This window comes from Ectobacillus panaciterrae DSM 19096 (assembly GCF_000430785.1).
In the GTDB taxonomy this organism is placed as follows: Bacteria; Bacillota; Bacilli; order Bacillales; family Bacillaceae_G; genus Ectobacillus; species Ectobacillus panaciterrae.
This window is the reverse complement of record NZ_KE387249.1, coordinates 5,100-62,770: the sequence shown is the minus strand read 5'-3', so window position 1 is coordinate 62,770 and position 57,671 is coordinate 5,100. Positions and strand designations below refer to the sequence as shown.

55 protein-coding genes, 3 pseudogenes and 2 riboswitches (1 of these 60 only partly in view) are annotated in these 57,671 nt (G+C 40.2%); of the genes and pseudogenes, 41 read left to right on the top strand and 17 right to left on the bottom strand.

Annotated features, from left to right (window positions below):
* The 12 genes and pseudogenes from H540_RS0125775 to H540_RS0125730 form a co-directional block, all read left to right on the top strand.
* A protein-coding gene (locus H540_RS0125775) for an HMA2 domain-containing protein (RefSeq protein WP_245592356.1) crosses the window boundary here: on the top strand, positions 1-214 show its 3' portion. 116 nt of this gene lie to the left of the window's left edge; only the last 214 of its 330 coding nucleotides appear in the window; the start codon falls outside the window, past its left edge; its stop codon occupies positions 212-214.
* Positions 211-747 carry an HMA2 domain-containing protein gene (locus tag H540_RS0125770; RefSeq protein ID WP_028403025.1) on the top strand — a complete coding sequence of 179 codons (537 nt, stop codon included), beginning with the start codon at positions 211-213 and terminating at the stop codon, positions 745-747. Before H540_RS0125775 ends, H540_RS0125770 begins: the two co-directional genes overlap by 4 nt.
* On the top strand, positions 737-2,854 hold the full coding sequence (locus H540_RS0125765) for a heavy metal translocating P-type ATPase (RefSeq protein WP_028403024.1): 2,118 nt from the start codon (positions 737-739) through the stop codon (positions 2,852-2,854). Before H540_RS0125770 ends, H540_RS0125765 begins: the two co-directional genes overlap by 11 nt.
* A complete protein-coding gene (locus tag H540_RS0125760; protein ID WP_028403023.1) occupies positions 2,826-3,404 on the top strand; it encodes an HMA2 domain-containing protein in 579 nt (192 codons plus the stop codon). Before H540_RS0125765 ends, H540_RS0125760 begins: the two co-directional genes overlap by 29 nt.
* Positions 3,405-3,468: 64 nt before the next feature.
* Positions 3,469-3,690, top strand: coding sequence for a hypothetical protein (locus tag H540_RS0125755; protein WP_028403022.1), 222 nt, complete (start codon positions 3,469-3,471; stop codon positions 3,688-3,690).
* A gap of 207 nt (positions 3,691-3,897) precedes the next feature.
* The gene (locus tag H540_RS0125750) at positions 3,898-4,083 is read left to right on the top strand and encodes a hypothetical protein (RefSeq protein WP_028403021.1); all 186 of its coding nucleotides are present in this window, start codon (positions 3,898-3,900) and stop codon (positions 4,081-4,083) included.
* A 12-nt stretch (positions 4,084-4,095) separates the two neighbouring features.
* Positions 4,096-4,344, top strand: a complete 249-nt coding sequence (locus tag H540_RS0125745; RefSeq protein WP_028403020.1) for a spore coat protein — start codon at positions 4,096-4,098, stop codon at positions 4,342-4,344.
* 12 nt (positions 4,345-4,356) lie between these two features.
* Positions 4,357-4,455, top strand: a pseudogene (locus tag H540_RS34975) (spore coat protein); the annotation flags it as partial.
* Between the two features lie 6 nt (positions 4,456-4,461).
* Positions 4,462-4,614, top strand: coding sequence for a hypothetical protein (locus tag H540_RS34970; protein WP_245592355.1), 153 nt, complete (start codon positions 4,462-4,464; stop codon positions 4,612-4,614).
* A 453-nt stretch (positions 4,615-5,067) separates the two neighbouring features.
* Positions 5,068-6,135 carry a sulfite oxidase gene (locus tag H540_RS0125740; protein ID WP_028403019.1) on the top strand — a complete coding sequence of 356 codons (1,068 nt, stop codon included), beginning with the start codon at positions 5,068-5,070 and terminating at the stop codon, positions 6,133-6,135.
* A 133-nt stretch (positions 6,136-6,268) separates the two neighbouring features.
* Positions 6,269-6,375: riboswitch (SAM riboswitch) on the top strand.
* Between the two features lie 255 nt (positions 6,376-6,630).
* On the top strand, positions 6,631-6,849 hold the full coding sequence (locus H540_RS0125735) for a hypothetical protein (protein WP_028403018.1): 219 nt from the start codon (positions 6,631-6,633) through the stop codon (positions 6,847-6,849).
* Between the two features lie 170 nt (positions 6,850-7,019).
* Positions 7,020-7,127: riboswitch (SAM riboswitch) on the top strand.
* A gap of 321 nt (positions 7,128-7,448) precedes the next feature.
* Positions 7,449-8,030, top strand: coding sequence for an O-methyltransferase (locus tag H540_RS0125730; protein WP_028403017.1), 582 nt, complete (start codon positions 7,449-7,451; stop codon positions 8,028-8,030).
* A gap of 18 nt (positions 8,031-8,048) precedes the next feature.
* Here the strand turns inward: H540_RS0125730 and H540_RS35755 are convergent, their stop codons facing one another.
* Positions 8,049-8,189 carry a hypothetical protein gene (locus tag H540_RS35755; RefSeq protein WP_162144562.1) on the bottom strand — a complete coding sequence of 47 codons (141 nt, stop codon included), beginning with the start codon at positions 8,187-8,189 and terminating at the stop codon, positions 8,049-8,051.
* A gap of 322 nt (positions 8,190-8,511) precedes the next feature.
* Here H540_RS35755 and H540_RS0125720 point away from each other — a divergent pair, with 322 nt between their 5' ends.
* A complete protein-coding gene (locus H540_RS0125720) occupies positions 8,512-9,987 on the top strand; it encodes a SulP family inorganic anion transporter (protein WP_425388185.1) in 1,476 nt (491 codons plus the stop codon).
* 98 nt (positions 9,988-10,085) lie between these two features.
* Here H540_RS0125720 and H540_RS0125715 read toward each other — a convergent pair whose 3' ends face one another.
* Positions 10,086-11,126, bottom strand: a complete 1,041-nt coding sequence (locus tag H540_RS0125715; protein WP_028403015.1) for a hypothetical protein — start codon at positions 11,124-11,126, stop codon at positions 10,086-10,088.
* A gap of 653 nt (positions 11,127-11,779) precedes the next feature.
* On the opposite strand from H540_RS0125715, the gene H540_RS0125710 reads away from it, so the two are divergent.
* The 3 genes from H540_RS0125710 (at position 11,780) to gndA (ending at position 14,963) form a co-directional block, all read left to right on the top strand.
* The gene (locus H540_RS0125710; protein ID WP_028403014.1) at positions 11,780-12,637 is read left to right on the top strand and encodes a carbon-nitrogen hydrolase family protein; all 858 of its coding nucleotides are present in this window, start codon (positions 11,780-11,782) and stop codon (positions 12,635-12,637) included.
* 36 nt (positions 12,638-12,673) lie between these two features.
* Positions 12,674-13,360, top strand: coding sequence for a GNAT family N-acetyltransferase (locus tag H540_RS0125705; RefSeq protein ID WP_028403013.1), 687 nt, complete (start codon positions 12,674-12,676; stop codon positions 13,358-13,360).
* 187 nt (positions 13,361-13,547) lie between these two features.
* Entirely contained in the window at positions 13,548-14,963 is a 1,416-nt protein-coding gene (gndA, locus tag H540_RS0125700) for an NADP-dependent phosphogluconate dehydrogenase (protein ID WP_028403012.1), read from the top strand.
* Positions 14,964-15,070: 107 nt separating this feature from the next.
* Here the strand turns inward: gndA and zwf are convergent, their stop codons facing one another.
* Complete coding sequence (gene zwf, locus H540_RS0125695; protein ID WP_028403011.1) at positions 15,071-16,585, bottom strand: glucose-6-phosphate dehydrogenase; 1,515 nt, start codon at positions 16,583-16,585, stop codon at positions 15,071-15,073.
* A 332-nt stretch (positions 16,586-16,917) separates the two neighbouring features.
* On the opposite strand from zwf, the gene pdxR reads away from it, so the two are divergent.
* From pdxR to H540_RS0125660, 6 genes are all read left to right on the top strand, one after another.
* Positions 16,918-18,351, top strand: a complete 1,434-nt coding sequence (pdxR, locus tag H540_RS0125690) for a MocR-like pyridoxine biosynthesis transcription factor PdxR (RefSeq protein ID WP_028403010.1) — start codon at positions 16,918-16,920, stop codon at positions 18,349-18,351.
* A 479-nt stretch (positions 18,352-18,830) separates the two neighbouring features.
* Complete coding sequence (locus H540_RS0125680) at positions 18,831-19,022, top strand: hypothetical protein (RefSeq protein ID WP_028403009.1); 192 nt, start codon at positions 18,831-18,833, stop codon at positions 19,020-19,022.
* A gap of 262 nt (positions 19,023-19,284) precedes the next feature.
* Positions 19,285-19,980 (top strand): lysophospholipid acyltransferase family protein, encoded by a 696-nt coding sequence (locus H540_RS0125675; RefSeq protein WP_028403008.1) that lies wholly within the window; start codon positions 19,285-19,287, stop codon positions 19,978-19,980.
* A gap of 296 nt (positions 19,981-20,276) precedes the next feature.
* The gene (locus H540_RS0125670; RefSeq protein WP_028403007.1) at positions 20,277-21,683 is read left to right on the top strand and encodes an amino acid permease; all 1,407 of its coding nucleotides are present in this window, start codon (positions 20,277-20,279) and stop codon (positions 21,681-21,683) included.
* Positions 21,684-22,806: 1,123 nt separating this feature from the next.
* On the top strand, positions 22,807-24,486 hold the full coding sequence (locus H540_RS0125665) for an ATP-binding protein (RefSeq protein WP_081415283.1): 1,680 nt from the start codon (positions 22,807-22,809) through the stop codon (positions 24,484-24,486).
* Entirely contained in the window at positions 24,470-25,156 is a 687-nt protein-coding gene (locus tag H540_RS0125660) for a response regulator (RefSeq protein WP_028403005.1), read from the top strand. Before H540_RS0125665 ends, H540_RS0125660 begins: the two co-directional genes overlap by 17 nt.
* 143 nt (positions 25,157-25,299) lie before the next feature.
* On the opposite strand, the gene H540_RS0125655 is transcribed toward H540_RS0125660, so the two are convergent.
* The gene (locus H540_RS0125655; RefSeq protein ID WP_028403004.1) at positions 25,300-26,424 is read right to left on the bottom strand and encodes an AbrB family transcriptional regulator; all 1,125 of its coding nucleotides are present in this window, start codon (positions 26,422-26,424) and stop codon (positions 25,300-25,302) included.
* 101 nt (positions 26,425-26,525) lie between these two features.
* Complete coding sequence (locus tag H540_RS0125650) at positions 26,526-27,833, bottom strand: CitMHS family transporter (RefSeq protein ID WP_028403003.1); 1,308 nt, start codon at positions 27,831-27,833, stop codon at positions 26,526-26,528.
* 588 nt (positions 27,834-28,421) lie between these two features.
* On the opposite strand from H540_RS0125650, the gene H540_RS0125645 reads away from it, so the two are divergent.
* On the top strand, positions 28,422-29,087 hold the full coding sequence (locus tag H540_RS0125645) for a TerC family protein (protein ID WP_028403002.1): 666 nt from the start codon (positions 28,422-28,424) through the stop codon (positions 29,085-29,087).
* Positions 29,088-29,290: 203 nt separating this feature from the next.
* Here the strand turns inward: H540_RS0125645 and H540_RS0125640 are convergent, their stop codons facing one another.
* The gene (locus H540_RS0125640; RefSeq protein ID WP_028403001.1) at positions 29,291-30,214 is read right to left on the bottom strand and encodes a DMT family transporter; all 924 of its coding nucleotides are present in this window, start codon (positions 30,212-30,214) and stop codon (positions 29,291-29,293) included.
* Positions 30,215-30,324: 110 nt separating this feature from the next.
* Here H540_RS0125640 and H540_RS0125635 point away from each other — a divergent pair, with 110 nt between their 5' ends.
* Positions 30,325-31,752: an aminotransferase-like domain-containing protein gene (locus H540_RS0125635; protein WP_028403000.1), complete on the top strand. Its 1,428-nt coding sequence runs from the start codon at positions 30,325-30,327 to the stop codon at positions 31,750-31,752.
* A gap of 241 nt (positions 31,753-31,993) precedes the next feature.
* Here the strand turns inward: H540_RS0125635 and H540_RS0125630 are convergent, their stop codons facing one another.
* The 3 genes from H540_RS0125630 to H540_RS0125620 form a co-directional block, all read right to left on the bottom strand.
* Positions 31,994-33,241: a DUF445 domain-containing protein gene (locus H540_RS0125630; RefSeq protein ID WP_028402999.1), complete on the bottom strand. Its 1,248-nt coding sequence runs from the start codon at positions 33,239-33,241 to the stop codon at positions 31,994-31,996.
* A 497-nt stretch (positions 33,242-33,738) separates the two neighbouring features.
* Positions 33,739-33,882, bottom strand: coding sequence for a DUF2292 domain-containing protein (locus tag H540_RS32705; protein ID WP_081415282.1), 144 nt, complete (start codon positions 33,880-33,882; stop codon positions 33,739-33,741).
* A gap of 211 nt (positions 33,883-34,093) precedes the next feature.
* Entirely contained in the window at positions 34,094-34,873 is a 780-nt protein-coding gene (locus H540_RS0125620) for an alpha/beta hydrolase (RefSeq protein ID WP_028402998.1), read from the bottom strand.
* Between the two features lie 470 nt (positions 34,874-35,343).
* Here H540_RS0125620 and H540_RS0125615 point away from each other — a divergent pair, with 470 nt between their 5' ends.
* The 4 genes from H540_RS0125615 to H540_RS0125600 are packed head-to-tail and all read left to right on the top strand — an operon-like array spanning position 35,344 to position 39,261.
* Entirely contained in the window at positions 35,344-36,417 is a 1,074-nt protein-coding gene (locus tag H540_RS0125615; protein WP_028402997.1) for a sulfate ABC transporter substrate-binding protein, read from the top strand.
* Between the two features lie 33 nt (positions 36,418-36,450).
* On the top strand, positions 36,451-37,284 hold the full coding sequence (cysT, locus tag H540_RS0125610) for a sulfate ABC transporter permease subunit CysT (RefSeq protein WP_028402996.1): 834 nt from the start codon (positions 36,451-36,453) through the stop codon (positions 37,282-37,284).
* A gap of 41 nt (positions 37,285-37,325) precedes the next feature.
* Entirely contained in the window at positions 37,326-38,162 is an 837-nt protein-coding gene (cysW, locus tag H540_RS0125605) for a sulfate ABC transporter permease subunit CysW (RefSeq protein ID WP_425388184.1), read from the top strand.
* 25 nt (positions 38,163-38,187) lie between these two features.
* Entirely contained in the window at positions 38,188-39,261 is a 1,074-nt protein-coding gene (locus tag H540_RS0125600) for a sulfate/molybdate ABC transporter ATP-binding protein (RefSeq protein WP_028402994.1), read from the top strand.
* Between the two features lie 190 nt (positions 39,262-39,451).
* On the opposite strand, the pseudogene H540_RS34965 reads toward H540_RS0125600, so the two are convergent.
* Positions 39,452-39,683, bottom strand: a pseudogene (locus tag H540_RS34965) (nucleoside hydrolase); the annotation flags it as partial.
* A 446-nt stretch (positions 39,684-40,129) separates the two neighbouring features.
* Between H540_RS34965 and H540_RS0125590 the strand changes: the two are divergent.
* Complete coding sequence (locus H540_RS0125590) at positions 40,130-41,032, top strand: aldo/keto reductase (RefSeq protein ID WP_028402993.1); 903 nt, start codon at positions 40,130-40,132, stop codon at positions 41,030-41,032.
* Positions 41,033-41,290: 258 nt separating this feature from the next.
* Here H540_RS0125590 and H540_RS0125585 read toward each other — a convergent pair whose 3' ends face one another.
* Together H540_RS0125585 and H540_RS0125580 are read right to left on the bottom strand one after the other, a co-directional pair.
* The gene (locus H540_RS0125585; protein ID WP_028402992.1) at positions 41,291-42,259 is read right to left on the bottom strand and encodes a glycosyltransferase family 2 protein; all 969 of its coding nucleotides are present in this window, start codon (positions 42,257-42,259) and stop codon (positions 41,291-41,293) included.
* A gap of 134 nt (positions 42,260-42,393) precedes the next feature.
* Complete coding sequence (locus H540_RS0125580) at positions 42,394-44,505, bottom strand: glycosyltransferase family 39 protein (RefSeq protein ID WP_028402991.1); 2,112 nt, start codon at positions 44,503-44,505, stop codon at positions 42,394-42,396.
* Positions 44,506-44,904: 399 nt separating this feature from the next.
* Between H540_RS0125580 and H540_RS0125575 the strand changes: the two genes are divergently transcribed.
* From H540_RS0125575 to H540_RS0125545, 7 genes and pseudogenes are all read left to right on the top strand, one after another.
* On the top strand, positions 44,905-45,348 hold the full coding sequence (locus tag H540_RS0125575; protein WP_028402990.1) for a MarR family winged helix-turn-helix transcriptional regulator: 444 nt from the start codon (positions 44,905-44,907) through the stop codon (positions 45,346-45,348).
* A gap of 143 nt (positions 45,349-45,491) precedes the next feature.
* A complete protein-coding gene (locus H540_RS0125570; RefSeq protein ID WP_028402989.1) occupies positions 45,492-47,111 on the top strand; it encodes an MDR family MFS transporter in 1,620 nt (539 codons plus the stop codon).
* 300 nt (positions 47,112-47,411) lie between these two features.
* Positions 47,412-47,585, top strand: a pseudogene (locus H540_RS32695) (hypothetical protein); the annotation flags it as partial.
* Between the two features lie 15 nt (positions 47,586-47,600).
* A complete protein-coding gene (locus tag H540_RS0125560; protein WP_028402988.1) occupies positions 47,601-48,062 on the top strand; it encodes a (2Fe-2S)-binding protein in 462 nt (153 codons plus the stop codon).
* Positions 48,062-49,081 (top strand): XdhC family protein, encoded by a 1,020-nt coding sequence (locus H540_RS0125555; RefSeq protein WP_028402987.1) that lies wholly within the window; start codon positions 48,062-48,064, stop codon positions 49,079-49,081. The genes H540_RS0125560 and H540_RS0125555 overlap by 1 nt, the downstream gene beginning before the upstream one ends.
* Positions 49,017-49,616: a nucleotidyltransferase family protein gene (locus H540_RS0125550; protein WP_028402986.1), complete on the top strand. Its 600-nt coding sequence runs from the start codon at positions 49,017-49,019 to the stop codon at positions 49,614-49,616. The genes H540_RS0125555 and H540_RS0125550 overlap by 65 nt, the downstream gene beginning before the upstream one ends.
* Before the next feature lie 100 nt (positions 49,617-49,716).
* Positions 49,717-50,364, top strand: a complete 648-nt coding sequence (locus H540_RS0125545; RefSeq protein ID WP_028402985.1) for a TVP38/TMEM64 family protein — start codon at positions 49,717-49,719, stop codon at positions 50,362-50,364.
* A 93-nt stretch (positions 50,365-50,457) separates the two neighbouring features.
* Here the strand turns inward: H540_RS0125545 and rluF are convergent, their stop codons facing one another.
* Both rluF and H540_RS31605 read right to left on the bottom strand, forming a co-directional pair.
* Positions 50,458-51,162 (bottom strand): 23S rRNA pseudouridine(2604) synthase RluF, encoded by a 705-nt coding sequence (gene rluF / locus H540_RS0125540; protein WP_028402984.1) that lies wholly within the window; start codon positions 51,160-51,162, stop codon positions 50,458-50,460.
* Between the two features lie 392 nt (positions 51,163-51,554).
* Positions 51,555-52,457 carry a hypothetical protein gene (locus H540_RS31605; RefSeq protein ID WP_051317277.1) on the bottom strand — a complete coding sequence of 301 codons (903 nt, stop codon included), beginning with the start codon at positions 52,455-52,457 and terminating at the stop codon, positions 51,555-51,557.
* A gap of 110 nt (positions 52,458-52,567) precedes the next feature.
* On the opposite strand from H540_RS31605, the gene H540_RS30910 reads away from it, so the two are divergent.
* The gene (locus H540_RS30910; RefSeq protein ID WP_081415280.1) at positions 52,568-52,816 is read left to right on the top strand and encodes a LysE family transporter; all 249 of its coding nucleotides are present in this window, start codon (positions 52,568-52,570) and stop codon (positions 52,814-52,816) included.
* 253 nt (positions 52,817-53,069) lie between these two features.
* Complete coding sequence (locus H540_RS0125525; RefSeq protein ID WP_028402983.1) at positions 53,070-53,732, top strand: hypothetical protein; 663 nt, start codon at positions 53,070-53,072, stop codon at positions 53,730-53,732.
* Between the two features lie 90 nt (positions 53,733-53,822).
* Here the strand turns inward: H540_RS0125525 and H540_RS0125520 are convergent, their stop codons facing one another.
* Entirely contained in the window at positions 53,823-54,473 is a 651-nt protein-coding gene (locus tag H540_RS0125520) for an FMN-dependent NADH-azoreductase (RefSeq protein ID WP_028402982.1), read from the bottom strand.
* Between the two features lie 214 nt (positions 54,474-54,687).
* Here H540_RS0125520 and H540_RS0125515 point away from each other — a divergent pair, with 214 nt between their 5' ends.
* On the top strand, positions 54,688-55,083 hold the full coding sequence (locus tag H540_RS0125515) for a MerR family transcriptional regulator (protein WP_028402981.1): 396 nt from the start codon (positions 54,688-54,690) through the stop codon (positions 55,081-55,083).
* Positions 55,077-55,616 carry a flavodoxin family protein gene (locus H540_RS0125510; RefSeq protein ID WP_028402980.1) on the top strand — a complete coding sequence of 180 codons (540 nt, stop codon included), beginning with the start codon at positions 55,077-55,079 and terminating at the stop codon, positions 55,614-55,616. The genes H540_RS0125515 and H540_RS0125510 overlap by 7 nt, the downstream gene beginning before the upstream one ends.
* A 97-nt stretch (positions 55,617-55,713) precedes the next feature.
* On the opposite strand, the gene H540_RS0125505 is transcribed toward H540_RS0125510, so the two are convergent.
* Together H540_RS0125505 and H540_RS0125500 are read right to left on the bottom strand one after the other, a co-directional pair.
* On the bottom strand, positions 55,714-55,893 hold the full coding sequence (locus H540_RS0125505; protein ID WP_028402979.1) for a hypothetical protein: 180 nt from the start codon (positions 55,891-55,893) through the stop codon (positions 55,714-55,716).
* A 222-nt stretch (positions 55,894-56,115) separates the two neighbouring features.
* Positions 56,116-56,958, bottom strand: a complete 843-nt coding sequence (locus tag H540_RS0125500) for an alpha/beta hydrolase family protein (protein ID WP_028402978.1) — start codon at positions 56,956-56,958, stop codon at positions 56,116-56,118.
* A 177-nt stretch (positions 56,959-57,135) separates the two neighbouring features.
* On the opposite strand from H540_RS0125500, the gene H540_RS0125495 reads away from it, so the two are divergent.
* Positions 57,136-57,432 carry a hypothetical protein gene (locus tag H540_RS0125495; RefSeq protein WP_028402977.1) on the top strand — a complete coding sequence of 99 codons (297 nt, stop codon included), beginning with the start codon at positions 57,136-57,138 and terminating at the stop codon, positions 57,430-57,432.
* Positions 57,433-57,671: the final 239 nt, after the last annotated feature.

Sequence of the window (57,671 nt, the reverse complement as noted above, 5' to 3'; positions counted from 1 at the left end):
GTGGACCATGAACAGTAATCTTGTCAGCGGGGTTGTGAAGCAGCTGCAGACGCATCCCTCTGTTTTTTCGGTTCAATTAACCTCTGAGACCGGCAGCATTCTCATCAAGTATGATGCCGCCTATATTTCGACGATACAGGAAATGGAACAGTGGTTTCAATTGCTCGAGCAAGTGTACGCTGAAGAATATGCGAAGAGGGGGGAACGAATATGATTTCTACTGTTCTAGGTTTTGGCGCATCCTTATTTGCTCCTAAACTTCTTTCTCAGTTCAGAGATCAAAAGATTCAAATCATTCATGCGATGCCCGGGCGGCTTCGCATGCAGTGCGACAAATGGAAGGATGCGATTGTGGCGCAATGTCTGGAAAAAGAGATTGTGAACGAGACGCTGGTCCTAACTTGCAAAGCTTCTTCCGTTACGGGAAGCCTGCTGATTGAGTTCATCGTCCCGCATATTTCCGAGCAGGAGCTGGACGAACTGATGAAGCGGATTGTAACGGTCACTTCCGAGGCTGTCCTCCACACCGAAGCCAAGATGATGAAAACCATGCAGCAGACACTCCAAGTCGTAGACCGAGGCATCAAAAGGCAAACGAACGGCTTTGCCGATTTTGACAGCTTATTCGTACTGTTTTTGTTGGGAAAGGGAATACATAGCTTCAAGAGAGCCCCAGCATTTGCCGCGAGTCTTTTGTATTGGTCTTACACCATCATAAAAAACAAGGAGGGGACAGATGCTCAATGAAGCGGTGATTCTCCACTCGCTGCCGGGAAGAACGCGCCTCCGTGTTCAAAGTCCGCTGCGTCCAGTTATGATTGAATGTTTCTTTCGTTCTTTGCCCGGTGTTCACGCAGCCTCTTACACAAAAGAAACAGGAACCGTTCTGATTTACCACGATACTTCTTTATCCCTACGGGAAATCATGAAATACTTGAAGGCATGCATCAGGAATGAAAAGGAAAAGCGACAAACTTCTTGGAAACAATATGCTGCAATCGCGACATGCACATTTATCTTCGCGGCACATTGGATCATGGGCAGAAATCCTGCGTTTTGGGCTTTCAGACCGCTTCTACATAAGATTACGGTGGCGACAGCCGTTCTATCGACATTACAAGTCATAAAAGATGGCATATGGAACGTAATCAGGCATGGAAAAGCAAACGCCAACACATTGACGGCAGCCTCCATATTTGCTTCTATATACACGAGAAACCCGGTATCGGCGCTTGTCATCACCATTATGTCCACGATAAGCGAAATGCTTTCCGAACACACATCGGAAAAGACGAAAAACTATATCCGCTCCGTTCTGGAGCTGGACACGAAATATGCATGGTGTGTGAATGAAACAGGAATTGAAGAAAAAGTAAGCATAGAAGATATAAAAGCAGGAGACACGATTGTCGTGTTCATGGGAGAAAAAATCCCGGCGGACGGAAAGGTTTCGGAAGGATACGGCGTAGTCGACGAGTCGGCTATTACTGGCGAATATATGCCAAAAGAAGTGACATGTCAAAGCCATGTCTATGCAGGAACGATTCTGCAGAGCGGTCAATTGAAAATTCATGTAGAAAAAGCGGGAGACGATACGGCCGCGTCCCGCATCATCCATTTGCTTGAGGAGGCGCAGGAGAAGAGGGCGCCGATTCAGCACCTTGCCGACATGCTGGCGGAAAGAATGGTGCCGGTATCGTTCGGTCTGTCGCTTTTGACATTTTTGCTGACAAGAGATGTGAACCGTGCCATGAACATGCTTGTCATTGACTTCGTGTGCGGCATCAAGCTGTCTACCGCTACGGCCCTGTATGCCTCTATCGGAAAGGCGGCGAAAAAAGGAGCGATTGTGAAGGGAAGCCATCATGTGGAGCAAATGGCGCAGGTAAACACGGTCATTTTGGATAAAACCGGAACTATTACGGAAGGATCACCGGTTGTACAGCAGGTTATTCCTTGTGAGGGCTACGATAAGGAAGAGGTCATTCGTTTGGCGGCAGCTGCGGAAAGGAACTCTTCACATCCGATTGCCGATGCGATTTTGAAACAAGCGCAAGAGTGGAGGCTCGATATTCCGAACCGGGATGGAGAATCACAGGTTGAAACGGTTGTGGGAAAAGGAATCAGAACCTTTTTGAACGGCAAGCCAATCGTCGTGGGCAGCTTGCGGTTCATGACAGAGCTGAAGGTGAATATTGAGCAGCTCGTCCAAAAGCTTGAAAGAGATGAGAATATCATCTATGTCGCTTACAACCAAACTCTGATCGGCATCATCAGCATATTCGATAAAGTGCGTGCCGGCATGCATCGTGCGGTTCAGGAGTTGCGCCAATACGGCGTGAGCGAGGTCGTGATGCTGACAGGGGATAAGCGCGCCGCGGCGAGGGAAATGTCAAGGCGGCTCAACCTGGATTGGTATCATGCGGAAGCTTTGCCGGAAGACAAAGCGACATATGTGAAGCAATACAGGCGGAACAGTACGGTCATGATGGTCGGAGACGGCATTAATGACGCGCCTGCTTTGGCATACGCGAATATCGGCGTAACTATGGGAGCCAAGCGAACCGATATTGCTTCTGAAGCCAGCGATATAATCATCACTTCCGACAATCCGGAGATGCTTTCGGAATTGGTCGGCTTATCGAAGCGGACGATGCAAATCATCAAACAAAATTTTTTCGCCACCTTTTTCATTAACGGAGCAGCGATATTGCTTGGGGCTCTCGGTATCATATCGCCAGTTGTAGGAGCGGCCATCCATAATGCTGCCACAATCGGAGTCGTGGCGAACAGCGCACGGATTTTATGGAAGGGAGATTTGCATCATGGAACCAAAGTTCTATATTCTGCATGACATTCCGGGGAGAATCCGTATGCAAATTCCTGCTCTTCGGGACAAAACATCTTATGATGAGATTGAAAAAATGTTTTCATCCCTAAAGGGAGTGGCGTCTGTAAGGATTCAACCGATTATTCATACCATGCTGATTCAATACAACACGGATGAGCTTTCGCGGGCACATTTGCTGCGCTACATATCCTTGTTTTTCCAGCAGACTAGATTTGATCCGTTGGACTCTATCATGGCTAACATCAAACCTCGGATACGCGGGGACTTGTTTCGCTCCTTCATGACGGGAATTTTATTGCTGATCGCCTATGTACGCAAAAGCAAGGCGAAGCATCCGGGCGCCTTAGACTATGCAGCAGTTATAGCTACTGGTTATACCGTTTTGTCTCATGGAACCAATAGATTAAGTCATCCCGATGTGTTGACGGGAGTGCTAAGTTTAGTTTCTTTAGGAGCATCTAATATGCTTCACGTATCCATGGTTACATGGGCCGTAAATATTTTGGAGATTTTATATGAAATCCATCAAAGCAACCGTTTGAACTACATCTAGTATATGAGTTCGTACCACAAGTGCGAGTTTGTATAAATCAATCATGATCTGAGGGGGACTACTTATGGCATTCAATCAAGATTTTCTTATGGGTTTTTTATCCGGAGCTGTTGTAGGAGCAGTGGGCTATCGTCTGTACGAGCAAAACGGCGGACAGCTCCAACGTTTGGTGCATCCGGCGCCCGCATTTCGTCAAAACGCTGCATCGTACCAACCTTCTGTTGAAGAATTGATGGCGCAAAAAGAGCGTTTAGAAGACATGATTGCAGAATTACAGATGAAGTAATGAAAAAGTCTTGCGTATAAAGTGGATACGCAAGACTTTTTCATTATCGTTATTTCATTCCATAATAAACTGTGGAAAAAAGGTGTAAAAGTTTTTCTTGCATATTAAGAAGTAGTATGTAATTTCAATATTAATTCAAAAGATGTATATACTTTTTAAATGTATTTCATAATAAAGCTGTATCTTAATCAAAAAGAGGTGATTATAATGCAAAACTTAACTGAGCTTGAGCTTGAGAATTTACGTCATCTTATCGGAGGCCATTCTACAGTAGCAAACAAATTAGATGAATATGCCCAACAGTGCACGGATCCTCAACTTAAGCAAATACTGCAGCAAGATGCACAAAGTGCAAGAACTACTCGACAAAAACTGATGACTTTTTTAGGATAGGAGGGTATTGACATGAATGAAAAAGATATGGTAAATGATTATCTGTCTGCATTGAACGCCAGCTTGACTGGTTATGCTAACTATATAGCGCATTCTGATAACGAACAGTTATATCAAGCACTTATCCAAATTCGAAATCAGGATGAGGCGAGACAGCGTAAATTATATAACTATGCGGTGCAAAAGGGATATTATCAACCCGCTGTCCCGGCTAATCCCAACGTGGTACAACAGCTTAAGGGTCAATTAAGTTCACAATAATAATACACGGTTCTGACCGACCTAAAGCGTACTTCTAGAGAGCATACAACAGCTGCTACAGAATTAAACTGTTCGATTGTCCGCGAAAAGTCTCAGGCTCTCTTACAGGATACACTTTTGCTTCAGGACAAAGTATACGCTTTCATGTTACAGCAAGGGATGTACAATACTTCTTCACCAGCTATCAGTTCTGAAATTACAAAACAAATGCAACAATACAGCCCAAACTCAATCGCAGACAAATCAATTGGTTCAACAATCGGCATGTAATAATCCCAGATAAGCTTGAATGAGAATGGATAATAAGAAAGCGGAAACAGATAATCGTCGTGAAAGGCAATTATCTGTTTTTTTATTTCATAATAGTTATGAGCAGTAGAGCTTAAAAGTTTTGGATATGAAGTAAAAGACAATAATACGATCAAAATTATATACAACTGAATAAAAAAACGTCTTTTTGTAGTAAGGAAAGAGCATCCAGCAGAGCATAGAAGCGGTCAAACCCTTTTCCTGTCCCGTACAAGGATGAGAGAGAGGAAGCGAGTGCAGGCTTTGGTTCTGTATAGCAGCGGTTCATATGTCGGAATTATAAATCATTTATATATAGTTACCTTTGCTGAAGACAAAGAATTTTCATAAGATCTATACTAATGAAATAAATTGAAGTACGTGGTCATGAATGAACTTTTGCAAACATGTCATCTTGTATGGCAGGAGGAATGTATGAAAAGAAAAAATGTACATGTAAAACCGTATCTTCTCACAAAGAAATTGCTCCCCGAAAATCAAGAGACACCCATCCATTTTCTTGCTGGCAATATTACACCTTTATCATATTTCTATAAACGCAACCATTTTTCATATCCCAAGCTCATGACAAGCTTTTTTCATCTGCAAGTTGAGGGAAACGTAAAAGTTCCCAGAACGTTTTCTTATAATGAAATACTCAGCTTACCCACTAAAACCGTAAAAGTGATGTTGGAATGTGCCGGTGATAAACGCTCATCATTTCAGCCAAAAACGTTTGGAGAACAATGGGGGGAGGGGGCATTGAGTCAAGGATATTGGAAGGGTGTGCCGCTTCGAACACTCTTTCAATATACCGGTATTCGAGGGTCAGCCAAAGAGATTGTTTTCGAAGGTCACGATACGGGGATGAGAACGGATATAACGGGGATTTTTGCATATGAACGAAGTCTTCCCATTGATAAAGCTCTTCACCCGGATACGCTTGTTGCATACGAATTAAATGGAGAGCCGCTTTCTTTCAAGCACGGATATCCACTGCGGTTAATCGTACCGCAGTGGTATGCAATGGCTTCAGTAAAATGGCTCAAGAAAATTTCTGTTATTGACGGCTCCTTTCAAGGACCGTTTCAAGCGGTAGATTATATCTACTATCCAGAGAAGAACAGAGATGCAGGCAAATACCCTGTAACGACTATGAATATCAATTCTACAATCCAGCAGCCGCTGGATTTGGCAATTTTGGATAAGGGAGTCCATACGATTCAGGGGATTGCTTGGACGGGAGAGGGAGAAATAACCAAAGTTGAGATAAGTACAAATGACGGCGAGACATGGATGCCCGCTGTTTTGCAGCCGAAAACGGATAGTCCATATACATGGGTAAACTGGACTTTCTTTTGGAACGCAAATGCGAAAGGAGAGTGTACAATATTATCAAGAGCGACAGATTCAATGGGACGTATACAGCCTGAAGAAGCTTTGTGGAATCGAAAAGGGTACGGCTATCATGCGATTTGTCGGGTCAAAGTTAAAGTCGAATAAATGGAAATAATAGATTTTCGCTCGAATTTCGCTATTAAAAGTCAATGAAAAATTATGGGAATTATATTGACTTTTCTTATGTGTTTACTTATAATTGGGATTAGCAAATTAACAATAAATGCATACACGTAATTTCTTATTAAGAGAGGTGGAGGGACTGGCCCAGTGAAACCTCGGCAGCGGATTCTGTTATAGAATACCGTGCCAACTCCAGCAAGCAGTCTGCTTGGAAGATGGGAAAGGACGAAGGTGCTTTGGAGTATATTCAAAAGCGTTTTCAGCCTCTTTCTATTTTCCGGAAAGAGGTTTTTTGTCGCATTTAAACAGAGGATTACGGCTCATTGTATGTATAACATTTTGAAGAAAGAATGTAGGAGAATGATACACGGATATTGTAAAGGTTAATGTGCGGGTATTCCAACCGAATGAAAGCTTAAGGAGCATTTTTTAGTCGTAAAAAAGAATAATATCAAAGTGATACGGAGAGGGCTGGAAATGATGAGGGGATCGAGCTTCAATAGAATGAAAAAACTGATATCCAACAATATAGAAGAGATTACAAGAAGTAAAGAATTGATGGATCAAGTTGATGAGAAAGTGGAATATAACATTATGGAAGAGAGGGGGCATGATCAAAGACAAACCATTCATCATTCTTATTCTCGCTTGTATAGAATCCGCTACAAATCCTTTTTATATAAAAATAATAAGTAAATAACATCATTTCCCGACCCGTATGATGTCTGTTGTTAATATGTTTTCTAGTTTAACTGACAAAAGAAAAGTCTAAACTCATAGTTATAAATTCGCATTTTTTGGAAATTAAGATTGGATTTCATGCTCTTATACATTAATCTAATATGTATAAAGAATAAAATATGTAATTCTTATCATGAGAGGTGGAGGGACTGGCCCTGCGAAGCCTCAGCAACCCCTGATTTTTTCAGGAAGGTGCTAATTCCGACAGAGTGACATGCTCTGGGAGATAAGAGGTCTATACATCAGATTTATGGCCTCTTATGACAAGAGGCCATTTTATTTTGTAATTTATAACTTTTTAAGAAACATGTCGTATTTGATGAATGTAATTATATACATGCGAGTAAAAAAACCGTCTTTTTATAGTGGGAAGAGATCATCCGGCGACGTGCAGAAGCGGTCAAACCTTTGTAGTGGTTCATGCAAAAGTAAACCAGAGAGAAGAAGCATACCATACTCCTTTTTGGTTGCACATAGCACATGGACATGTCGAAATTATAATTTACTCATATATATACCATCTATAGAGGGAAAAGAAAGGGGATTGTATTGTCATGGAGGAAAGCAGAGTTATGCAAGTGCCTGAAGGCTACGCGAAAATATTACAAGAATCAAAAGTACTGGGCTTTCAGCAGTCATGTGACAGAAAAACCGGATTTTTGCTAAAAGGATTGGCTGCCTCAAAGCCAAGCGGGAACTTTTTAGAATTAGGGACGGGAGCAGGGGCATCCGCTTCATGGATTATTGAAGGAATGGACGGGGGCAGTACACTTACAACAGTAGATATAGATTCTAACGTGCAAGCTGTTGCTAAGAAACATCTAGGACATGACAGGAGAGTTTCATTTCGTTGTGAGGATGGAGCAGCTTTTATTCAAAACCTGTCGGAGCGGTTTGATTTTATCTTTGCGGATACGTGGCCAGGAAAATTCGAGTTACTGGACAAAACATTGGATCATTTAAATGTTGGAGGATTTTATGTCATTCATGACTTGCTTCCGCATTCCAAATTGCCGGAACAATATAGGATTAAAGCGCCTAAACTCGTACACACGCTGCGAAATAGATCAGATTTAGTCATCACAGAAATGGATTGGTCTACCGGGCTGTTATTAGCAATTAAGACTAATGTGTAATTTGAAATATGAAAATCTTCAACTGAAAAGGGGGATTTCTGTAAATGAATCTTGTGCTAAATCAAGCGGAAAAGTTATTACATGATGAGGAATAATTTTGGGTACCTCTTGGCTATCGTTATCCTTATCCAGTACCATATCCGGCAACTTATTATCCATATGGTTATCCTTATGGGACTACAGTGACGTATTATTAAGGGAATTTGGTTTAGAGGAAAGCATGGGGATTGTAAAAGGAACTAAAAATTATTGTATGAAGAGATACCGTTTGTTAGAACAGACGGTATTTTGTTTGTGTTTTACTTTTAGGCTTCATTTATAGCGGCAGCGTTTTGGTTTCCACTATAGTTATGTAAACAATTTGTCCTTGCAGAAAAATTTATAGTACCGTATAATACAAAACGTTGTGTCGGCCTCGATTCCCTAAGGGGGAATCAATGAAACTTGAAAACTTAATAAAAGAGAAAGAGGTGCTGTTTTGATACAGAAACTTAGACAGGGATGGTTTTCCAACATTCGCGCAGATGTTTTGGCAGGGATTGTTGTTGCACTGGCGCTGATTCCGGAAGCAATTGGCTTCTCTATTATTGCCGATGTGGACCCGATGATCGGTTTGTATGCATCGTTTTGTATGGCGGTTGTCATCGCATTTGTGGGAGGACGCCCGGGGATGATTTCAGCTGCAACAGGTGCCATGGCTTTGGTATTGGTCGGTTTAGTAAAAGAGCACGGTATTGAGTATATGCTTGCAGCAACCATTTTAACGGGGATCATTCAAATTGTTCTTGGCTTTTTGAAAATAGGGCAGTTAATGAAATTCATCCCGCGTTCAGTCATGATCGGTTTTGTAAACTCCTTAGCAATCCTAATTTTTACAGCGCAGCTGCCTGCATTTTCTGGGGAATCCTGGCCTATGTATGCAATGGTAGCCGGAGGATTGACGATTATTTATTTGTTTCCGAGAATCACCAAAGCTGTGCCGTCTCCGCTTGTCGCGATTATCATCATCACTATCATAGCTATTTATACGGGTAGTAATGTAAAAACCATTGGAGATATGGGGGATATTACAAATACATTGCCTAGCTTTTTGATTCCGAACGTACCATTGAATTTGGAAACGCTGCGTATCGTTTTTCCATATGCTCTTTCATTAGCGTTAGTCGGCCTTATCGAGTCCTTGCTTACAGCTCAAATTGTGGACGATATGACAGATACGGACAGCAACAAAAATACAGAATGCAAAGGACAAGGCATTGCCAATATCGTGACGGGTTTTTTCGGCGGCATGGCCGGCTGCGCGATGATTGGACAATCTGTTATCAATACGAAATCCGGCGGACGAGGACGGCTTTCTACGTTTGTAGCCGGTGTGTTTCTGATGTTCTTGATTATTGTGTTGAATAAAATCGTGCTTCAAATTCCGTTAGCGGCTCTTGTAGCTGTCATGATTATGGTTTCTATCAGCACCTTCGATTGGAGTTCTTTGAAACGACTGCATAAACTTCCGAAAACGGATGCGGTTGTAATGGTAACTACGGTAGTGGCTGTAGTGTTGACTCATAACCTAGCTATAGGTGTTATTATGGGGATTTTGTTGAGTGCTGTGTTCTTTGCTTCCAAAATTTCTAAGATGACAATAATTTCTTCTCATGACGAATCTTTGCAGAAGATGACTTACAACGTGGAAGGACAGTTATTCTTCGCATCTGTCATAGACTTCGTTTCTTCTTTTACGTTTAAACACGAAAGGATTAGGACTGTTGATATTAATTTAGCACAAGCGCACATCTGGGATGAGTCCGGTGTTGCAGCTATTGATAAAGTCGTGCTGAAGTTCCATCAGAATGGAATCCGAGCGAACGTAATCGGCTTGAACGAAGCAAGCGCAACATTGCTGGAAAAAATTGCTGGATTCAAAAAAACAGCCGGAGTTGATCAAACAGCCGGTCATTAAGAAAAAGGTTTTTTTCTTATATATCCGTAAAGTATGTTGCGATGAATGCAACAAAAAAACTAGGTTATTCAAAATAACCTAGTTTTTTATCGTGTTTGTTATTTAGTAAATTTTTTATCTGCCCCATATTTTAAACTGAACAGATCTTTTTTCAATCCAAGATTCGTATTTAAATCAACTGCTTCTACTGTGATTTGAACAGAACCTGTAAATGTATCTTTTTGTTCTTCTAGCAATGTATCTTCAAGATTGATGGAGATCCTTCCATTGGTATCAGGTGTACTCGTAAAAGCATAAGATCCTCGGTGCACCCAATTTTCCGGCGTTTGAACTTTTTTATTTCCTTCGTAATAATCAAATGAAAATCTATAGAGTATATTTTCACGCTTCATAATTTCGAAGGTGATGATATTATTTTTTAGTCCAACAAATTGAGGTACTTTTATAATGCGCTTCGTATCTACTTGCAATCCTGATACTTTCTCTACATAACGCTGAAGAGGAATATCCTCTAATACATTCGGAAGGTATTCATTTTCATGTTTGACCATGTGTTGAAAGACAGTTCCATTTGCTATATCTTCATTGCTCACTTTCCTAGTTGAGCCATAAAGCATAACGTAATCCTCAGCGAATATTTCCGGCGTAAACCATTTGTGATTTCCTTCTGTACTATAATTCCAAAACGATAAAGAAAATGTATCTTCTGCTCCTCTTAGTGTTTTCCATTTTGTCGAAATAGGCAGCACATGCTGAGGAACATAATAAAAGGCAAAATGATGTCCGTATTCATGAGATAACACACGACGCATGGATTCAATTGTATTTTGTGCATCTCCGTCATATAAGGTAATAACATTAGTAGCAGGATTATAATCTCCCGTTTTTGTAGGATTTGTTTCTCCTTTTATCCTTACTTCCCTAAGTGTATTCAATTCAGGCCCATGTTGATTTCGCAGCAGCTCTTTATATAAATTCTCCAGCTTTTCTTTATTCCATGTATGGGTATAACTCAAGAATTGGATCCCTTCTGGCGATTGGTACTTAGCAACATAATTTGGATCATATACAGTAGGGCTTAAACTTAACACAAAAGGAAGGAGGAACACGATCAAAAGTACAGATATTGTTCTTTTCATTTCATCTGCTCCTCATGTGTTTTCTATTATTATATTATTATATCATTCTACTACTATTATATGGGTGTTCCAGATTCAGGAAATTTATATGTGAAAACATGTCTCTATATATGAGTGAATTATAAATTCGACATTTTTATGCTGCATTTGAAAAGCCTTCCGATTTAATAAAAATTGGAAGGCTTTTGCTTTTTATCATAAATTAAGGTGAGAATACCCCCACTTCAAGGAGCGGAAGCGAGTAAGTGGGGAGGTTCATAAGGATGGCGATATTAACTAATTTTGTATCGGGCGTACAGCGTTATAAAACAATAATTTGAGAAAGATTGAACTGATAACGAATTATCTAAGCAGTATCGATTAAAAGATCAATGTTTTGCTGTATATTCACCAAATGTAGTTTCTATAGGGTTATTTTTGATCTTCTTTTTAGTCTATTTCCTTTGATATACTTTTGGATACTATGTGATATGAAAGGATGTACTTGTGTGAATCAATTAAGTGTCTAATAATAAGGATATCGTTCATAAACAATATAGATGGAAATTTTTCTATATATATCCTAAATGAAATTTCGACATAAAGTTGGACAAAATCCATGTCGAACTTATAAATTGTATTTATATAGCGTGATGACAAGAAAGGGGAAAACTATGAAACTAAGAGTCTCAGCGGTTCAATATCATCTTCATACGATACAATCCTTTGACGAATTTGCCAAGCAAGTGGAGCATTATATAAAAACAGCCCAAGAATTTAGTGCGGATTTTGTCGTGTTTCCGGAATTTTTCACAACTCAACTTATGTCAATTGGCAATGAACAAGGACAAGCTTTGACAATTCAAGATCTGCCTGATTTTACAGAACAGTATCGGTCTTTATTTATAGATCTCGCTAAGCAAACAAAAATGCATATTATTGGGGGAACCCATGTCGTTCGGAAAGGTGACAAATTATACAATGTTGCTCATTTGTTCTATCCAGATGGAAGAGTCGCAGAACAGGCAAAACTTCATATCACCCCGACGGAAGTGGAGGAATGGAACATGACTCCGGGTGAAAACGTAGAGGTGTTCAAGACTGACAAAGGGACAATCGCTATGTTGACCTGTTATGACATCGAATTCCCGGAAGTCGTTCGGATGGCAAAGGCTAGGGGGGCTGATATTATTTTCTGTCCCTCTTGTACCGATGATCGTCATGGATTCCATCGCGTCCGTTACACTAGCCATGCGAGAGCAATAGAAAATCAAGTTTATGTAGTAAACACTGGTACAGTAGGTTCTCTTCCTACAGTTGACTTTATGCGGGCGAATTTCGGGCAAGCGGCAGTGATTACACCAAACGATATTCCATTTCCTCCCCGCGGTATCTTAGCAGAAGGGGAAGTCAATCATGATATGATCGTAACAGCGGATCTGGATTTAGAACTGTTATACGAAGTTCGCGAAAGTGGTTCTGTTACGACGTGGCGTGACCGGCGTACAGATCTTTACCCGGATTGGAAATAAGGAGAGGGTTTAGCGATTCTGCAAGGGGGTGGGAGCATGTATCGAAAGGAGTTTTATGTTTTTGATCAGAATCGGCCGGTACCGGCGATGATCCGGAATTATGAGGATCGGGACTTTCCCGGTTTGATTCGCGTTCAGCAGGAAAGTTTTCCTCCACCGTTTCCGTCTGAATTATGGTGGAACACGGAACAATTGCATAACCATGTTATCTTGTTTCCGGAGGGAGCCTTATGCATTGAGATTGATGGTGAAATTGCAGGATCAATGACCGGATTGCTTGTTGACTTTGATCCTGCTTATCCGGAACATACATGGGAAGAGATTACGGATAATGGCTATATTCGCAATCATAACCCGAACGGAAATACACTTTATGTCGTCGATATTAGCGTGCGGCCCTCCTATCGAAAATTAGGGTTAGGAAAATGGCTCATGCTGTCTATGTATGATGTCGTTGTTCATAAAGGATTGGAACGGTTGTTAGGCGGCGGTAGAATGCCCGGGTATCACAAAAAAGCGAATGAGATGACGCCGGAACAATACCTTGAAGCTGTGCTAAAAGGTGCATTAAAAGATCCTGTCATCACCTTCCTGCTTCGCTGCGGCCGTACCCCTGTTCAAGTGGTGCCTAACTATTTAGAGGATAAAGAATCGGATAATTACGGGACGCTTATGGAATGGAAAAATCCTTTTTATACATCAATATCTAAACAAGGAGAATGATGAATTTGATATTAAAATTCATTCAGTCTTATCGTGAGGAATTAAAGAGTACGATGTGGGAAAAGATTTTGTGGTAAGGATTCATATGTAAATATAATCAACACCATTCAAATAATCCTTTTTAAACCAATATCTGCTATTATATAATTTAAAGTGTTCATTTTAATAGAGAAAGGGCGAATTAATCATGGTAAAACAACAAATTGGTGTTATCGGTTTAGCAGTTATGGGTAAAAACCTTGCTTTGAATATTGAAAGCCGAGATTATTCTGTTTCTGTTTATAATCGTTCGTCTGAAAAAACAGAAGAGTTTTTAAAGAAAGAAGCAGAAGGAAAGAATTTTGTTGGTACATATAGCATTGAAGAATTTGTTAACTCATTAGAAAAGCCGCGCAAAATTTTATTAATGGTTAAAGCGGGTGCGCCAACGGATGCAACTATTGATTCGTTAAAACCTTATCTTGAAAAAGGTGATATCCTCATTGATGGCGGAAATACATTTTTCCAAGACACGATTAGACGCAACAAAGAATTAGAAGCAACAGGTATTCACTTTATCGGTACAGGTGTTTCAGGAGGAGAAGAAGGAGCGTTAAAAGGTCCTTCCATTATGCCGGGCGGTCAAAAAGAAGCGTATGAGCTTGTAAAACCGATTTTAGAGGCGATTTCAGCAAAAGTAGAAGGGGATCCTTGCTGCACATATATTGGTCCTAATGGGGCCGGTCATTACGTGAAAATGGTTCACAACGGCATTGAATATGGGGATATGCAGTTAATTTCGGAAGCCTATTTCATTATGAAGCATGTGCTCGGTTTGAGTGCACAAGAACTTCATGAAGTGTTTGCAGAATGGAACAAAGGTGAATTGGACAGCTACTTAATTGAAATTACAGCAGACATCTTTACAAAGGTAGATGAAGAAACAGGCAAACCTCTTGTTGACGTGATTTTAGATACAGCTGGTCAAAAAGGTACAGGCAAATGGACAAGCCAAAGCGCTTTAGATTTAGGGGTTCCGCTTCCAATTATTACGGAATCTGTATTTGCTCGCTTTATCTCCGCTATGAAAGAAGAGCGTGTAAAAGCAAGCAAGCTTTTAACAGGTCCTGAAAGTAAAGAGTTTGAAGGTAATAAAGAAGAATTAATTGAAGCGGTGCGCAAAGCTTTATATATGAGTAAAATTTGTTCGTATGCACAAGGTTTCGCACAAATGCGTGCTGCTTCTGATGAATATGAATGGAATCTTCGTTACGGCGATATCGCAATGATTTTCCGCGGCGGCTGTATCATTCGTGCGCAATTCTTACAAAAAATTAAGGATGCATATGACCGTAATCTCAGCTTAGCAAACTTATTATTAGATCCGTACTTTAAAGAAATTGTAGAGAACTATCAATCTGCATTGCGTCGAGTACTTGCAGTGGCAATCGAGCGCGGTATTCCAGTACCATCATTCTCCAGCGCGTTAGCTTATTACGACAGCTATCGCACGGAAACATTACCAGCGAACCTTTTGCAGGCACAACGCGATTACTTTGGTGCACACACATATCAACGTGTGGATAAAGAAGGTATTTTCCATACAGAGTGGTTTCAAAAATAAGTTAGTTGTCATAATAAAGTAATGTTAATAGCCCTGTTCTAATTAGAACAGGGCTATTAGTTGGTAATAGAAAAAAGATCGTCTGATAAATCTAAAACTCTGTTATATCATATATTCTCATCATTATTTCCTACTGCTAAACGAGTTGTTATACTTGACCACCAATGGAAACCGTCTTTTTCTAATAAAGCATCAGACTCTTTAGGTCCCATTGATCCGGATTCATAATTAGGGAAGTTTTGTGCTTTGTTACTTTCCCAAGCTTTTGAAATCGTATCAACAAACCTCCATGAAAGAGCTACTTCATCCCAATGGGTAAAGTTTGTGGCATCGCCGTGCATACAACCATATAAAAGGCGCTCATACGCTTCAGGTGTGTTCATTTTATCACCGCAGTTATTGCAGTAATTTAACTGAATCGGCGTCGAAGTGGCGCCGCCTCCTTTTTGCGCATTTAAGTGCAATGTGATTCCTTCGTCAGGCTGAATGTGAATTACAAGCAAGTTCGGATGAATGTCTTTACCTTTATTAAAGTATAGGTTCATTGGCAGATCTTTAAATTGAATGACGATTTCTGTGGATTTTTCCTTCATACGCTTACCTGTACGAATGTAAAAAGGCACTCCTGCCCATCTAAAATTGTCAATCATGAGTTTTCCTGAGACAAATGTTTCAGTATTTGATTCTGGATCTACTGAATTCTCCTCACGATAACCGATTACCTCTCCCTTGTCCACGATGCCGCGTCCATATTGCCCACGGACAAAATATTCCTCCGCTTGTTCCTCTGAAAATGGTCTTAAAGCGCGAAGAACTTTTACTTTTTCACTGCGGATTTCGTCTGTTGTTAATTTAATTGGCGGCTCCATTGCAAGAAGGGCAACCATTTGCAAGATATGGTTTTGGACCATATCGCGAAGAGCCCCTGAAGATTCGTAATAACGGCCGCGATCTTCTACACCTAGTGTTTCGCTTGAGGTGATTTGGATATTTGAAATATAGTGATTGTTCCAAAGTGGTTCAAAGATGGCATTCGCAAAGCGAATCACTTCAATATTTTGAACCATTTCTTTTCCTAAGTAGTGGTCAATACGATAAATTTGGTCTTCTGTAAACGCTTGGCGAATTTGGTCATTTAACTCTTTAGCTGATTCATAATTATGACCAAAAGGTTTTTCAATAACTAAACGGCTCCAGCCTTCTGTAGAAGTTAATCCTTCTGATTTCAAATTGGCAGCGATTGTGCCAAAAAACTCAGGCGCCATCGCTAAATAGAAAATACGATTTCCTTCTGCATTATAACTCTCGTCAAGGGTACTTAATAAACTTTTTAGCTCCTGATAAGAAGTTTTGTTTGTTACATCGAAAGGATGATAATGGAAGTGTGAAGCAAATGTATCGTGGCTCACGTTCTCTTCTTGAAAGTGGCTGACGGACTGCTTGACGTTTTCGCGAAATTCTTCATTAGATAAAGGTCTTCTCGCAACACCCACTACAGCGAAATTTTCAGAAAGTTTCCCGTTGTGATACAGTCTAAAAATTGAAGGAAATAATTTACGTTTCGCTAAATCACCTGTTGCACCAAAAATAACGATAATAGATTTAGGATTATTAGTTGTCATGATTTATAAAAGACCTCACTTTTTTTGAATAAGTTCACGCTTAGTATGTAGCTTATTTAGTAATACATGTAAAACCGATATTAAATAATTTTACCGTAATAGAGTTACTTGGAGGAGGCTGGAACTCCTGTAAATGGACTTTATCTTAGTAATTGAAGAGATAAAAAAGCTTTACGCACGTTCACTCTATAATAACATGCGAAATTACAATTGCTAAAATATTTCACATAAATATTTCCATTCGCATTTATGTTCCAATTAAACTTTACTTTAACCATCTACTTCACTATAATGACGTAAAAAAGAAAAATGGCAGTAAGGATGCGAATAAAATGGAGTGGAAACCAAATCGTGCGGATAAGAAGGCAATTTATAAGCAAATTACAGAGTATATGGAACGCGGGATTTCCTCAGGAGATTTCCCGCCAAACAGCGTATTACCCTCGGAACGTGCTTTAGCAAAAGAATTAGGTGTCAATCGCAGTACTGTGGTAGCCGCATATGAAGAGTTACAATCAGCGGGACTAGTGGAAAGGAAAAAAGGAAGTGGAACACGTGTAAGTACAGACATATGGGGAATATCACATAGACGCATACCGAACTGGAGCAGGTATGTAGAACAAGGTTCTTTTCTTCCCAATTTGCCCTTAGTTCAACGAATTCGCAAAGAAGCGCAGGGAAATGATCTCATTAATCTGGCCAGTGGTGAATTGTCGTCAGATTTATTTCCAATCCATCATTTTCAAAGGTTTCTCTCGCAACAGCAATTTAATGGGAACCTTGGTTATGACCATCCACAAGGAAATTTGACTTTACGAGAAACGATTTCTTCCCATGTTAAAACATATAAAAATATAGATGCCTCTCCTTCGTCTATTCTTATTACGTCTGGGGCACAGCAAGCTCTTCATCTTATTGTTCAGTGTTTGCTTAAGCCGGGAGATGCCGTTGCTATTGAGGATCCATCCTATTGTTTTTCCTTGCCGCTATTTCAGTCAGCGGGACTAAGAACCTTTCTTTTGCCGGTGGATCAGCATGGAATAAATCCGAATGATCTCATAGCCTTACATCGAAAGCATCGAATTCGAATGGTTTTTTTAAATCCAACTTATCAAAATCCTACAGGAACGATACTTCATCCCGCACGACGTAAGCAAATTCTTGAATTGTCATCTGAGTTTGGTATCCCGATTATAGAAGACGATCCTTATAGTTTAACTTCCTTCACGGGAGGGATAGGTTCTACCCTAAAATCCATGGATGATAACGGAAATATTCTATATGTTAGTTCTCTATCGAAAATTGTAGCATCAGGATTGCGGATAGGATGGATTATCGGCCCCCAACCGGTAATTGAACGCTTAGCAGACGCAAAACAACAGGTAGACTTTGGACATAGTGTTTTTCCGCAGTGGATAGCAGAACAGTTTTTGGGATCCGATCAATTTCATTCCCACATCCATATGCTCCAAGATCAGCTTAAACAAAAAAGAGATCTCATGATTTCAAGTCTTTCTGAGTTTTTAGATAATAAAGTCGAGTTTATGATTCCGGAAGGCGGAATTCATATGTGGTGTAAATTGAACGGGCCAATCAATGAATATCAATTACTTGAGGAGGCCATCAAAAAGGGAGTAGTCTTTGTTCCGGGAAGTATTTTTGGTTCAAAAAAGGGGTATGTACGCTTCACTTTTGGCAGAGGGGAAACAAACTTAATTCAAGAAGGAATCTTGAGATTTGCAGATGCTTTAAAAAGCATGGAATAGCAGCCAGCCTCTGCAGAATAACAGGAATTTTTATCTACTGCTGCAACATGAAGATTGAAGGCATTACTAAAAGCCAAGTATTTTTGAAATTCTTGGCTTTTTTGTATTCGTTTTTTTTAGAAAATGGGAATTGTATTCTCGTTAGAGCAGACTTTCTGTGTCCATGCATTCAATTGCCTTCCATAAATGATTTAATACCCAAAATAATACTGTACTAGTATTCCTATTAAATATGAAAAGCTATTCTCCTACTTAAAAGTGGATGGTCAAAATATCTTTGAATTGGATGGTTCATTTTTTAAAATATTCTTTATCATAAAGAAAGAAGCAATATAAGATTTGTCAGCAAGTGGACAAGACTTTTCTTTAAGGTATCGTGAAAGGATTTAATAAAAGAAGGGTTACTCCATTTATGTCATACAATAGGCTTATCAAAATTCTTGGGTTACCTATGTCAAGATATAGGGGGAGGGGAATTTATGAAGGTGGCGTATGTATTAGTTGCAATTCTGATGATATTTGCGCTTGTCAGCACCGTTGTCATCGGAGGAAAGGGTGATGAAGGCTACGCAAATTCTGCAAAACAAAACACAATGAGACTTTCTTTTATTTACCTTCTTTTAGTTATCATACTATTGGGTGGCATTGCCCTATATGTAATAGCAATATAGAAAATCTTTATTTTAATTGAATAAAAAGTGTATGTAAGAGATAAAAAATATTGTATGATGGGCACCGCCTTGCAGAACAAGCAAGGCGGTGTTTTATTGTCTAAATATAAAGATTCACTTCACACATAATGGTATTGTTTCATTTTTCAACTCATGCTCTTTCATTTCATGCATCGTATATATGATCAATATAAAAAATTAAAAACCAGCATACTAAAGGATGAATAAAATAGAAAAAAGAAACGAAAATGAGGGGATTTATTTGTTAAGGCTTATATACATCGGTGTATACTTTCTAGGTTGGTTCGTTGTTCATATTCCGTATATTCATACTGTAAAAAAGAAAGCCAACAAAGAAAAAATGTTGAATGAGAAATTACAGAAGCTAGTAAGGAAGCTTCTTAAACTTATGGGAATACAATTGAATGTCACAGGTAAAGAAAATATTCCTGACCATGAGCAGGTATTATTTATAGCCAATCATGAAAGTCATTTAGATCCTATTGTACTATATGCATGTTTGAATCGCGTGCCGTACTTTGTGATGAAGGAGGAAATCAGGAACATTCCTATATTTCGCACATGGATAAAAGAAATTGGACATATATACCTAAAAAGGGGAGACAGAAGAAGTGCGGTGGAAGTACTGCAGCAAATGAAAAAGTATTTACAAGAGGGAAAGGACGTTTTTATATTTCCTGAGGGAACCATTACAGAGGGAGAGAAGGAATTACCGTTTAAACCAGGGAGCTTCAGGTCGGCTGTAGATACAGAAACGAGTGTAGTGCCAATTACCATTAAAGGAACTGCTCGGTTGTTCGAACAGCAGCGGTACACTCTGAAATCCGGTACGGTTGAAGTTATCATTCATCCGAAAGTTGAAACGATTAAAGGAAAATGGGAGCATACGCAGCAGCTCGCTGTGTATGTGGAAAAAATAGTTAAGGATTCACTGTAAACAAAGGATTTGCCCATCAAGTGGACACTGCCTGTTAAACAGGCGGTGTTTTTCTATGTGTAAGTATTGTCTTCGATCAAATGCAAAGTGAATCTCTATTTCTATTCGTATCTAACTTGGGGAGAAACAGCTTTTTTATTTGAAACGCAAAATATGTAATTCGCATAAAATTCTCAACGTTTCCAATATATAAACATAATGAATGCATATTGTTTAAATATGTATAAATACTTATACTTAAGCAGTAAAATCACTTGCATATATTTTTGTGCCGAATTGAAAGGAAACTAGCAGCTATGAAATCGACAGAAATGAGAAAATTAGGTGTTTTAGGATTATCGCTAATTAGTATCAACTCCATTTTAGGTCTTCGTAATATTGCTTATGCATCGACCATCGGACCTTCAGCGATATTCTTTTGGGTATTGGCCGCCTTGCTGTACTTCGTGCCAATTAGTTTGATTGTTGCAGAACTTTCTACAACTTACCCAAACCAAGGCGGTATGGGAATATGGATAAAACGCGCTTTCGGTGAGAAGGCTTCCTTCATATGTTCATGGTTTTTTTGGATTGCTAATTTTACTTATTATCCTTCTTTGCTTTTAACGACAACCGTCGCATTGTCTTATGGAATCAAACAGCCGCAATTGACTGATCATCCGATGGAGACAGCTTTTCTTTCTTGTGTGTTCTTCTGGATTGTCACGTTATTGACACTTCGCGGAACAACAATGAGTGAAAGACTTTCTTCAATCGGTGCTCCGCTTGGTGTATTGGTTCCGGCTGTTTTGATCTTCGGATTCGGTTTTTACAGTATGTTTAGCGGACATCAAAGCGCAACAGCGTTTACCGGTAAAAGTGTGCTGCCCAATCACATTTCGTTCGATACAATCATGTTTTTATCGACTTTGATGTTTGCGTTCTCTGGAGGAGAAATGCTTGGAACAATTGCCGAAAACGTAAAAAACCCTCAGAAAACATTTCCAAAGGCTATTTTCATGACATCCATTGTTGTTGCTTTCGTATACATTGCAGCAACTGTTTCATTTCAATTTGTGTTAAAGATTTCGCCAGATCAAACAGCGACGGCTCTGTATATGTTTGCCGATAAGATAAACGCGCAATTTGATTTATCTTTCTCTTTATCACAAATTTTAGGTATTTGTTTTGTATTGGCATTCGTAGGATCGTTGTCGTTTTTGATTTTGAATCCTGCTGTAATGATTTCTGAAAGCGGAAAAGATATTTTGCCCAAGAAGCTTTTGAAGAAGAATAAGGACGGGATGCCGGCGAATCTTGTAATCGGGCAAGCGGTTGTAGTATCGTTGATTCTATTGTTTTCTGCATTCGTTCCCAATGTATCCAGCGCTTTAAACATGTTGATTTTGATGTCCACTTTGGCGTTCTTCATTCCGTATGTATTTTTGATCAGTGCATATATCAAACTGCGCATGAGTGATAAAGAAATCATTCGGCCGTTTCAAATTCAACGTAATTGGCTTGCTTATACCACTGCGATTGTCGGGATGTTTTCTGTTGTAGGGACCATCCTGTTAACGCTGATTCCATCTGCGAATGTCCATTTGCTGGAATACGTTCCGATTGTGGCGGGACCGATTGTGTTTGGCGCAATCGGATTGGTATTTTATAACCGCTCTTATAGGAAATCGTTTAAAAGGACCGAGATGAAGAAAGCTGGTTAACTTAAGCCAGTGATTCGTAAAAGGTTTAAAATCTGTGTAGACGGCGATCGCATTTAAATACCGGACGGCAGCACTCGATTCATTCAAAATTAGACGAGTTTATCAAGTCAGGTAGGGGATTGGCTGCAGTTACCCTTACCAACGCCCATATCCGGCACCTATCGGTATAGTTATTCTTATGGGACTACAGTGGCGTATTATTAAGAGGTATAGGTTTAGCGAAAAGCTTGAGAATTGTAAGAGAAGTTAAAAACTATTATGTGAAGGGTACCGCCTGTTTTAACAGGCGGTATTTTTCTATGCCCCATTTTTGGAGGGGAGTCAAATATGACCTTACAGGTCGGCTGCCTCCCCTAATCTTAATCCGATTGAACCACTGTGGAAATGGCTAAAAGCAGGTCATTGCTTTCATCCTAGGCAAGCATCCATCGTAGAAGCTAAGCCTTCCTATCAGAAATCGTTCTGGTGTTCCCCAAGCCGTACTTCGTCAGCTTGGACTCAGCTAAGCAGAATGTCAAAAAAATAAACATGAAATAAATCTTATATATAGATTTAATATATATCGAGATTACTATTAAAATAATAGTCAGAAAATGATATGATTTATTAATATATAGGAAAAGTTATGAAACTTCTGTCAAATAAGCGGAAACACTATTCTATATAAAGGCAACTAAAAAAATCGACATAAAAACTTTTCTTTTAGGGGGGAGAGATCATCCGACTAAGCGTAGAAGCGGTCAAACCCTTTTCGTGGCCCACGCAGGGAGAGAGAGAGGGAGCGGGCGCAGTTTCCCTTTTGTTCTACGTGGCAAACGATAGATATGTCGGAATAACAAAGTGGACTTATATACAAGTAAATAAAAAAACCGTCTATTTATAGTGGGGAGAGATCATCCGGCGACGTGCAGAAGCGGTTAAACCTTTGTGGTGGTTCATGCAAGGCTAAACCAGAGAGAAGAAGCATACAATATTCCCTTTTGGTTGCACATAGCACATGGACATGTCGGAAAATTAAGATGGATTTATATAACTGGAATCTTGTTTAAGGGGGATAATCAGAATTTTTTGGATAATTACTAAATTTTTTTGAAAGCGTTTATCATTTTTATAGATTCTTTTTATGTATAATAAAGCGGAATATATTTTAAAATGTATTCCGCCTGCGTTAGGGGAGAAAATATTGGAGCTGAAAAGATTAAAACTGCAGACGAGAATTACAATTTTTATATTTATTCTTATCATTTTCATTGTTTCTCAAATTAGCGTCTTATTCTATTATATGCTGTCTAATATAGTGGAAAAGCAGTTAGGAAAGCGGGCTTTGCATGTGGCTGCAACGGTGGCTGTTATGCCTGAAATACGGGAAGCGTTTCGTACAAACCAGCCTTGGACTGTTATTCAGCCAATTGTCGAACGGATTAGGGCCGAAACCGATGCTGAATTTATCGTAGTTGGGAATGAGCAAGGCTTCCGCTATTCTCACCCTAATCCAGAAGAGATCGGGAAGAAAATGGTTGGCGGAGATAATGAAGCAGCGCTGATAGATGGGAAATCTTATGTATCTAAAGCGGTTGGTACACTCGGACCTTCTTTGCGGGGAAAAGTTCCTATTCGAGATGAGAACAATAACATTATCGGTATAGTATCTGTTGGATTTCTTATGGATGATATGAATCAATTGATAACGGAATATAGAAGTCCGATTTTGTGGATTGCCATATCTGGCTTATTAATCGGTATACTAGGTTCTGTCTATCTTGCGCGCAATATCAAAAATCTGATGTTCGGGCTGGAACCTGAGGAGATTTCATCACTGTATGAAGAACGCAGCGCAGTTATACAGTCTGTTCGTGAGGGAATTATGGTTGTAGATAAACGAGGTTCTGTCAGTCTGCTGAACCAGGCGGCATACGATATTCTCTCTCTCCAAGAGGGACAAGCTGTTATTGGACAACCAGTTCAGGAGGTTATTCCAAACACTTCTATGCTAGAAGTTCTCCATACAGGAGAGGAGCAATTGGATAGACAGCTGGATTTAAGCGGTAAAATTGTAATCGCAAACCGCTTACCTGTAAAGTCAGGGAATGAAGTCATTGGAGTTGTTTCAAGCTTCCGCTTGAAGTCTGAAATGGATCAACTGACAGAGGAGCTTTCTCAGGTAAAGAGGTACACGGAAGCTCTTCGGGCCCAAACACATGAATTTAAGAACATTCTTTATACTTTATCAGGCCTCATTCAATTAGAGTCCTATGAAGAAGCGCTAGAACTGATTCATGAAGAAACTGTAATTCATCAAGATGTTGTTCAATTTATTATGAAAAAGCTGCAGGATCCGTGGTTAGGCGGAATTTTAATAGGATTCTATAATCGTGCAAGAGAATTAAAAATTGACTTTATCTTAGATCGGGAAAGCAGTCTTGATCAGTTACCTGTGCACATTGATAGAACCTATATGATTTCCATTCTTGGAAATTTAATTACAAACGCTTTTGAGTCAGTGGAAAAAGTTGCGAAAAAAGAAAAGAAGGTCAGGCTGTTCGTAACGGATATTGGAGATGATGTATTGATTGAAGTAGAAGACTCCGGCTCAGGAATTGAAGATGATTTCATTCCCTATATATTCAAAAGGGGATTTTCTACGAAAAAAGGAGGAAATCGCGGGTTTGGTTTGGCAAGAGTGAAAGATCTGGTGGAAGAATTGGATGGCAGCATTTCTATTGAGAAAGGTGACTGGGATGGCGTGCTATTCGCTGTAGCAATTCCAAAAGAAAGGTGTGAAGTAAATGTCTCAGTCTATTGAGGTGTTAATTGTTGAGGATGATCTTCGGATTGCAGAAATTCATCGCCGTTTTACGGAGAAGATAAAGGGATTTCAAGTAGTTGGAACAGCAACAACAGGCGCGGAGGCAAAAGAATGGATAGAGCTTGTTCAGCCGCAGCTTGTGTTGTTGGATGTTTATTTACCTGATATGCGAGGGATTGAATTAGTTGGATTTATTCGCCAACACTTCCAGGATATAGATATTATTATGGTTACGGCAGCTTCTGAAGTGGACATAGTACGTCATGCTCTTCGAGGAGGCGCGTTCGATTATATTACAAAGCCGCTGACCTTTGATCGCTTTAAAAACAGCCTAGAAAGCTATCAATCTAAATGGGAGCAGCTGAATCAAAATGATAAGCTATCTCCTGACCAAATTGAAAGCTTATGGCATATAGGGCAGCCCCGTATACAAGAAGATCATTCACCGAAGGGAATTGATTCTCTGACATTAGACAAAATCTTAGGTTGTATCTCTAGTATAGGACAGTCAGGGATAACCGCTGGCATGCTCAGCAAAGAATTGGGAGTAAGTTCTTCTACTGCAAGGCGCTATTTAGAGTACTTGATTTCTCAGAGGAAAATTTATGCAGAGCTTATTTATGGACAAGTGGGACGCCCGGAACGAAGGTATTTCCAAACACAATAGTAACTAACTTATATGGACTTATAGTTAAATAATGAGGGGTGCCGGAATAGCTATGATAACACAGCTCTTTCGGCACCCTCTTTGTGTAACAAGAAAAGCGATCGCTTATCGAACCCGTAATATTCAGTTAAGGATTCCGTTTTTTAGCTAATTTTACGGGTATTCCTTTTATAGGAGCGGGTATGTAAAAGCTTAAAGAGAGGCGGCAAGATGCTGACAATGGCAATGACACGCAATACTTGAACAGTTACTACAAATGCGGCATCTGCATGAAGCGCTACCGATGTAGTGGCCATTTCTGCAATGCCCCCTGGCGCAAGTGCCAAGATAGCAGTAATAAATGGAATGTTCGTGAGCTCTGTGACAACGAATGCACATAAAACGGTTGCGAATAAAAGGATAAGCGAGCTCAATAAGCCCGCTATAATCATTTTTTTTGTACCTATAAACATACTTTTATCCAGGCGGGAACCTATGCTTGAACCGATCAGGATCTGGGCAGCGATAATGAGCCAATGCGGCCACCATGCGGCTATATTTTCTCCGAATTGCATGATACTTGTAGTTTTTACAAGAGCTACGACCAGCATTCCTCCTACTAACCACGGGGCAGGAATTTTTAAACATTTCCCGATGAAATACCCTGCAACTGAGGATACTGCTAATGCGAGTGTCCAGAAAACAGGGACTGCTCCAAATGTGTTAAGGGCAGTATGACTGGGAATACTACCCGAACTTATATTGTCACCGGAAACATATATCGAGAATAAAGGTATGGTACAAACAACAAGAAAGACACGTATAGTTTGCACAATACTTACTATCGCTGTATTAGCACCAACCTCCTCAGCGATACTAGGCATGACTGATAACCCGCCAGGTGTAGCTGCAAAGAAACTGGTTAATAAATCTGTGTTGCTCATACGCTTCAAAACCATGCCAGAAATCAACGCGAAGATAATAGACAAGGGAATCATGGTTATAATGGTAAGCCAATTCTCATGAAGTGTGCGGAGAACAGACGCATCGATTTTTTGCCCCAGCTCTATCCCTAAGATACTCTGCCCGAGGGGTCTCCAACTGTTTTGCATTCCTTTAAGGGAGAAGGCAATTTCCACCCAGTTCGGCTGCCAAAGAGAAAGGATACCAGCCGTTATCAATGTGCCGATTAACCATCCGATAGAAATTCCTGTAAGAGATAAAGCATAGCCGCCAAGACCGCTAATTACAATAAAGCTGCTTTGCTGCAATATGAATTGCGCTCGCATAACAACCACTTCCTTTAAATTTGATACGTAAATCTTTTGCTTCTTGAATTGATAAAGGTAAAAAAACCCCTTGATGGAGTAAGGGGTTTTACTACAGAGTTCTATAAGGACACTACACCTGTAATAAGAGTCACAAGCAACATGAAGAGTGAGGTTCCCACGGCCCATTTTAAAGTGAATTTCTGATGTTCGCCAAAGTCAACTTTAGCCATCCCTACTAATAAATATGTAGACGCTACTAACGGACTGAGCAAATGTACAGGCTGTCCTAAGAGAGAAGCGCGACCCATTTCTGCAGCGCTAATCCCATAGCTGGCAGCTGTTTTAGCAAGAATCGGCAGCACTCCGAAGTAAAAAGCATCATTCGACATAAAGAAGGTGAACGGCATGCTGACAATAGCTGTAATAATAGGCAGATGCGGTCCTAATGAGTGCGGAATTAAGGCAACTAAACTATGAGCCATTGCATCTACCATTTTTGTGCCTGATAGAATGCCTGTAAAAATACCGGCCGCAAAAACTAATGAGACAACTGCCAGAGCGTTTCCTGCATGTGAGGCAATTCGTTCCTTCTGAGCCTCAAGACTAGGGTAGTTAATGAGAACTGCAATTGCGAATGCAAGCATGAACAAAACCGGTAAAGGCATAATCTCTTTAATCAAACTTACCATAAGGACAATGGTGAGAAGAAAGTTTACAAGTAATAATTTAGGACGTTTATAATCCATTGCTTCCACAGTGGCTGCTATTTCAGAAGCTGCCAACGAATTTGCTTGTACAGGATCTAAATCAATAACTCCTAACCTTTTACGTTCTTTTTTTCCCAGCAGATAAGCAGTGAAGATTACCCATAAAGCACCGCCGAGCATGGCTGGGATAAGCGGAGTGAATATTTGAGAAGCATCTAAATGCAACGCGCTCATGACACGGGCAGTAGGTCCTCCCCAAGGGAGAATGTTCGTTACACCAGCGCCGAGCATGACCACTGCAGCTAATATGAGCGGGTTCATTTTAAGTCTTTTATAAAGGGGGAACATAGCCGCTACAGTAATCATATAGGTAGTCGTGCCATCCCCGTCCAATGATACAAGCAACGTGAGGATAGCGGTTCCAATTACTATTTTTAATGGATCTCCTTTTACAATCTTTAGAATTTTGGAAATGATGGGATCAAATAACCCGCTGTCAATCATAATACCAAAATACAGAATAGCAAACATGAGCATGATCCCTGTAGGAGCTATTTTTTGAACGCCCTGCAGCATCATAGGACCTACTTTCAAATAAAAGCCGCCGATCAAAGCAAACACAGTAGGTATGACCATTAATGCAGTTAATGCTGACATACGCTTGGTCATGATTAAGAACATAAAGACAAAAACCATTGCAAACCCTAGCACAGCTAACATAAATCATCTCTCCTTTTGATTACGCTTTCAAAATAAAGAAAATTTCGATATTTGAGATAATAATAATAGATTACAGTCTGCAGGTAAATAATTCGTAACATAACTCTATTAAAAGCATTACTTTCATTTTGTGCATTTTTTTCATGAACTTCATTCGTACATATTTCAATCCTTTTGCTATACCTCAGTCTCTTGTTGTGAACAAAATAAACAAAATACTTTTAAAGAAATAAATAGAGATTATAGAGGAAATAGTTACTGCATACAACAGCTGTTATAGAATGTGAGAAGATATCGCTGCTGTAATACAGAAAGATGACTGGATGTGATTAAGAAAGAAATATAGTGAAAAGATATGGTGTACTGTTATTGTCTTAGGAATCATTTGTTGATGATGGACAAGGCATTCTTGAAAGAGCATGTTGGATTGTATTGCATATTGATTGAAAGGATGAATGGTTTGGCAGTATGGTGAAAGAAGGAAAGTTACGGCGGACAAAAGCAGCATAAGGGGGACGAAAATGTTCTGAAAAACATTCCATCAATATTACATAGGAACGAATAAAAATGAATTAAGGTGATTGTCATATGGATACTACATTTATACTAGAACTTGTAGAGATTCTCCTCATCAATATCGTTTTAAGCGGGGATAACGCGGTTGTCATTGCGTTAGCCTGCCGCAATTTACAAAAGCAGCACAAACAGAAAGCTATATTTTTCGGTACGTTCGGGGCTGTTGTGTTAAGGGTTGCTTTAACTTTTTTAGCTGTGTATGTGTTAATGATTCCTTTCCTGAATTTTATAGGCGGGATCTTGCTTTTATGGATAGCGGTTAAATTATTAAAAGGTGAAGATGGAGGAAATATTAAAGCGAACACGAGCCTTATCGGAGCGATTAAAACGATTGTTATTGCGGATGTCGTAATGAGCCTGGATAATGTTGTGGCTGTTGCCGGGGCCGCTGAAGGAAATGTTTTATTGATTATACTTGGTTTGATTATCAGCATTCCTTTTATTATTTGGGGAAGCCAAGTTTTAATGAAAATCATGGAGAGATTTCCGATCGTTGTTACGATTGGAGCCGGGTTATTAGGATATACAGCTGGTGAAATGATATTAAAAGACAAGGCAGTCGGGCATTTTTTAGAGGGGATCAATCCAAATCTTCATATTGTAATGCCGATTGTGCTAGCTATTTTAGTCATTTTCATTGGTAAAATCAACAGCCACCAGGCAAAAGAAGCACATTAGGGTTAATGCGGGATTACAGATTCTGTTATTGTATAGCCGGAGTGCTGTAGCAGTCATGCCCTGTAATGACTCTGGAATACGAATTTCATTCGTACAAGCCATCGCTTTAAGCGAAGGCGACCGGTAATTAGAATTAAGTTAGGTTAAACAAAATCATTAACAAAAAAGTGATATCCAATTGGATATCACTTTTTGCATATTTGTCAACTGCTTAGATTACGCAAGCCTTTTTCCGATTTGCTGACCAATTGCCGCAAGGAGCCTACGTTTATCAAAAGAATTCCTGTGATGATTGTGATAACTCCTGTTAACGTGAACCATGAAACGGCCTCGTGATATAATAAAGTTCCTAATCCCAGCGCAAGTAACGGGGAGATGTAAAGCCAAGTGGATGGAAAAACAGGATTCGTTTTGGCGACGAGCCAATAATATATGCTGTGTCCCAACATCGATCCGACAATGATTAAATAAAGGAGAGAGCCGATTGCATGCAGCGTCAGCATAGATTCTATATGAACATGTTCTGTGGACGTTGACAAAACAAGCAGCATAGCTCCTCCGTACATCATCTGAGCCGCGTTCAATGCGATGGGTGATGTATCTGCAAAACGCTCCATCACATGTTTGGAATATAGAGTTCCGGATGAGTAGAATATTTCACCTATCAAAATGATGAAACAGCCCAACACCCAAAAGAGGTTCATCTCAAAGGAAATGCTGGGTAAAAGCAGCAAAATCACGCCTGCAAACCCAACCAAACAGCCGGCCATTGAGTGAATGGATGATTTTTGGCGAAGGAGGAAGGTCTGAAGCAATAAAATCATAATAGGCCCCGTTGCCGATAAGACCGCTGCAATCCCCGAAGTTACATATTGCTCGGCCCAATACAATGTTGAAAATGTACCAAAAGTTAATCCTATGCCCGTAAACAGCATCTCTTTACGCAAAAGAAGGGACACTCTCGCCTTTTTTTTCCATACCATCCATCCAAAAAGAATCAGTCCTGCCATAAAAAAGCGGACACCTGCCGAGAAAAATGGAGGGGCGCCCGCATCAACGCCTACTTTGATTGCCAAAAAAGTCGTTCCGAAAATGATGCACATGAGTAAATAATTGAAGATAATCACCTGTATTCCTCCTTTATTCATTATCATAAAAGGAAAAGAACAGAACAGATGGCTTATAATAGAACAGATTGCAGAAAAGCAGTGTAAGATGAAAGAAAAGGAGGGGGAGTATGGGGGACAATCTGTTATCAACCGGTCATTCAAGCCGGCTCTTTGAGCGGGTGTACGATTACATCATCAACCGAATCGAACGCGGGGAATGGAAAGAGCATGAAAAACTCCCGTCAGTCCGGTTGCTGGCTCAGGAAATGAATGTGCATCGTCTCACCGTCTTTAAGGCTTATCAGTTACTGAAGCAAAACAGAAAAGTGTACGTAAAAGATAAATCAGGCTACTACGTTTATCCGGATAGCATCATGTCAATCAATGACTCAAAGGATCTCATTACTTCTTCTTATCTCCAGAAAAACCATTTGTCCGAAATTCATCGAGTACCGGTTACCTATCAATTTTCTCAAGCGCTTATCGATCCAAATCTTCTGCCTAATCTTTATATGTCGGAATATGTGAAGAAGGTATTTGATTTGTATCCAAAAGTGCTTGGTACCTACTCTACGGTGCAGGGGGATGAGGAACTGAGGGAGGCTTTGTGCGAATATTTTTTGAAGCGTCACCGTTTCCATATTTCTGCAGACGAATTATTGATTACATCAGGTGCGCAGCAAGCTATTGACCTGATTTCCAGAATTGTGATAAAGCCTAAGGATACCGTTTTATTGGAGCGGCCGAGCTACAGTGCCGCCATCGATGCTTTTCAGCAGCAAGGAGCACATATAGTACCTGTGGACATTTATCCTGATGGTTATGATTTAGAACAGATCGAGCTGTATATGAGACAACTTAAACCGCGGCTCTTTTATTTGAACCCGACTTTTCATAATCCGACGGGCTACACAGTCCCATCCGGGCAGCGCAAACGACTAGTCGAGCTTGCGGAACAATACAAGTGTCTTCTGGTGGAGGATGACCCGTTTCATGATATATACTTTGACGAAGAGCCTCCGCTGCCCCTTTTTTCATATGATACGGAAGGCTACGTCATGTATATCCGCAGCTTCAGCAAATACGTGGCGCCCGGTTTGCGCATCGCTGCTGTTGCAACCCGTTCATCTTTAATGAAACATCTTTTGAATGCAAAATCGTTAGCGGACAACGGCACGCCGCTCTTGAACCAAAAGATTTTTCTTCATTATTTTTCATCCGTACGGCTGCAGCAGCATCTGGAAAAGCTTCGCATCGCGTTACATATTCGCAAGGAAATTATGGAGGAAGAACTGGCAGGCACGGGGTGGAAATGGGTTAGTCCAAAGGGAGGTCTCAACTTATGGATCAAGATTCCTGAGACTTTACCTATGAAATCCCTCCTTGAAAGAAGCTTCGATCAATCCATCTCCTTTGTTCCCGGTACCATTTGCGATCCGCTAAGGGAGCCGAATTCATGGGTGCGATTCAGCTATTCTTATATCAATGAACAGCAATTGCGCGATGGCGTAAAGCGTTTTGTCGAGCTGTCTCAGGGATTGGAATCCTCTTTTTAAACATGATTGTTATATTGATTTCAAGCAGTGGTGTACTATAAAATGCTTAACAATCAGCGGGGGCATGATAGATAGCATAATGTAGTGGTTAGAAAGGGAGCAGTTGCAATACGGTGTTCTTTCCAGGTTTTATTTTTAAGTTGAAGCTAAAGAGCCTTGCGTACAATGGATGCGGTACGCAAGGCTTTTGCTTTAAGAATTTTTGCTGCATAATTCAAGAGCGTTATTTACTATATAGTTCCTATATAAAAAATTTTATTCCTTCTAGACATAATCCGATAAAGAAACCGCAAACCGCCCCGTTTACCCGAATCCACTGCAGGTCTTTTCCCACGTTATTTTCTATCATAGAAATTAGCGTTTCATCATCAAGTTTGTCCAGATTTTCCTGTACAAGCTTTCCTATCTTTGAATGGTTTTTCTCGATAAGCTGCGCAATTTGTACCTGCATCACATTTTCGATATTAGACACATACTCTGGATTTTTTTTGATGTGATCCAACAGTCGTGTCAAGAAAGGCAAAGCATATGTATCAACAAATGCGGCATCTTTCACAAAAAGTAATCCTTTTTGCTTTGTTTGTTGAAGCACCTCATTTATTTGCTTGGAAGCATCCCAATTTACAATCATATTTTCTTTCCAGGTCTCAATTCCTTTCAACAGCTGATCATTTTCTTTTCCTTTTTCCAATTCAGTGCGGATTTTGTTCAGCAAAGCTTGTCTATTCTCATTACTGCCATCCTGCAAACTCTGTACCCCTCTTATAATGAGGTCTTGCAAGATGCCTCCCAGTTTTTCTGCATCTATTACATTCATGAACGATTTCAAGGCAAATTGCAAGAAACCATCCAGTTCTATATTCTGGATTGCTTTCATAGCTAAATTGCCAAGTTGGTTGCGAGTACCTGCTTTCTCTGTCCATTCCTTTGTTTTTATCAGAACATAATCTAAAGCCATTTCTTCATATTTGTGAGCTATTACTTGATCAATGGCCGATTTGAGAAGTGAGGCAGTATTAACAGAGCTGAGGTAAGCTTTCACTTCTTTTTCGATGAAAGCAGCGATTTGTTCTGTATGTATGTTGAGAATGGTTTGTTGAGCAATGATAGATATCGCTTTTTTTACTGAATCAGAATGCAGTTTTTCTTCCAGAATGGTTAAAATTTTTTCTGCTAGCTGCATCTGTTTTAATTTACCTGTAATGCTTTCTTTAGTAAGCCATTCGTTTTCCAGCATATGAATGAGCCCTTTTGTTACTCTTTGACGGTTTTTCGGCAAAAGTGCTGTATGAGGGATAGGTATACCCATTGGATGGCGGAATAAAGCTGTTACCGCAAACCAGTCGGCCAAACCTCCTACCAGTCCGGATTCAAAGCCTCCCTGCAGGATGGTGCCTGCTGCTGAACTTTGAAACGGTAATGTTATGATAAAGCCGACCCCCATAAAAGCCAAGGAAGAACCGGCTAAGTATTTTGAACGTGCTACCATACTTTTGACTTCACTCCTTTTCGTATAGTTATATCATAAACAAAACATCAAAATTTACAAAGTATTTTTAATGATATTAACTATTTTTAGAGCAGGTGAAAAATAAATATCGTGAATTACGAAAACAGTAGAAGGCTCTGCACTGGGATATGTGCAGAGCCTTTTTCATGTTCATACATAGTCAAAAGCCCAACGTTTGTAACGATTGGAAATGAATTTAATTATATTTTTACACAGGTGAGCTGCAACTATATATGAGTGAATTATAATTTCGACATTTCCATGTGCTATGTGCAACCAAAAGGGAATATTGCATGCTTCTTCTCTCTGGTTTACCCTCGCATGAACCACTACAAAGGTTTGACCGCTTCTGCACGTCGCCGGACGATCTCTCCCCACTATAAAAAGACGGTTTTTTTATTCACTTGTATATACACGTATGTTACATACTCGTGAATGCATAGGTTCTCAGGATGCCAATAGGTCTGTTCAAATCATCACTTCTGTAATAGCCGATACTTTTCATTTATATCTATTTGCGTAATTTTCTCATTATGAATAGTGATGGTTACATATCCATGATTGATTTTTTCCAAGAGCGATAAGATGTAATCAATCTTCGCATCATCTAACTTTACCATTGCTCGTTCCTCCTTATAATTGCAGGTGTGTTAAAATATAAAGATTATTGTTTCATTCTTTTGACGATTTTTTTAGGTGCATTTATAACGAAAATGATGAACGTGTAAGGTTAAACGTTTAAAGTATCTGTATTGGCATTCTTAAAAGTGAGTCTGATCTAAAAATTCATATGCGGAGAAAACATCTTAATGAAAGAGTTTTGCAAACGAATTAGGAGAGAAACGTTTTCATTTCTCTTTGATTGCCAATATGTTTTTCAAGAAATAAACAGCTTTGCTCAGCAATGAATTCTTTTTCATAGTCCATAGAAGCAACATGGTAAGAATTATACAAAGTAATGGTTTCTTTTATCTCAGACTTGATGTGACGTATCACATAATCCGTATTCTCAGGCGGAACAACATGGTCTTCTTTGGATGCAAAAGCCAGTGTCGGGCATGTAATAGATTCAAGTGTTCTGCGGGTCTCATTCATCAATAGCAGCAACTGTTGAATGGATTGTATCGGTGCTTTTGCATACGCAATTTCATATGCATCTTTTGCCTTAATGTCGGGGGCGCCTTCATCAACAAAGCGAGGCTCATGTTTATCTTTCAATGCTTCAAACACAGGAATTGTTGTCATTGCAGCATTAATTACGATCATTCCTTTGATATCTTCATATTTACCAGCAAGATGTATTGCCAGCGTTCCTCCCATCGATTGCCCCATGATGAAGATTTTCCGGCAATGCCGCTTCAAGAAATGATAACCTTCTTCAAGGCTTTGAATCCAGTCGTCGTATGTGCAGTTTTCCATGTCCTTATAATGCGTACCGTGTCCTTTTAATCTGGTGCCATACACAGTATAGCCTTGCTGCGCAATATATTCTCCTAAAAATCGGACGCTTTGCGGTGTTCCTGCAAATCCGTGAGAAATCAAAACACCGACATCATTCCCCTTTAAAAAGAATGGCTCTGCCCCTTGTAATATTGGATACTGTTCTGTCATATGAGAACTCCTTTCATTCTTATTTTTTGTGACTAAAATAAGTGAAGATAAAATACATTTAAGATGATACTACTATTTTCAGTAAAAAATAAGGCGCCTATCCTCAACGGTTAGGTGCCTTTGGTAGACCAATCAGCAATTATAAATTAATATAATAATAAGTAAACTATTCCTATAAGTCAAGTGGGTTTTATGACTGTGTAAATTTATTTATAAATTATTAATTTCCCAAAAAAATTTATATATAATTTTAAATCCCTAGTTGACATATAGGTTTAGTGTATATAAAATAAAGAAAATGAAATGGCGGAATATTGAATCAATAATATAGCAGCACCTTACCATTCTATATTTTGCCTTGTGAGAAATACAACCGCATAAGCCGATCAGTAAACTGAAGGCACACAGCATTCACATTGTGAAACGTTGTGTGCCTTTTATATTTCAAAAAAAGAGAGGAGATTTTTTACATGAAAAAAAGAAAGAACAAGTCGATTGTCAAAAGTATGTTTGCCTTTATTTCCGTTATTGCTCTTATGTCTGGTTGCGCTCAATCCACTTCCAGCACACAAACGAGTAAAGAAGAAGGGAAGCAATCCAAGGAACAAAAGTCTATTGAACTGCTGAATGTTTCTTATGATCCAACGCGTGAATTGTATCAGGATTTCAATAAGGAATTTGCGAAGTATTGGAAAGAGAAGTCCGGGCAAACCGTTACGGTGAAACAATCCCACGGCGGTTCAGGGAAACAGGCAAGATCGGTCATTGATGGTTTAGAAGCTGATGTTGTGACATTGGCGCTAGCGTATGACATTGATGAAATTAGCGAACAAGGAAAATTGCTGCCGGCAGAGTGGCAAAAGCGTCTGCCTAACAATTCGACGCCATATACATCTACTATTGTATTTCTTGTCCGAAAAGGAAATCCGAAAAACATTAAAGACTGGAATGATTTAACAAAAAAAGGTGTTTCCGTTATTACTCCCAATCCGAAAACATCAGGCGGCGCTCGGTGGAACTACTTGGCTGCATGGGGATACGCACTGAAAAACAATGGGAACAGCGAAGCGAAAGCAAAAGAATTTGTCGGCAACGTATACAAAAACGTAGAAGTGCTTGATTCAGGAGCTCGCGGTGCCACTACTACCTTTGTAGAGCGAGGCATTGGCGATGTATTGATTTCATGGGAGAACGAAGCGTTGCTGTCATTGAATGAACTGGGAAAAGACAAATTTGATATCGTTGTGCCGTCTGTCAGTATCTTGGCTGAACCACCTGTTGCAGTAGTGGATAAAGTTGCTGATAAAAAAGGAACGAAAGAAGTTGCACAAGCATATTTAGAATATCTTTATACAGAGAAAGGTCAAGAGATTGCCGCTAAAAATTATTATCGTCCGCGCGATCAAAAAGTGGCAGAAAAATACGCATCGCAATTCCCTAAAATTGAACTATTTACAGTGGACGAATTATTTGGCGGATGGAAAAAAGCACAAGAAACTCACTTCAAAGATGGAGGAGTATTCGACCAAATTTATCAAAAATAACAGAGCTCTCTCAGCTTAACGGGGTGAATAACAATGCGAAATAAACAGCGGCGGGTTCTGCCGGGGTTCGGTCTTTCTCTGGGCTTTACAACGACGTATTTAAGCTTATTTATCTTAATACCGCTATCTATGATATTCATTCAAACGTCTCATTTAGGATGGAAGCAGTTTGTTGCTGTCGTTACAAGCGAGCGTATATTAGCTGCTTATAAACTTAGCTTCGGGGCTTCTTTTATAGCAGCATTGACTAACGCTGTTTTTGGTCTTTTGATTGCCTGGGTATTGGTACGGTATCCGTTCCCAGGCAAGCGTTTAATTGATGGTTTAATTGACTTGCCGTTTGCGCTTCCTACAGCAGTTGCCGGAATTGCCCTAACAACGCTGTATTCTGCAAATGGCTGGATTGGACACCTGCTTCAAAAGATGCATATTAAAGCCGCATTTACACCGCTTGGTATTATCATAGCACTCACATTCATTGGGTTGCCTTTTGTCGTTCGTATGGTGCAGCCGGTTTTGCAAAACATGGATCAAGAAGTTGAAGAAGCTGCGGCAAGCTTAGGTGCATCAAGATGGCAAATTTTTTATAAAGTAATTCTTCCGGAACTTACTCCTGCTTTGTTAACAGGATTTTCGCTCGCTTTTGCGAGGGGACTCGGAGAATATGGATCTGTTGTATTCATTTCCGGCAATATGCCGCTGAAAACAGAAATAGCTCCCTTATTGATTATGACAAAGCTTGAACAATATGATTATGCGGGCGCTACCGCGATTGCAGTCGTTATGTTAGTCGTATCGCTTTGTTTCTTGTTATTTATTAATCTTGTTCAAACATGGAGTCAAAGGCATGAAACTCGAAATTCATAGAAAGGGGGAGGGAGATGGAACCATCACTATATAAATCGGAAATATCTGAAAAAACGGCAGGTTCAACCCCGACGGCTGGATCAAAATGGACTCGATTCATATTCATTTTCATTGCGATTATATATTTGCTGTTGTTTCTCTTTATTCCGTTAATCACAATTTTCTCAAAGGCTTTCGAGCGAGGAGCAGAAGTTTATATTGCGGCTATTACAGATAAGGATGCACTCTCAGCAATCCGGTTAACTATTATTGTTGCGCTGCTAGTTGTCCCCCTGAATACCGTATTCGGAATTGCGGCAGCATGGCTCATTACGAAATTCCGTTTTAAAGGCAAACAGCTTTTATTAACGCTTATTGAGCTGCCGTTTGCAGTTTCTCCTGTCATTGCGGGGCTTGTATTTGTATTATTGTTCAGCCCTCGCGGTGTTCTTGGTCCATGGTTATTAGATCATGGTATAAAAATTATCTTCTCTGTACCAGGTATTGTTATTGCAACTATTTTTGTCACGCTTCCGTTCGTGGCTCGCGAGTTGATCCCGGTCATGCAGTCACAGGGGACAGGAGAAGAAGAAGCTGCTTTATCATTGGGAGCAGGAGGCTGGAAGACATTCTTTCTCGTCACGCTTCCGAATATCAAATGGGGCTTGTTGTATGGCATGATACTATGTAACGCAAGAGCAATCGGGGAATTCGGCGCGGTTTCCGTTGTTTCTGGACATATACGAGGTACCACGAATACAATGCCGCTGCAGATTGAAATTTTATATAATGAATATCAATTTTCTGCTTCATTTGCTGTTGCTTCTTTAATGTCACTGTTGGCCCTTGTGACATTAGTGATTAAAAACTGGATTGAATGGAGAGCGGAGAAACGGTAACGGCTTCAGCGAGGAGGAGAGAAACATGACGATTGAAGTAAAGCGCGTGTCTAAGCATTATGGGACGTTTAACGCATTAAAAGACATTCATTTAGAGATTAAAAAAGGAGAGCTTGTCGCTTTGTTGGGACCGTCCGGTTCTGGAAAAACTACTTTATTGCGCATTATTGCCGGACTGGAAACGGCAGACGAAGGATCCATTTTATTCGATGGAGATGACTTGACGCATATTCATGTACAGCATCGGCAAGTAGGCTTCGTTTTTCAGCATTATGCGTTGTTTAAACATATGACTGTGTTTGAGAATGTAGCATTTGGATTAAAGGTTCGCAAAAAAAGACTAAGACCGTCTGATGCTGAAATACAAGAAAAAGTATACGAGCTATTGCGGCTAGTAAAAATGGATGGATTTGCAAACCGATATCCTTCCCAATTATCGGGAGGGCAGAGGCAGCGTATTGCACTGGCGCGAGCTTTGGCAGTAGAACCAAAGATTCTGCTGCTGGATGAACCTTTTGGCGCATTGGATGCAAAAGTGCGTAAGGAATTACGGAGATGGCTAAGGAAATTGCATGACGAGTTTCAAATTACAAGTGTGTTCGTCACGCATGACCAAGAGGAAGCTCTAGATGTAGCGGATCGCATTGTTATCATGAATGAAGGGAAAATTGAACAGATTGGTACGCCGCAAGAAGTATATGAACACCCTGCAAGTCCCTTTGTGTATGATTTCCTAGGGAATGTCAATTTATTTCATGGCCGTCTTCATAAAGGAAAGCTAAATCTCGGTTCTGCGCAGTTCGAAGTGCCGGATCATACGCATGTTGTTAATACTGACGCAGTCGGCTACGTCCGCCCTCATGATTTGGCTATTGAACGAACAAAAACAAGTGAAGATGCTATATTAGCCAGAATCATATATTCTCATATAGTAGGGCCTGTCGCACACGTTGAATTAAGGCGTGAGGATACAGATGAGTATTTAGAAGCGGAAATAAGCAAAGAGCATTTTGTACAGCAGCAATTTCGTACAGGGGAAGCAGTCTATGTCCGGCCTAAGGAAGTAAGAGTCTTTATTCCGGAGGATTTCGTTATTTGAAAAACTAGAATCTTATTTCTGTGAAGAAGGGAGTTTAAAGGCTGTAAGAGCTGAAAACTATTATGTGAAGGGCGCCATCTGTTAGAGCAGGTGGCGTTTTTTCGTTATGTCATTCCTGCCTGGTGAAGAATATCACCCAATGTTTTCATTTATAACCTTTTTCGCTTTTTTCCCTACGAATGTCTCTAATGTGGATTTCAGGATCATATACAGTGAATTTATCAGTAAATGGCATAGTCGCACCGCTTATAACCGGGATAGCTTGTCTTCCTGCTAGCAGAGGTATGCTGCATTGCGTGTGGTTTGCTCTTGTGTAACATTTCCGTAGCTTGTTACAATTCTCATGATTTCAATTTGAGGATGTATATGTAGATCACAGCCAACGAATCATCAATACCAATAATACCTTCTTCAAAGGATATCTCCTTCTCCCACGAGCTAAAGGATATGAAAGCCAATCTATGTATAGGAAGAGAGATGATCCATGTATGTAATTTATAAAGAAAATAGATCGTTTACTGTAATTTCATGACAGACTGCAAAGCAGTTTTATTTGAAAAATAAAATCTAATAGATTACAGTAACAAAGGAAGTTTCTTTTTATGAAAAAGACTGAAGCGGCTGCAAACTCAATCAATGGCAGCTTCTATATTTAAAACTGCTGACAATTACCCTTTTCTTTCAAGCAGGTAAAGGTCCTGTTTGTGAAAACTGACTCCGCTTTCGTTCTGGGAGCTGCATTTGCAGCTATTCTTTCATTTGTACAAGATATACAGTTTAGTTAACGATGAGATTGTGCTTTTTATGCAGGTTATGATAGATAAAAGGCGCATTCTAGTTTATATACAAAAAGGAGCGACTAACTTATATGGAAAGAATTAAATTAGCGGAAGATTTATCGTTTTCAAGAATCATTCACGGTCTATGGCGTCTATCTGAGTGGAAGCAATCCGAGAAAGAAACGCTTGCTTTAATTGAATACTGTTTAGAAAATGGAATCACTACTTTTGACCATGCCGATATATATGGAAGTTATACTTGTGAAGAGTTATTCGGCAACGCTTTGGCTTTAAAACCAGGGCTGCGTGAGCGTATGCAGCTTGTAACGAAATGCGGGATTGTTCTTCAATCTCCAAATCGTCCAGAACATAAATCTCATCATTACAACACGAGAAAAGACCATATTCTTCGCTCTGTTGAGAAGTCTCTTCAAAATCTGCGCACAGATTACATCGATTTGCTGCTTATTCACCGTCCCGATCCTTATATGGATCCGGAACAGGTAGCAGAAGCTTTTCATGAGCTGAAACAATCCGGTAAAGTTCGTCATTTCGGCGTATCGAATTTTAAAGATCACCAGTTTGATTTATTGGAGTCTTATCTTGATTTTCCGCTAGCTACAAATCAAATTGAGCTATCTGCCTACAATCTTGAAAATATTGAAGATGGAACTCTGAATGTTTGCATGAAGAAGCGCATTCCGCCGATGGCTTGGTCGCCTTTAGCAGGTGGAGAGGTATTCTCATCCAATAACGAGAAAGCAGTCAGACTTCGCGATACTTTAACGAAAGTACAAGAAGAAATCGGTGCAAACGGCCTGGATGAAGTATTGTACGCATGGCTGTTGAACCATCCGGCTAAAATCATGCCAATCGTAGGATCGGGTAAAGAAAAGCGTATCGAAAGCGCTATTCATGCCTTGGGGCATAAACTGACTTTAGATCAATGGTTTGAGATTCTCCACAGTTCCATGGGTCATGAAGTGCCTTAAAATGTGATCATTTACAAAGGGGAAGCCTCTACATGTTTAGAGGCTTTTTTTATCATAAATTAGGCGAGAATACCCCCACTTCAAGCGTGTGAATGGTGTGTAACGGTAAGTTCATGTTTATCAGTGTTTTTCTGAGAAGAGGCATGCTTTGTTGCCTGTAATCAAAAAGGTATTATGATTCTTTGATTCAAAACATAGTAAGTAATGTCTACAAATTGATGTATTGTGACCAGCTTTTTTACCAATGGCGCCAGCTTATTATTTATGCCCTATACTGTTTGCTGCTTTGCGTTCTATCCCATAATGATCACGTACAATGTAAAGAGGGCGGTTTTTTGTTTCGTCGTAAATACGTCCGATATACTCGCCAATTACACCGAGTATGATAAGGACAATTCCGCTGAAAAGCAACTGGATAATTATGAGGGAAGCCCATCCTGCAACTGTGCTGTCGGTAAATAGCTTTAAATACAGCACTACAAGCATATAGATAAATCCTGCGGCGGAAAGAAGAGCTCCAGCATAGCTTGCAAGCTTTAATGGCTTGTAGGAGAAAGATGTTATTCCATCCATGGATAATTTCAACATTTTTTTCAGAGGATATTTCGTTTCTCCTGCCAAACGTTCATCACGCACATACTCGATAGCTGTCTGGCGGAACCCTACCCAGCTTACTAACCCGCGGACAAAGCGGCTTTTTTCCGGTATTTTTTTCATTTCGTCGCACACCTTACGATCTATGAGGCGAAAGTCGCCCGTATCAAGAGGGATGTCGATATCCGTAGAAGCGCGCAGCAGGCGATAAAATAGAGAAGCAGTTTGTTTTTTGAAAAATGTTTCTCCTTTTCGCTGCGTTCGTTTTGCATAAACAACATCATAGCCTTCTTTCCATTTTTCAATCATTTCTAAAATGAGTTCGGGGGGATCTTGCAAATCCGCATCAATCACCACAATCGCATCGCCTAAGGCATAATCCATTCCCGCGGTAATCGCGATTTGATGTCCGAAGTTGCGTGAGAAATCGATGAGTTTCACAGAGGAATCTCTATCGCTGTATTCCTTCAAAATGGAAGCTGTTCGATCGCGGCTGCCGTCGTTCACAAAAAGAAGTTCGTATTCTTCCCCGGTAAGCTTCATCACATCTGTAAGCCGTTTATAAGTTTCTGAAATGACAGCCTCCTCGTTAAAAACAGGGACAACAATTGAATATCGTACTGGTATAGTCATATTCTACTCCTCCTCCCAAATTCATTTATTCATGCAATTTCATAAACAGTAATCCTTATCTACGAATCCTTTTCATACATATATGGTCTTCGCTAGATTAAGAATGACAGGAGGAGTTTTCCTCCCGTCTTCGTTTATCCTTTATACTCATAAAGCGTCATCGATCGGTTCATACCAGTACGCTGTGTGTTGTCTGTATTTTGAGAAGATTGCCATTCGCTGCTTGGAACTTCTTTGGCATTCGCTTTAATCCATTCATTCACTTTCTGATTGCCTCTGCCTTCGCCGGAAATTAAGAAGTATTTCACTTCTCCGTCTTTGGTCATCTTCGCTAACTTTTCAGGGGTTACGGCCGGGTCGTTTCCTGAAAATCCGCCCATTGCCATGACCGCGTAGTCAGTTTGCAGCATAAAAGGGTACGCTTCCCTAGTACTTTCTGTGGCTAACATGAATGTTTCGCCGTTATAGTGCTTTTTCAAATAAGAGATCAGTTTCGCGTCCGCTTGTGATTCCATCATAGACCCGCCGCCATTTCGATTCGGTCCAGCTCCCACCATAGAGCTTCCGTGATTTCGATTCAATCCGGATCCCATAGAGCCGTCGCCATTCCAAGCCGGTCTAGCTCCCATCATAGGCCCGCCGCCTCCCATGCCGCCGGATTGCCTCGAATTTGGTCCCGCGATTGGCAGTGCGCTATTTCCTCCATCCAAAATAGTAGCAAGGGTCCAATAGAAAGGGAAAATGAGCAATACTAGCATCCCGGCTATGGATAAGGAGTAAGCTGTTTTTTCCCGTTGACGCATTACAATGAGAAGGACAGAGAATACAAGTCCTAGAATAATAGGCACCGCTATCCATGCTTGTGAAATTACGTTCTTGTTCTCAAATAAAATTAAGGCTTCGAATAAGGAAGTTGCTAATACAGAAACGGGCAGCAGCCAGCTCTGCCATCCTTGTTTTTCTTTATATAAATTCCATAACATCGTCCAGCCGATCCCTGTTAACGCCGCAATGGCAGGACCCATCATACTGAGATAATATTGATGGAAAAAGTTTGCGATACTGAAAAATACCATCATCGGAAGCAGCCATGTTAACCAGAATATCGCAAATTGGTGCTGCAGCGTGAATGCCCGATTTTTCCGAAAGGATACAACAAGAGCGATTCCGGCAAAGAGAACTAATGGCAGCAGCCAGCTAGCCTGCCCGGATAACTCTTTGGAAAAGAGACGAGCTGCACCAGGAGTCCCCGTTCCGAACATACCGTTCATGCCGCCTTGTTTACCGCCTCTCGGTCCGCCTGCAAAAGAAGGATTTCCGTCTCTTGTTTGTTTTTGTATATTTTGCGAGTCTGCAGGAGACATGGACGGCTGTTCGCCGTTTCCAGATATATTATTCGTACCTTGGGAATTCGCAGGAGGCATTTGAGGAACATTTCCCGCCGCTTTTCCTCTTGATTGATCTCCTGTTAATCGGGAAATACCGTTGTAGCCAAGGGCTAATTCCAGAACAGAGTTCGTCTGGCTGCTTCCGATGTAAGGCCGCTGATCTTTGGAGGTGGAATCTACAATGACCGCCCAGGAAAGAGAAACAGCGGCTAACACGACAGTAGCTATAGTTAGCTGTCCGATCCGTTTTGTCCATTTTGCTTTCACGGCAATAAAGTAGAACAAGTAAAAGGCGGGCAGCACCATATAAGCTTGAAGCATTTTAATATTGAATCCTATCCCCACCAGGATAACACTTACGAGCAGCCAGCTCACCTTTTGCTGATCCACGGATTTCATTAACGCCCATGTGGCAATCAATAACGTGAGAATCAGTATACTGTCTACGTTATTCGTACGGACCACTGCGACAAAAATAGGGGTACACGCTAGAACTAAGCTTGAAAGCAAAGCAGCTGTGCGGCCAAATTTAGGCTTGACTACGACATACATAAGCCAAACGGAGATGACTCCTGCCAATGCTTCCGGCAAGAGAACACTAAAGTTGCTTAATCCAAATATGGAAGCACTTAATGTTTGAATCCATAATGCGACTGGCGGCTTATCTACGGTAATAAAACCAACCGGATCGAATGATGCATAGAAAAAGGCATGAAAGCTCTTTAACATACTTTTCACCGCAACGGTGTAATACGTGTTTGAACCTGCTTTGGTCAATTGATAGAAATTTAGAAATATGGATAGTAAGATAATGCTTGTCAGCAGGAAATCAATTCTTCCTTTAAACTTTGTTTTCATATTTTCCTCCCTTTAAAAATAGAGTTCTGGCATTTAAGAAATGAACTCTTGTTTCTCAGTAAATAGTCTTGTTGATGAGTCTTATAAAAGAATGGGTTTAATCTATGCTCAGTGTAGGAAACCTTTCTTAAATTTTCCTTAACTGTTTTTGTATACAGTCAATTTAATTGAGGGGATCTTGAAATCTTTTTAATAAATGTAAAGGAATATTATTGTTAAAAGGAAGAAATGGGCATGGAAGCTTTACTTGTGTACTTTAATGTATCGTTTGAAAATGACAAGTATCGATCGCCTAGAAAAAAGATTGACATTTAATTATGCATGAATTATATTTAATCAGGCAAAATATTTAACAATGTTATATATTTATCTGTAATAAATTTTAAGGAGGATTAAATGATGAGTGAGGTGAGTGACTATATTCAACGAATTCAATCGGCGCTTCACATAACATTTCAAAAGATGCAGCCAGAGATGCTCGAAAGTATGAATGCGCTAGGAGTGACACCTACGCAATTGTTTGTTCTGGCTTTTTTGAATAAAGAAGGAAGTGCAAAGGTTTCTCAATTAGCGGAAAAAATGGGTGTGAAACCAAGTGCGGTCACGTTTATGGTGGATCGGCTTGAGCAGCATAAGCTCGTTATGAGAGAGCACGATACGAAAGACAGAAGGGTTGTGAATATTAGCCTTACTAAACAAGGAGAAGAGAAATTTAAGAAAATCTTGCAAGAAAGAAAAGTAATCGTAGAACGATATCTTTCTCATTTGACAAAAGAAGAGCTTTTATTTACGGCAGAGATTGCTGAAAAACTTGCACAATCTGCTATTTCAGAAAAAGAATGAGGCGAAACGAGCTTTTTGAACTTTGCAGAAATAAATCGATCTTCTAATGAACAAACTTTTAATAAAAGCTGCTTATGACAGCACTGTTAAGCTTGTCTGGAAAATGAAAGAGAATGAATATATAAACAGAGGGAGATAACGAGATGAATACAACTGAGAATGCAGAACAAAATCGTACACTGCTATTAATCGGACTCATCATTGCGATGTTCTTTTCCGCACTTGACGGTACGATTGTAGGAACTGCGATGCCGAGAATTGTCGGAGACCTTGGCGGATTAAGCATGATGACATGGCTGACTACAGCCTATCTATTGACTTCTACTACAGTTGTTCCTATTGCGGGAAAGCTGGCTGACTTACTGGGCCGCAGAGCTGTATATGTTACAGGACTTATTCTTTTTATGGGTGCTTCTGCACTTTGTGGAATGGCACACAATATGACAGAGTTAATTATATATCGCGGATTGCAAGGGATTGGCGGCGGTGTTTTGATGCCGATGGCTATGATTGTAGTCGGGGATTTATTTACAGGAAAGCAGCGCGCTAAATTCCAAGGGGTATTCGGCGGAATTTATGGTCTTGCTTCCGTGATTGGTCCGCAAATCGGCGGATGGATTGTTGATTCATTGAACTGGAAATGGGTATTTTATATTAACCTTCCTGTTGGAATTTTGGCTACCATCTTAATCACGATGGGATTAAAAGGCCGAAAGCATACAGGACCTATCAATTTTGATATCGCAGGTATGTTTACTATGATTGTTGGGATAGTAAGCTTGCTTCTGGCCCTTAGCTTCGGCGGAAAAGACTATGATTGGGATTCATGGCAAATTCTTGGTTTATTTGCGCTTGCGGTGATTGGTTTAGTGAGCTTCGTGATTGTGGAAACGAAAGCGAAAGAACCGATTCTTCCCATGTATTTATTCAAAAATAGAACCTTCACCTTCTTGAATTTAATCGGGTTCTTTATGGCTGTAGGGATGTTCGGAGCTATTACATTCGTTCCATTCTTTATGCAAGGGATTGTAGGAGTAAGTGCAACAGAATCAGGAACTGTTATGGCACCGATGATGATTTCAATGATCATCACAAGTGTTATCGGAGGGCAATTAGTTTACAAGGTTGGAATTAAGCCGCAAATCCTTGCAGGCATGTTAATTATGGCGGGCGGATTCTTCCTGCTGACAACAATGGATATGGGTACAAGCAAGCTAATAGCTATATCCTATATGGCGATTATCGGTATGGGCATGGGGTTAGTTATGCCAATTCTTACATTGGCTCTGCAAGAAAGTTTTTCAAAAGAAGAGCTTGGGATAGTTACATCTTCGAGCCAATTCTTCCGTTCCATCGGAGGAACATTCGGAATTACGATTTTAGGGGCAGCCATGAACAGCAAATCCGGAACGTTTTTAACAGACAAACTTGTTCCGTTCCTGGATACGCTGCCGGCAGAAGCGAGCTCTATGGTTTCTAAATTTAAAGATATGATTGCGACAAATCCGGAAGGGCTGTTTCAAATGCTGTTCAGTCCAGAAACATTGAAACAAATGCCGGCTGCATTGGCTGACAAAATGGTGCCAATTTTAAAAACGGCATTAATGGATTCATTGCACAGTGTATTCTTCGTCGGATTAGTTTTTATTGTGGTAGGAGCAATATCTACTTTGTTCTTAAAGCAAATCAAATTATCCAATAAAAAAGAAGAAGAACCTGTTGACGAAGGAAAGCCAAAAGCAGCTGTTCCGTCTTCTAACTAATAGCTGTTTGCGCACTTTTCTAAAAAAATGTTCTATGGTTTTCGATATGAGGCGAAAACACCCGCTTCCTTTGCGTACTAAGTATGCGAGGGAAGCGGGTGTTTTTTAGTCGAGAGAAAAGAACATAGGTTATCATATGGATAGATAATTGAAGAATGTGAGAAAGAGTTTCTTTAATTGTAAAATTACAGAAGTTAATGCCGTGTATAAAGAAGCATCAGTGTAAATTGCTTATCCATTCAGGTGCTAAATGGAATAGTGAGCTAATAATATTATAGAGTAACGGAAAGGAGGGGACGTATGAACGAATATCAAATTATCGGAAAAAGCGTTCCTAGCAAAGAAGGAATGGATAAGGTTACTGGAAGAGCAAAATATATTGATGATGAAAATGAAGCGGGAATTTTGCATGCAAAACTTTTGACAAGCAAGCATGCCCATGCCTATATAGAGGGAATTGATACGAGCAAAGCTTGAAGGAGGGAGAGCGTGATTACAAAGGTTGGCCTTCGCATAAATGGAGAAAATCGGGAAGGAATCGTGAGAATGGCAGACACGCTTTTAGATACGCTGCAGGATCAATTTGACCTAACAGGGGCAAAGCGTGGCTGTGAAAATGGAGATTGCGGATCTTGTACAGTTTTGATAGATGGATGGCCAATGAAATCGTGCATCACGCTTACAGTGGAAGCGGCGGGGAAAAAGATAACAACTATAGAAGGTTTACAAGGCTCTCTTGTACAAAAGGCGTTTATGGATAAATGGGCGTTTCAATGCGGATATTGTACTCCCGGGTTTATTATGAACTGTCACGCTCTCGTAAATATTCATCCTGATGCGAACGATAAAGTGATAGAAGAGTGGCTGGAATCAAATATCTGCCGCTGTACAAGTTATCAAGAAATCAGAGAAGCGGTGAGGTCAGTGCTTCAAAAGAAAGGTGAAATGTGATGACTTCATTGCACGATATATTAGAAGCGGCTACATCTCTGCCAGACCCTTGCACTCTTGCCACGATCATTCGGGTAGAAGGTTCATCATACCGAAAAGAAGGTGCGATGATGGTATTTGGAGAGGAAGACACAAGATTTGGCATGCTTAGCGCAGGGTGTATAGAGGAGGAACTCTTTCATTATTCGAAGGATGTAAGTGATGAAAAGTGGGCTATACATGAATTTGATATGAGAGCGGAAGATGATATGTCGTGGGGAGTAGGATGTAATGGAGTTATCCGCGTATTATTGGAGAAGGTAAATCAAACATATCGGGAGCATCTCCAAAGGGTTAAGAAGTACACAGATGAAGGCTCGCGTATTTGGATGGTTAAAAATCTGACATTATCACAGACTCTTTTTCTTAGTGAAGAAGGGCACAGATTCGGAAACTGGGAGAGAGAAATCCCTGTATTATCCGAGCTTAAGAACGGATTACGTGACAATTTATATATACAATGCTTTTCTCCGCGGCCGCGCCTGTTTATTTTTGGTGCAGGAGAGGACGCAAAGCCTCTTGTTCGTTTAGCGAAGGAAACAGGTTTTTTCGTTACCATTTGTGATTGGCGCGAAGCATTATGTACGCCGCTGCGGTTTCCTGAAGCGGCTACATGTGTTGTCGGATTCCCGAAAGAGACTGTATCTCAAATGTCCATAACTAAGCACGATTTTGTTGTGATTATGACTCATCACTTCAAACGGGATGAAGAATTGTTGACGCTCTTACTCAATCATCCTTGCCGCTATCTTGGAATTTTAGGTTCACGACATCGTACAGCCCGCTTATTTTCGGGAAGAGCTAAACCCAAATGGGTATTTTCTCCGGCAGGGCTATCTATTGGAGCACAGGGGCCAAACGAGATTGCCATAAGCATCATGGCGGAAATTATACAAATCTTAAGGGAGAAAAACGATGAGAATCATAGGACTATACCTAGCGGCGGGAAACAGCAGACGCACAGGTCCGGGAGTGCATAAGCTGTGTCTTCCCATACAAAATACCCCCCTTGGAAGTATAGCTTTAAACACTGCTCTTGCCTCAAATCTTAGCGATGTTATCGTTATTGCTAATGAAACACCTTGGCTTTTACGATCTTTACGAATGGACAGACTGCACATCCTTTCTTGCAAGAACGCATTTTTAGGACAATCTTACTCCCTCCGCTGCGGTGTAGAAAAAGCAGAAAGCATGAACGCGGACGGAGTGGTGGTAATGCTTGCAGATCAGCCGTTTATTACAACAAGGCTTCTTAATGAGATAATAAATTGTTACCGAATCAATCAAGAACTTCATTATGCAGCAGCAGGCTATCAAGGAATACCGCGCCCTCCTGTTTTATTTTCCAAAAAACTTTTTCCTGTTTTGAAAGAGCTGAAGGGTGATAAAGGGGCTCGTTCCATTTTCTCGGCCTCGCTGTTCCAAGGCAAGATCATTCCATATGACAATGCTGACCTGTTTTATGATGTGGACACATGGGTGGATTATGATGCGGTAAAAGAGCGGTGGACATAAGATAAAGAAATGAACTCGTGGATATTTCAGTTCTTTAAGTAATATTGTGCTTATATATACCGTATGGATAGTCATAAGCTTATGTAAAAGGAATGGCGTCATGAAAAAGTATCTGTTCATTATTGCCGTAGTGAATTGGATGATTATTATAGGGGCAGCCTATAAATTTAATTTCCTTGTTACGAGTGTGAGTGATTTGGAACAAGTGATTGCAGCGTCACGAGAGAATGTATATTTATTATTTTGTCTGTTATTTATTCTTCGGCTGTTATTATTTATTCCGAGTTCAGTTTTCATTGTCGTCGGAAGTATTCTCTTTCCCTTTTTCGAGAACATTCTTATATCAATCGTTTGTATGCTTGTTACATCAACAATCATTTACATTGCGGGAAGGCGATTTGTTAATTCGCCTATTCATTGTTTTGTGAGTCAAAAGCATCCTGAAGTGTATAAAAGAATAGAAGAGAACCGCCAGAAGTATTTATTCCTTTTTGTATTGATGCCGATTGCTTCAACGGATATGGCATGCTTTATCGCGGCTTCCACAAGAATGGGATATATTCCTTTTATTATTACCGTGTTTGCGGCAATTGTCCCTTTTGTATCTCTCTACACATTTTTCGGAAAAACATTGATTACATCTCCAGAAACGGCTCTGTTTATTACACTGACAATCATCGTTTTTGTACTTTTGGGAGCGAGAATGAAGAAGAAGGAAACAGAAAAAGAAAAAGAGTTGGACCCATAATTACTACTTGTATTGAGAAAAACACCTCCGCTTTGTGAGGTGTTTTACTTTTGTGAAGGAACGTCAGTGACAATATCTGATGACGAGTTTGACCTATTTGCTCGGTTGGTAATTCAAATCCTTGAACAATTGGTCAAGCTCATTTTTAGTCAAATCTCGCCATTCTCCCAGTCCTAGGTCGTTTAAGTGAATGTTCATGATACGAGTTCGCTGCAGTTTGACAACCCTATAGCCAAGCGCAGAACACATGCGGCGGATTTGCCGGTTTAGTCCTTGTGTTAAAATGATTCGAAATACGTAATCAGATACTTTTGTAATTTTACAAGGAAGTGTCTTAGTGTCTAAAATTTCTACTCCGCCTGCCATCCTTTTCAAGAAAGCAGGCGAAATAGGCTTGTCTACTCGAACAATATATTCTTTTTCATGTTTGTTTTCCGCACGCAAAACCTTGTTAACAATATCTCCGTCATTCGTAAGAAGAATCAAACCATTTGAATCCTTATCGAGACGTCCGATTGGAAAGATTCGAAGCGGATGGTTTACAAAATCAATAATATTTCCTTTGACGTGCCGTTCTGTCGTGCACGTAATCCCAACAGGTTTATTCAGTACGATATAAACATGTTTCGGTTTCGCTTTAATCGGTTTATTATCAATTCGAACATCATCGCCAGGCTCAACTTGACTTCCTAATTCAGCTGCTACTCCATTAATTGTAATTCGTTTATCGGAGATCCACTGGTCCACTTGACGTCGAGAACCAATACCTGTCTCGCTAATAAATTTATTAATCCGCAACAATAACCCACCTTTAAGTTTAAGACTTATTTTAATAAGATAATTTAAATTTAGCGTGATATGTAGGAGAAGTCAATGCATAGCGGTATCGTCTATTATGGAAGTGCGTATTTGTTGCAAGATAAAAAACGTAATAAGCAGCCATAACATGGACGAGATTGATTAGGGTCATGCGTAAAATCAGTCAGGTCGGCAGCGAACATGTAAAGCGTGTATCGGAGAGTGGAATACAACAGACAAAAGAGCAAAGCTGTTTAGTAAAAAGACACAAGGGAGGGTATCTTGAAGGGTTTGACCGCTACTATCCTTGACAGGAGCACTATGCCCATCTAAAAAGGATCGGCGGTTTTTGCCCAGTTTTTCTCATGTTCGCTGTAAAGTTTACTTCCGTTCTATTCATTTACAGACCTCGTCTTGCGCGCTTTCTTCTTCACTGCTGTTCTGTTCAATTCCTCATACAAGGAGTCTCCATCAATTTTCCAACGGTCGGTCAAGTTGTCTCTGCGGACTATGAATTGCACGATCCTTTTCTCTAGCTTTCCTTTTTTCCTCCACATATCTACCTGTACGGGAACGTTTACAGAAAACAATCCGTTAATGTCTTCAAGCGGCGGTTCGGGCATACGTCTTATCCTAAAATACTTTAATTCCTGAACGGTTTCGTGCAAATGCGGGCCCCTTCGTTCGTTTGAAACGACCAAATCCATCAATTTTGGATCGCTGTTATGTACGGTCAGGGCAAATATGTTGATAAGCTCGTACGGGTCTACCTTGCTTACATATTCATCAAATTTACCCCCAGCTTTCAATATCATAATTTTATGAGCGAGATCCTCGTGATGGGAACGATGTGTGGTGCTTCCGTAAAAATGGACGCAAAAATGACCGGGAAATCCGTTTTGAAGCGCACCTGCGCCGTGCGGCATGCCATGCATGGAAGCTGCAATTAACTGATCGTTTACGAAAACAACAATAGCTCTTCTTTTCCAGCTCCAGTCGCCGCTAAAGATTTTTTTCATGATTCGAGTATCCTTGTGAGTCAAAGGCTGTGCATCAATATGGCTGCTTCCGGCTCTTCGTTGCACCTTGAATCGCAGTCCTGTTTCCACATCAATGATGGTAAAAATCGTTCTGTTCGGAATGATGTCATCCACTTTTTCCCAAGGGAGTATTTCCAAACGGAAGCTTATAGGCAAATCCTCATCTTCTAATGGGGCTGCATAGGCTGAAATATTGAAGATGCACATCACTAGTAAAGAAGCAAAGAAGATGCGGCGGAGTTTGTGTTTGTTCATCGGAATTCCTCCCCTTGTTTTTTATTTATTTTTTCAAAACGAGGCATGATAGATAACTGGAAAAAACAGGGGATAAGGTTGTTCATCAAAAAAGGTGTAGACTTCTTCTCATGATTACGAACCCGATTGCCATTTTAAACTTCGCGGCTATGTTTGCAGGATTAGGATTTGATAAAACCGTGAGTTCTGATTTAACTGCATTCAGCCTTATCTCCGGAGTCTTTCTTGGCGCCGTTTCTTGGTGGTTTCTGTTGAGTATGGGAGTGAGTATTTTGAGAAATAAAATTACGCCGCATTTGAAGTTGGTGAACAGAGTTGCAGGGGTTTTGATTATCTCTTTGGGATGTCTTGCGTTTTAAACGTGTTTGAGAAGAGTTTGCGGATTGTAAATGGAAAAAGTACGTACATTGTCAGTCACAGAGTTTACAGCTTTTTACGCCCAATTGGTAAACGCCCTGAGGAAGATTAACGAGAGCACATGTTAAATTTAAACCCATGTTAAATTTAAACCCATTGTTAAATTTAAACCCATGTATCATGACCATTTCTAAAGCATGAAATCCGCGTATATAATGTACTACTATCCGAATTTCGACACAGGGAGGATTTTTTTTGAGTATTACAACATTACGTGGAAAGCAGGTTGATGTGGAGATATCAGGGAAAAACTTGTTTCAGGGGATACTTATTGAGAGCGGCAAGGGAATTATTGTGCTGTTTGACGGGGAAAGATTTGTATATATTCCTTTTGTACACGTCCATAGAATCAACCTCAGTCCAACTATAAACGATGACATTAGTAATCCGAGTGAAGGATCTTTGGCTGAAGATACAGAATCCATTTCCTATCGTACGATTTTAAACAATGCAAAAGGGCGTTTTACAGAAATCTATGTTACAGGGGATATCTCATTACATGGATATATCACTAGCGTTCGCAGCGACTATTTTGCTTTTTACTCCCCTGTATACAAGACGATGCTGATTTCGCTGCATCATTTAAAATGGCTCGTTCCATACAATTTAAAAACCATACCGTATACTCTCAGCAATCAAAAGCTGCCTGTCATTCCCTCAAGCATTCCATTGCTTCGTTCACTTGAAGAACAATTGAAAAAATGGGAAGGGGAGCTGGTCGTTTTTGATATTGGAAAAATGTCGACAAAGATAGGATTACTGAAAAAGATAAGTGACGGAATCATCGAGCTTGCGGTCGCAAGCGGTGAATCTGTGTATTTAAAGCTTTCCCATATCAAGTGCGTCCACTTACCTTAAATAGAGGCGCTGTTGATGTCAACAGCACCTCTATTTTTTATCCATAATTTAGATGTGATCAAACTAGAGAGTTCCCTGCATGGAAAATAATTAAAATGATTGAGCCATAGCCGCAGCTTTTTGCACAGCCTCTTGTTTAATGCTTTCCGCTTTATCCGGCTGTGCAGCTTGTCCTTCTACAAACAATGTCTGGAAATCTGTAATGCCGAAGAACGTTCCAATCGCCTGCAGATATTTTGGCGCGAAGTTAAATCCTTCGGCTGGTCCTTGGGAATATATGCCGCCAGAAGCTTGAATGTGCAAGATTTTCTTTCCGTTTAACAATCCGACAGGCCCATTCTCCGTGTATTTAAACGTTTTGCCTGCGACGGCAATGCTGTCTACGTATGCTTTTAATAACGGAGGAAACAAGAAGTTCCACATCGGAGTGACAAACACGTATTTGTCATGAGCCACAAACTGATCGCTCAATTCTCCTAAGCGAGCCACTTTCGCCTGCTCGTCTGCGCTTAAGGCATCGAATGCTTGTCCGCCCTGCAATTTTCCCCATCCGTTGAACACATCCAGGTCTATATGAGGAATGGTAGTTTTGTACAGGTGGAGTTCTGCAACTTCATCATTCGGGTGATTTTCTTTATAAGCATGCAAAAAAGCATCTCCCGCTGTTAGGCCAAAGGAGTTTGGGGCATGAGTTGTTTCCCCTGCAAATGGATGTGCCGTAATGTAAAGTAGTTTTGCCATTGTTAATCCCTCTTTTCTCTTTGATAAAATAGTAAGCCATTAATATTATGAAGAATAAAAGAAAAAGCATACATGTATCTTTTAGTATGTATCCTTAATACATAGAATTGCCCCAGCTTAAAAGGTGTATGGGGAATATAAAATTTTGACATAAACCTTGACATTAACATTGGTGTCAAGGTTTAAAATAAATAGGTGGAAAGGAGGGAATCGTTTGCGTATCGGTACATTATCAGAGAAAACAGGAGTGAGCGAGCGGTCTTTAAGGCATTATGAACAGAGGAACCTCATCACTTCCGAGCGTCTGCCGAACGGTTATCGGGATTTCGATTCTTCTATGGTGGATCGCGTAAATAAAATTCAGCTATATTTGGGACTTGGGTTAAATTTGGAGCAAGTTGACACCATATTGAGCTGTCTGGATGTGAAGCCCGCGCTGTATGAAAACCCGTGCAGCTCTATTATCAGCTTGTATGAACAAAAATTGGATGATATTAATGAACAAATTGAATTGCTTTCTAAAATTAAATTTAATCTGGAAGAACATGTGATGATTTTAAAGCGAAATCAAGATAAATCATTTACACAAAGAGGAGATGCATTATGTTAGTAATACATGGAAGTTCTCGTGCAGGCGGTAATACTGAGCAGCTGGCACACTTGATGGCAGAGGGTATAGAGGCAGAGCACATTTACTTGCGCGACAAAACGATTGTTCCGATTATAGATAAACGTCATGACCCAGAAGGATTTACAGCTGTCGAAGACGATTATGACGGGATTGCAAAAGAGATGCTGAACCATGACACGATTATTTTCGCTACTCCATTGTACTGGTATGGAATGAGCGGGCATATGAAGAATTTTGTAGATCGCTGGTCACAAAGCTTGCGTGACCAGCAGCTCCGGTTTGCAGAGCGGATGAAGGATAAAAAATGCTATGTAATCATAGTGGGGGGAGATAATCCAAAGCTAAAAGCACTTCCTCTTGTGGCACAATTTCAGTATATTTTTGATTTTATGAAAGCGTCCTTCGCGGGCTACATTGTCGGGGAAGCGAACACTCCCGGAGCCATTATGAACGACCAATCGGCAATTGGGCAGGCGAATATATATAACAAGCAATTGAAACAATCAAAATAAAAACAGAAACTGCACACCTGCAAAAAGTGTCAAGCGACCCAAAAGAGGCTCCTCGACACTTTAAGAAATGATGTTATGCACGTATTCTATGTTCTTCTTACGGGTATGAAATGCGATTTCCGTTAATCGTTCCCGGTTCTTCTGTATCATTCAGGGACTGCATATACTCTTCAAATTCTTCTTGCATTTCTTTGGGAGCACCTGGTTTTAAGTGCCAATTTCCGGGCTCGTCAACGAAAAACGGGCTTTTCATAAAATCCGGCCGTATTCTAGGCATGTTTTTTGCCTCCTTTTGCATTCGTGTACTTTTTTACCATGCTTCTCTGGGGGATAATTAGATTTCATGATACATGTTCTTACATATGAGCAGATAATATGAGAGATGTGTTGCATGAAGCGTTCTCCCATAAGATGTTTTTCAAAGAAGCAATCCATACTATACCCAAATGGGCCATCTAAAATACGAGCTGTCTATTTGGTAAAAGTGGAATTTGATGTTCTAACACAGATCTTTGTCTATCCAATCAAACATCCGTTGCAATGCTGCTTTATGAACCGGAGGCGGCAAATGATGTCCGTACCCCTCATAGCAATGCATTTCCGTATTCATTTCAAGCTCTTTCAGTGTTCTGTACATATTCAGCCCATGACTGAAATCGACTTGAACGTCTTGCGTTCCGTGCATGATAAGGACGGGACATTGGATGTGCTTTGCCATGAGTATTGGAGACCGGTCTTGATACACGCCCGGGATCTTGTTCGGAGTGCCTCCAAGCACGCGTTTTAGCATTCTTCGCAAATCAATCCGCTCTTCATAAGTTTGCGCTAAGTCGGATACGCCGCCCCAAAGAATCAATTTATGTATATTGGTAATTTTTGCAGCGGTAAGCGCAGCATTGATTGCACCGCGTGAGAATCCCATAATGGAAATTCGTTCGGTATCTACAAACGGGGAACTATGTAAAAGGCGATAAGCGGAAACAACATCTTCATTTTCATTCCCACCAAATTCATCACGTCCTTCGCCGCCTTCATTTCCCCGATAAGAGGGAGCGAAGACAATATAACCGAAGCTGGTGAATTGTTCAATCCAGTCCGTCTTGACTCTGCCTACTTTCCCAATGCCGCCGCGGCAGTAAATAAGGGCAGGGAACTTGGCCTCCATATCTTTCTTTTTGGGGTTAATAGAACTTGCAATTTCTGTTATGGGAAGTTCCTTAGAGCCATAAAACTGCCTAATCATGCTTTTTAATTCAAAAGCAGGGAGGTCAAAATCATTCGGGAGACCTAAGTATCCCTTGACCCTCAATCCATTGGACAAGTATGTTACATGGTAAATCATATAATCCTTCTCCTATCATTGCTTCATTCTTCTTATTTAAGTAATATAGCCCTTAGAGAACAGAAGTACAAGAGAAAGAGGCCGGCGTTTTGAACGTGTTTCATACAAGCGAATTTATTCTGGGGATTTTGTTAAAGATTATAGTAATATATTTTATATTTTGAAAAAGGTGAGTAAATGGCTTTTGGAATTAAACGAGAAGAGTTGCAGTTGTGGAAAGAAAAGGTCAAGAAGGGAGAAATCGCTTTCATTACGCACTATTGGCTGGATGAGCGTTTTCCCGGTATGAAAACAGTGACGAAAGTAGGTTGTGCGGATCTGGAAAAGCTGGCGCAATGGGGAGAAAAGTATGGAATACCTTCCCGTGCTATAGATAAGCGTTCAGAGTATCCGCATTTTGATTTGCTCGGTGAGCGGCAGATTGAAATATTGACGCAAGAAAATTTGTTGGAACAGCTGAAAAGGTTTCTGTAGTTCTTCAAAAGTAAAGTGGTTAGAAATAAAGCATTGCATGCTATCGTAAGGTTATAAAAGTGTTGACATAATATTTAAATGTCTATATAATCGTTTACTATAAAACTTGAAAGAACATGCCGTTATGTTACTTATAAATAGATTTAGCGTTGAAAAGGAGTAGTAAAAGAGAAAGTTAACGTCCAGAGATCCGTTCCATTGGCTGAGAGAACGGTCGTTCATTCTTTTTGAAGGTCGCC

What these genes read in the sequence shown, in the direction of transcription:
- H540_RS0125770 (WP_028403025.1), top strand. Translation starts at nt 211, where the DNA reads ATGATTTCTACTGTTCTAGGTTTTGGCGCATCCTTATTTGCTCCTAAA.
- H540_RS0125765 (WP_028403024.1), top strand. Translation starts at nt 737, where the DNA reads ATGCTCAATGAAGCGGTGATTCTCCACTCGCTGCCGGGAAGAACGCGC.
- H540_RS0125760 (WP_028403023.1), top strand. Translation starts at nt 2,826, where the DNA reads ATGGAACCAAAGTTCTATATTCTGCATGACATTCCGGGGAGAATCCGT.
- H540_RS0125755 (WP_028403022.1), top strand. Translation starts at nt 3,469, where the DNA reads ATGGCATTCAATCAAGATTTTCTTATGGGTTTTTTATCCGGAGCTGTT.
- H540_RS0125750 (WP_028403021.1), top strand. Translation starts at nt 3,898, where the DNA reads ATGCAAAACTTAACTGAGCTTGAGCTTGAGAATTTACGTCATCTTATC.
- H540_RS0125745 (WP_028403020.1), top strand. Translation starts at nt 4,096, where the DNA reads ATGAATGAAAAAGATATGGTAAATGATTATCTGTCTGCATTGAACGCC.
- H540_RS0125740 (WP_028403019.1), top strand. Translation starts at nt 5,068, where the DNA reads ATGAAAAGAAAAAATGTACATGTAAAACCGTATCTTCTCACAAAGAAA.
- H540_RS0125735 (WP_028403018.1), top strand. Translation starts at nt 6,631, where the DNA reads ATGATGAGGGGATCGAGCTTCAATAGAATGAAAAAACTGATATCCAAC.
- H540_RS0125730 (WP_028403017.1), top strand. Translation starts at nt 7,449, where the DNA reads ATGGAGGAAAGCAGAGTTATGCAAGTGCCTGAAGGCTACGCGAAAATA.
- H540_RS35755 (WP_162144562.1), bottom strand. Translation starts at nt 8,189, where the DNA reads ATGGATAATAAGTTGCCGGATATGGTACTGGATAAGGATAACGATAGC.
- H540_RS0125715 (WP_028403015.1), bottom strand. Translation starts at nt 11,126, where the DNA reads ATGAAAAGAACAATATCTGTACTTTTGATCGTGTTCCTCCTTCCTTTT.
- H540_RS0125710 (WP_028403014.1), top strand. Translation starts at nt 11,780, where the DNA reads ATGAAACTAAGAGTCTCAGCGGTTCAATATCATCTTCATACGATACAA.
- H540_RS0125705 (WP_028403013.1), top strand. Translation starts at nt 12,674, where the DNA reads ATGTATCGAAAGGAGTTTTATGTTTTTGATCAGAATCGGCCGGTACCG.
- gndA (WP_028403012.1), top strand. Translation starts at nt 13,548, where the DNA reads ATGGTAAAACAACAAATTGGTGTTATCGGTTTAGCAGTTATGGGTAAA.
- zwf (WP_028403011.1), bottom strand. Translation starts at nt 16,585, where the DNA reads ATGACAACTAATAATCCTAAATCTATTATCGTTATTTTTGGTGCAACA.
- pdxR (WP_028403010.1), top strand. Translation starts at nt 16,918, where the DNA reads ATGGAGTGGAAACCAAATCGTGCGGATAAGAAGGCAATTTATAAGCAA.
- H540_RS0125680 (WP_028403009.1), top strand. Translation starts at nt 18,831, where the DNA reads ATGAAGGTGGCGTATGTATTAGTTGCAATTCTGATGATATTTGCGCTT.
- H540_RS0125670 (WP_028403007.1), top strand. Translation starts at nt 20,277, where the DNA reads ATGAAATCGACAGAAATGAGAAAATTAGGTGTTTTAGGATTATCGCTA.
- H540_RS0125665 (WP_081415283.1), top strand. Translation starts at nt 22,807, where the DNA reads ATGTATAATAAAGCGGAATATATTTTAAAATGTATTCCGCCTGCGTTA.
- H540_RS0125660 (WP_028403005.1), top strand. Translation starts at nt 24,470, where the DNA reads ATGTCTCAGTCTATTGAGGTGTTAATTGTTGAGGATGATCTTCGGATT.
- H540_RS0125655 (WP_028403004.1), bottom strand. Translation starts at nt 26,424, where the DNA reads ATGCGAGCGCAATTCATATTGCAGCAAAGCAGCTTTATTGTAATTAGC.
- H540_RS0125650 (WP_028403003.1), bottom strand. Translation starts at nt 27,833, where the DNA reads ATGTTAGCTGTGCTAGGGTTTGCAATGGTTTTTGTCTTTATGTTCTTA.
- H540_RS0125645 (WP_028403002.1), top strand. Translation starts at nt 28,422, where the DNA reads ATGGATACTACATTTATACTAGAACTTGTAGAGATTCTCCTCATCAAT.
- H540_RS0125635 (WP_028403000.1), top strand. Translation starts at nt 30,325, where the DNA reads ATGGGGGACAATCTGTTATCAACCGGTCATTCAAGCCGGCTCTTTGAG.
- H540_RS0125630 (WP_028402999.1), bottom strand. Translation starts at nt 33,241, where the DNA reads ATGGTAGCACGTTCAAAATACTTAGCCGGTTCTTCCTTGGCTTTTATG.
- H540_RS32705 (WP_081415282.1), bottom strand. Translation starts at nt 33,882, where the DNA reads ATGGTAAAGTTAGATGATGCGAAGATTGATTACATCTTATCGCTCTTG.
- H540_RS0125620 (WP_028402998.1), bottom strand. Translation starts at nt 34,873, where the DNA reads ATGACAGAACAGTATCCAATATTACAAGGGGCAGAGCCATTCTTTTTA.
- H540_RS0125615 (WP_028402997.1), top strand. Translation starts at nt 35,344, where the DNA reads ATGAAAAAAAGAAAGAACAAGTCGATTGTCAAAAGTATGTTTGCCTTT.
- cysT (WP_028402996.1), top strand. Translation starts at nt 36,451, where the DNA reads ATGCGAAATAAACAGCGGCGGGTTCTGCCGGGGTTCGGTCTTTCTCTG.
- H540_RS0125600 (WP_028402994.1), top strand. Translation starts at nt 38,188, where the DNA reads ATGACGATTGAAGTAAAGCGCGTGTCTAAGCATTATGGGACGTTTAAC.
- H540_RS0125590 (WP_028402993.1), top strand. Translation starts at nt 40,130, where the DNA reads ATGGAAAGAATTAAATTAGCGGAAGATTTATCGTTTTCAAGAATCATT.
- H540_RS0125585 (WP_028402992.1), bottom strand. Translation starts at nt 42,259, where the DNA reads ATGACTATACCAGTACGATATTCAATTGTTGTCCCTGTTTTTAACGAG.
- H540_RS0125580 (WP_028402991.1), bottom strand. Translation starts at nt 44,505, where the DNA reads ATGAAAACAAAGTTTAAAGGAAGAATTGATTTCCTGCTGACAAGCATT.
- H540_RS0125575 (WP_028402990.1), top strand. Translation starts at nt 44,905, where the DNA reads ATGAGTGAGGTGAGTGACTATATTCAACGAATTCAATCGGCGCTTCAC.
- H540_RS0125570 (WP_028402989.1), top strand. Translation starts at nt 45,492, where the DNA reads ATGAATACAACTGAGAATGCAGAACAAAATCGTACACTGCTATTAATC.
- H540_RS0125555 (WP_028402987.1), top strand. Translation starts at nt 48,062, where the DNA reads ATGACTTCATTGCACGATATATTAGAAGCGGCTACATCTCTGCCAGAC.
- H540_RS0125550 (WP_028402986.1), top strand. Translation starts at nt 49,017, where the DNA reads ATGAGAATCATAGGACTATACCTAGCGGCGGGAAACAGCAGACGCACA.
- H540_RS0125545 (WP_028402985.1), top strand. Translation starts at nt 49,717, where the DNA reads ATGAAAAAGTATCTGTTCATTATTGCCGTAGTGAATTGGATGATTATT.
- H540_RS31605 (WP_051317277.1), bottom strand. Translation starts at nt 52,457, where the DNA reads ATGAACAAACACAAACTCCGCCGCATCTTCTTTGCTTCTTTACTAGTG.
- H540_RS30910 (WP_081415280.1), top strand. Translation starts at nt 52,568, where the DNA reads ATGATTACGAACCCGATTGCCATTTTAAACTTCGCGGCTATGTTTGCA.
- H540_RS0125520 (WP_028402982.1), bottom strand. Translation starts at nt 54,473, where the DNA reads ATGGCAAAACTACTTTACATTACGGCACATCCATTTGCAGGGGAAACA.
- H540_RS0125510 (WP_028402980.1), top strand. Translation starts at nt 55,077, where the DNA reads ATGTTAGTAATACATGGAAGTTCTCGTGCAGGCGGTAATACTGAGCAG.
- H540_RS0125505 (WP_028402979.1), bottom strand. Translation starts at nt 55,893, where the DNA reads ATGCCTAGAATACGGCCGGATTTTATGAAAAGCCCGTTTTTCGTTGAC.
- H540_RS0125500 (WP_028402978.1), bottom strand. Translation starts at nt 56,958, where the DNA reads ATGATTTACCATGTAACATACTTGTCCAATGGATTGAGGGTCAAGGGA.
- H540_RS0125495 (WP_028402977.1), top strand. Translation starts at nt 57,136, where the DNA reads ATGGCTTTTGGAATTAAACGAGAAGAGTTGCAGTTGTGGAAAGAAAAG.